57 protein-coding genes (2 of these 57 running past the window's edge) are annotated in these 54803 nt (G+C 71.7%); 24 read left to right on the top strand and 33 right to left on the bottom strand.

Annotated features, from left to right (window positions below):
- From EUA06_RS06320 to EUA06_RS06300, 5 genes are all read right to left on the bottom strand, one after another.
- Window positions 1-575: the 5' portion of a hypothetical protein gene (locus tag EUA06_RS06320; protein WP_129474161.1), read on the bottom strand. It extends 274 nt beyond the left edge of the window; only the first 575 of its 849 coding nucleotides appear in the window; its start codon is at window positions 573-575; its stop codon lies beyond the left edge, outside the window.
- Window positions 576-637: 62 nt separating this feature from the next.
- A complete protein-coding gene (locus EUA06_RS06315) occupies window positions 638-1057 on the bottom strand; it encodes a rhodanese-like domain-containing protein (protein ID WP_242497993.1) in 420 nt (139 codons plus the stop codon).
- Window positions 1054-1527 (bottom strand): cysteine dioxygenase, encoded by a 474-nt coding sequence (locus EUA06_RS06310; protein ID WP_129474160.1) that lies wholly within the window; start codon window positions 1525-1527, stop codon window positions 1054-1056. The genes EUA06_RS06315 and EUA06_RS06310 overlap by 4 nt, the downstream gene beginning before the upstream one ends.
- 100 nt (window positions 1528-1627) lie before the next feature.
- Complete coding sequence (hemQ, locus tag EUA06_RS06305; RefSeq protein WP_129474159.1) at window positions 1628-2335, bottom strand: hydrogen peroxide-dependent heme synthase; 708 nt, start codon at window positions 2333-2335, stop codon at window positions 1628-1630.
- A 4-nt stretch (window positions 2336-2339) separates the two neighbouring features.
- Window positions 2340-3692 carry a protoporphyrinogen/coproporphyrinogen oxidase gene (locus EUA06_RS06300; protein ID WP_129474158.1) on the bottom strand — a complete coding sequence of 451 codons (1353 nt, stop codon included), beginning with the start codon at window positions 3690-3692 and terminating at the stop codon, window positions 2340-2342.
- 23 nt (window positions 3693-3715) lie between these two features.
- Between EUA06_RS06300 and EUA06_RS06295 the strand changes: the two genes are divergently transcribed.
- Window positions 3716-4699: an NYN domain-containing protein gene (locus tag EUA06_RS06295; RefSeq protein WP_129474157.1), complete on the top strand. Its 984-nt coding sequence runs from the start codon at window positions 3716-3718 to the stop codon at window positions 4697-4699.
- A 57-nt stretch (window positions 4700-4756) separates the two neighbouring features.
- Window positions 4757-5719, top strand: coding sequence for a DUF4349 domain-containing protein (locus EUA06_RS06290; RefSeq protein WP_129474156.1), 963 nt, complete (start codon window positions 4757-4759; stop codon window positions 5717-5719).
- A gap of 85 nt (window positions 5720-5804) precedes the next feature.
- On the opposite strand, the gene EUA06_RS06285 is transcribed toward EUA06_RS06290, so the two are convergent.
- The 4 genes from EUA06_RS06285 to EUA06_RS06270 are packed head-to-tail and all read right to left on the bottom strand — an operon-like array spanning window position 5805 to window position 9383.
- Window positions 5805-7145, bottom strand: coding sequence for an MFS transporter (locus tag EUA06_RS06285; RefSeq protein WP_129474155.1), 1341 nt, complete (start codon window positions 7143-7145; stop codon window positions 5805-5807).
- Complete coding sequence (locus tag EUA06_RS06280; RefSeq protein WP_129474154.1) at window positions 7142-7732, bottom strand: flavin reductase family protein; 591 nt, start codon at window positions 7730-7732, stop codon at window positions 7142-7144. Before EUA06_RS06280 ends, EUA06_RS06285 begins: the two co-directional genes overlap by 4 nt.
- A complete protein-coding gene (locus EUA06_RS06275) occupies window positions 7729-8244 on the bottom strand; it encodes an NADPH-dependent FMN reductase (protein ID WP_129474153.1) in 516 nt (171 codons plus the stop codon). Before EUA06_RS06275 ends, EUA06_RS06280 begins: the two co-directional genes overlap by 4 nt.
- Entirely contained in the window at window positions 8241-9383 is a 1143-nt protein-coding gene (locus EUA06_RS06270; protein WP_129474152.1) for an LLM class flavin-dependent oxidoreductase, read from the bottom strand. The genes EUA06_RS06275 and EUA06_RS06270 overlap by 4 nt, the downstream gene beginning before the upstream one ends.
- A gap of 90 nt (window positions 9384-9473) precedes the next feature.
- Here EUA06_RS06270 and EUA06_RS06265 point away from each other — a divergent pair, with 90 nt between their 5' ends.
- On the top strand, window positions 9474-10448 hold the full coding sequence (locus EUA06_RS06265) for a LysR family transcriptional regulator (RefSeq protein ID WP_129474151.1): 975 nt from the start codon (window positions 9474-9476) through the stop codon (window positions 10446-10448).
- Here EUA06_RS06265 and hemE read toward each other — a convergent pair.
- The gene (hemE, locus tag EUA06_RS06260) at window positions 10414-11472 is read right to left on the bottom strand and encodes a uroporphyrinogen decarboxylase (RefSeq protein ID WP_242497992.1); all 1059 of its coding nucleotides are present in this window, start codon (window positions 11470-11472) and stop codon (window positions 10414-10416) included. The genes EUA06_RS06265 and hemE overlap by 35 nt on opposite strands.
- 71 nt (window positions 11473-11543) lie before the next feature.
- Between hemE and EUA06_RS06255 the strand changes: the two genes are divergently transcribed.
- Both EUA06_RS06255 and EUA06_RS06250 read left to right on the top strand, forming a co-directional pair.
- Window positions 11544-12161, top strand: coding sequence for a DUF3000 domain-containing protein (locus EUA06_RS06255; RefSeq protein WP_129474149.1), 618 nt, complete (start codon window positions 11544-11546; stop codon window positions 12159-12161).
- 2 nt (window positions 12162-12163) lie between these two features.
- A complete protein-coding gene (locus EUA06_RS06250; RefSeq protein ID WP_129474148.1) occupies window positions 12164-13450 on the top strand; it encodes an HRDC domain-containing protein in 1287 nt (428 codons plus the stop codon).
- Between the two features lie 9 nt (window positions 13451-13459).
- Here the strand turns inward: EUA06_RS06250 and EUA06_RS06245 are convergent, their stop codons facing one another.
- From EUA06_RS06245 to EUA06_RS06215, 7 genes are all read right to left on the bottom strand, one after another.
- Window positions 13460-14863 (bottom strand): extracellular solute-binding protein, encoded by a 1404-nt coding sequence (locus EUA06_RS06245; RefSeq protein WP_129474147.1) that lies wholly within the window; start codon window positions 14861-14863, stop codon window positions 13460-13462.
- Window positions 14864-14872: 9 nt separating this feature from the next.
- A complete protein-coding gene (locus tag EUA06_RS06240) occupies window positions 14873-15316 on the bottom strand; it encodes a type II toxin-antitoxin system PemK/MazF family toxin (RefSeq protein ID WP_242497991.1) in 444 nt (147 codons plus the stop codon).
- A gap of 137 nt (window positions 15317-15453) precedes the next feature.
- Entirely contained in the window at window positions 15454-16050 is a 597-nt protein-coding gene (locus EUA06_RS06235) for a hypothetical protein (RefSeq protein WP_242497990.1), read from the bottom strand.
- Between the two features lie 21 nt (window positions 16051-16071).
- On the bottom strand, window positions 16072-19923 hold the full coding sequence (gene hrpA / locus EUA06_RS06230) for an ATP-dependent RNA helicase HrpA (protein ID WP_129474146.1): 3852 nt from the start codon (window positions 19921-19923) through the stop codon (window positions 16072-16074).
- Window positions 19924-20077: 154 nt separating this feature from the next.
- A complete protein-coding gene (locus EUA06_RS06225; RefSeq protein ID WP_129474145.1) occupies window positions 20078-20473 on the bottom strand; it encodes a hypothetical protein in 396 nt (131 codons plus the stop codon).
- 71 nt (window positions 20474-20544) lie between these two features.
- Entirely contained in the window at window positions 20545-21699 is a 1155-nt protein-coding gene (locus tag EUA06_RS06220; RefSeq protein ID WP_129474144.1) for a hypothetical protein, read from the bottom strand.
- On the bottom strand, window positions 21696-22202 hold the full coding sequence (locus EUA06_RS06215) for a SigE family RNA polymerase sigma factor (protein ID WP_129474143.1): 507 nt from the start codon (window positions 22200-22202) through the stop codon (window positions 21696-21698). The genes EUA06_RS06220 and EUA06_RS06215 overlap by 4 nt, the downstream gene beginning before the upstream one ends.
- 161 nt (window positions 22203-22363) lie before the next feature.
- On the opposite strand from EUA06_RS06215, the gene EUA06_RS06210 reads away from it, so the two are divergent.
- The 5 genes from EUA06_RS06210 to EUA06_RS06190 are packed head-to-tail and all read left to right on the top strand — an operon-like array spanning window position 22364 to window position 26701.
- Window positions 22364-22771 carry a YciI family protein gene (locus EUA06_RS06210; protein WP_129474142.1) on the top strand — a complete coding sequence of 136 codons (408 nt, stop codon included), beginning with the start codon at window positions 22364-22366 and terminating at the stop codon, window positions 22769-22771.
- A 7-nt stretch (window positions 22772-22778) separates the two neighbouring features.
- Window positions 22779-23927: an RNA polymerase sigma factor gene (locus EUA06_RS06205; RefSeq protein WP_129474141.1), complete on the top strand. Its 1149-nt coding sequence runs from the start codon at window positions 22779-22781 to the stop codon at window positions 23925-23927.
- 58 nt (window positions 23928-23985) lie between these two features.
- Window positions 23986-24699, top strand: a complete 714-nt coding sequence (locus EUA06_RS06200; RefSeq protein ID WP_129474140.1) for a response regulator transcription factor — start codon at window positions 23986-23988, stop codon at window positions 24697-24699.
- Window positions 24696-26108, top strand: a complete 1413-nt coding sequence (locus EUA06_RS06195) for a sensor histidine kinase (protein ID WP_242497989.1) — start codon at window positions 24696-24698, stop codon at window positions 26106-26108. The genes EUA06_RS06200 and EUA06_RS06195 overlap by 4 nt, the downstream gene beginning before the upstream one ends.
- Before the next feature lie 14 nt (window positions 26109-26122).
- The gene (locus EUA06_RS06190; RefSeq protein WP_129474139.1) at window positions 26123-26701 is read left to right on the top strand and encodes a ribonuclease FAU-1 family protein; all 579 of its coding nucleotides are present in this window, start codon (window positions 26123-26125) and stop codon (window positions 26699-26701) included.
- On the opposite strand, the gene EUA06_RS06185 is transcribed toward EUA06_RS06190, so the two are convergent.
- Window positions 26679-28094, bottom strand: a complete 1416-nt coding sequence (locus EUA06_RS06185; protein WP_242497988.1) for a threonine/serine exporter family protein — start codon at window positions 28092-28094, stop codon at window positions 26679-26681. The genes EUA06_RS06190 and EUA06_RS06185 overlap by 23 nt on opposite strands.
- 80 nt (window positions 28095-28174) lie before the next feature.
- Between EUA06_RS06185 and EUA06_RS06180 the strand changes: the two genes are divergently transcribed.
- Together EUA06_RS06180 and EUA06_RS06175 are read left to right on the top strand one after the other, a co-directional pair.
- On the top strand, window positions 28175-29308 hold the full coding sequence (locus EUA06_RS06180) for a glutamate--cysteine ligase (RefSeq protein ID WP_129474137.1): 1134 nt from the start codon (window positions 28175-28177) through the stop codon (window positions 29306-29308).
- Between the two features lie 90 nt (window positions 29309-29398).
- Window positions 29399-30805 carry a WS/DGAT/MGAT family O-acyltransferase gene (locus EUA06_RS06175; protein WP_129474136.1) on the top strand — a complete coding sequence of 469 codons (1407 nt, stop codon included), beginning with the start codon at window positions 29399-29401 and terminating at the stop codon, window positions 30803-30805.
- Window positions 30806-30958: 153 nt separating this feature from the next.
- Here the strand turns inward: EUA06_RS06175 and EUA06_RS06170 are convergent, their stop codons facing one another.
- Together EUA06_RS06170 and EUA06_RS06165 are read right to left on the bottom strand one after the other, a co-directional pair.
- Window positions 30959-31264: a GIY-YIG nuclease family protein gene (locus EUA06_RS06170; protein WP_129474135.1), complete on the bottom strand. Its 306-nt coding sequence runs from the start codon at window positions 31262-31264 to the stop codon at window positions 30959-30961.
- A 90-nt stretch (window positions 31265-31354) separates the two neighbouring features.
- On the bottom strand, window positions 31355-32512 hold the full coding sequence (locus tag EUA06_RS06165) for a site-specific DNA-methyltransferase (protein WP_129474134.1): 1158 nt from the start codon (window positions 32510-32512) through the stop codon (window positions 31355-31357).
- 90 nt (window positions 32513-32602) lie between these two features.
- Here EUA06_RS06165 and EUA06_RS06160 point away from each other — a divergent pair, with 90 nt between their 5' ends.
- Entirely contained in the window at window positions 32603-33997 is a 1395-nt protein-coding gene (locus tag EUA06_RS06160) for a phosphodiester glycosidase family protein (protein ID WP_129474133.1), read from the top strand.
- A gap of 31 nt (window positions 33998-34028) precedes the next feature.
- Here the strand turns inward: EUA06_RS06160 and EUA06_RS06155 are convergent, their stop codons facing one another.
- Window positions 34029-34562 (bottom strand): hypothetical protein, encoded by a 534-nt coding sequence (locus tag EUA06_RS06155; RefSeq protein ID WP_129474132.1) that lies wholly within the window; start codon window positions 34560-34562, stop codon window positions 34029-34031.
- Between the two features lie 144 nt (window positions 34563-34706).
- Between EUA06_RS06155 and EUA06_RS06150 the strand changes: the two genes are divergently transcribed.
- The gene (locus EUA06_RS06150; protein ID WP_129474131.1) at window positions 34707-35717 is read left to right on the top strand and encodes a GTP pyrophosphokinase; all 1011 of its coding nucleotides are present in this window, start codon (window positions 34707-34709) and stop codon (window positions 35715-35717) included.
- Between the two features lie 36 nt (window positions 35718-35753).
- Window positions 35754-36893: a calcium:cation antiporter gene (locus EUA06_RS06145; protein ID WP_129474130.1), complete on the top strand. Its 1140-nt coding sequence runs from the start codon at window positions 35754-35756 to the stop codon at window positions 36891-36893.
- Between the two features lie 58 nt (window positions 36894-36951).
- Here EUA06_RS06145 and EUA06_RS06140 read toward each other — a convergent pair whose 3' ends face one another.
- The 5 genes from EUA06_RS06140 to EUA06_RS06120 are packed head-to-tail and all read right to left on the bottom strand — an operon-like array spanning window position 36952 to window position 42507.
- Window positions 36952-37767: an ABC transporter substrate-binding protein gene (locus tag EUA06_RS06140; protein WP_165354279.1), complete on the bottom strand. Its 816-nt coding sequence runs from the start codon at window positions 37765-37767 to the stop codon at window positions 36952-36954.
- Between the two features lie 4 nt (window positions 37768-37771).
- Entirely contained in the window at window positions 37772-38368 is a 597-nt protein-coding gene (locus EUA06_RS06135) for a GTP-binding protein (protein WP_242494855.1), read from the bottom strand.
- Window positions 38349-38717 carry a DUF742 domain-containing protein gene (locus EUA06_RS06130; RefSeq protein WP_129474127.1) on the bottom strand — a complete coding sequence of 123 codons (369 nt, stop codon included), beginning with the start codon at window positions 38715-38717 and terminating at the stop codon, window positions 38349-38351. The genes EUA06_RS06135 and EUA06_RS06130 overlap by 20 nt, the downstream gene beginning before the upstream one ends.
- A gap of 14 nt (window positions 38718-38731) precedes the next feature.
- Entirely contained in the window at window positions 38732-39172 is a 441-nt protein-coding gene (locus EUA06_RS06125) for a roadblock/LC7 domain-containing protein (protein WP_242497987.1), read from the bottom strand.
- Window positions 39169-42507, bottom strand: a complete 3339-nt coding sequence (locus EUA06_RS06120; protein WP_129474126.1) for a sensor histidine kinase — start codon at window positions 42505-42507, stop codon at window positions 39169-39171. The genes EUA06_RS06125 and EUA06_RS06120 overlap by 4 nt, the downstream gene beginning before the upstream one ends.
- A 315-nt stretch (window positions 42508-42822) precedes the next feature.
- Here EUA06_RS06120 and EUA06_RS06115 point away from each other — a divergent pair, with 315 nt between their 5' ends.
- Window positions 42823-44007, top strand: coding sequence for an endonuclease (locus tag EUA06_RS06115; protein ID WP_129474125.1), 1185 nt, complete (start codon window positions 42823-42825; stop codon window positions 44005-44007).
- 132 nt (window positions 44008-44139) lie between these two features.
- A complete protein-coding gene (locus EUA06_RS06110) occupies window positions 44140-45072 on the top strand; it encodes an acyl-ACP desaturase (protein WP_129474124.1) in 933 nt (310 codons plus the stop codon).
- A gap of 4 nt (window positions 45073-45076) precedes the next feature.
- Here the strand turns inward: EUA06_RS06110 and EUA06_RS06105 are convergent, their stop codons facing one another.
- Window positions 45077-45289, bottom strand: a complete 213-nt coding sequence (locus tag EUA06_RS06105) for a hypervirulence associated TUDOR domain-containing protein (RefSeq protein WP_129474123.1) — start codon at window positions 45287-45289, stop codon at window positions 45077-45079.
- Window positions 45290-45331: 42 nt separating this feature from the next.
- Window positions 45332-45892: a helix-turn-helix domain-containing protein gene (locus EUA06_RS06100; protein WP_129474122.1), complete on the bottom strand. Its 561-nt coding sequence runs from the start codon at window positions 45890-45892 to the stop codon at window positions 45332-45334.
- A gap of 67 nt (window positions 45893-45959) precedes the next feature.
- On the opposite strand from EUA06_RS06100, the gene EUA06_RS22945 reads away from it, so the two are divergent.
- Together EUA06_RS22945 and EUA06_RS06090 are read left to right on the top strand one after the other, a co-directional pair.
- A complete protein-coding gene (locus EUA06_RS22945) occupies window positions 45960-47528 on the top strand; it encodes a bifunctional NAD(P)/FAD-dependent oxidoreductase/class I SAM-dependent methyltransferase (RefSeq protein WP_129474121.1) in 1569 nt (522 codons plus the stop codon).
- Window positions 47529-47558: 30 nt separating this feature from the next.
- Window positions 47559-48047, top strand: a complete 489-nt coding sequence (locus EUA06_RS06090; protein WP_129474120.1) for a TspO/MBR family protein — start codon at window positions 47559-47561, stop codon at window positions 48045-48047.
- Here EUA06_RS06090 and EUA06_RS06085 read toward each other — a convergent pair.
- Complete coding sequence (locus tag EUA06_RS06085; protein WP_242497986.1) at window positions 48040-48546, bottom strand: gluconokinase; 507 nt, start codon at window positions 48544-48546, stop codon at window positions 48040-48042. The two genes, EUA06_RS06090 and EUA06_RS06085, sit on opposite strands and share 8 nt — an antisense overlap.
- Window positions 48546-49913, bottom strand: a complete 1368-nt coding sequence (locus tag EUA06_RS06080) for a GntP family permease (RefSeq protein WP_242498022.1) — start codon at window positions 49911-49913, stop codon at window positions 48546-48548. The genes EUA06_RS06085 and EUA06_RS06080 overlap by 1 nt, the downstream gene beginning before the upstream one ends.
- Before the next feature lie 133 nt (window positions 49914-50046).
- Between EUA06_RS06080 and EUA06_RS06075 the strand changes: the two genes are divergently transcribed.
- On the top strand, window positions 50047-50352 hold the full coding sequence (locus EUA06_RS06075) for a WXG100 family type VII secretion target (RefSeq protein ID WP_165354278.1): 306 nt from the start codon (window positions 50047-50049) through the stop codon (window positions 50350-50352).
- On the top strand, window positions 50349-50648 hold the full coding sequence (locus tag EUA06_RS06070; protein ID WP_129474117.1) for a WXG100 family type VII secretion target: 300 nt from the start codon (window positions 50349-50351) through the stop codon (window positions 50646-50648). The genes EUA06_RS06075 and EUA06_RS06070 overlap by 4 nt, the downstream gene beginning before the upstream one ends.
- Here EUA06_RS06070 and EUA06_RS06065 read toward each other — a convergent pair.
- Together EUA06_RS06065 and EUA06_RS06060 are read right to left on the bottom strand one after the other, a co-directional pair.
- Window positions 50638-51378, bottom strand: a complete 741-nt coding sequence (locus EUA06_RS06065; RefSeq protein WP_129474116.1) for an MOSC domain-containing protein — start codon at window positions 51376-51378, stop codon at window positions 50638-50640. The genes EUA06_RS06070 and EUA06_RS06065 overlap by 11 nt on opposite strands.
- Before the next feature lie 13 nt (window positions 51379-51391).
- Window positions 51392-51886 carry a hypothetical protein gene (locus EUA06_RS06060; RefSeq protein WP_129474115.1) on the bottom strand — a complete coding sequence of 165 codons (495 nt, stop codon included), beginning with the start codon at window positions 51884-51886 and terminating at the stop codon, window positions 51392-51394.
- A 130-nt stretch (window positions 51887-52016) separates the two neighbouring features.
- On the opposite strand from EUA06_RS06060, the gene EUA06_RS06055 reads away from it, so the two are divergent.
- From EUA06_RS06055 to EUA06_RS06045, 3 genes are read left to right on the top strand one after another with little or no spacing between them, the layout of a single operon-like run.
- The gene (locus EUA06_RS06055; protein ID WP_129474114.1) at window positions 52017-53396 is read left to right on the top strand and encodes an RNase A-like domain-containing protein; all 1380 of its coding nucleotides are present in this window, start codon (window positions 52017-52019) and stop codon (window positions 53394-53396) included.
- 14 nt (window positions 53397-53410) lie between these two features.
- Window positions 53411-53710, top strand: coding sequence for a contact-dependent growth inhibition system immunity protein (locus EUA06_RS06050; RefSeq protein WP_129474113.1), 300 nt, complete (start codon window positions 53411-53413; stop codon window positions 53708-53710).
- Between the two features lie 45 nt (window positions 53711-53755).
- Entirely contained in the window at window positions 53756-54493 is a 738-nt protein-coding gene (locus EUA06_RS06045; RefSeq protein WP_129474112.1) for a zinc metalloprotease, read from the top strand.
- 5 nt (window positions 54494-54498) lie between these two features.
- Here the strand turns inward: EUA06_RS06045 and EUA06_RS06040 are convergent, their stop codons facing one another.
- Window positions 54499-54803: the final stretch of a cryptochrome/photolyase family protein gene (locus tag EUA06_RS06040; RefSeq protein WP_129474111.1), read on the bottom strand. It continues 1165 nt past the right edge of the window; only the last 305 of its 1470 coding nucleotides appear in the window; its start codon lies off the right edge, out of view; the stop codon is at window positions 54499-54501.

The raw sequence follows: 54803 nt of genomic DNA, 5'->3' as shown, positions 1-54803 counted from the left end.
GTCACGGCGACGCTGATCGTGCCGTTGCTCAGCCACGCGGTCGCGTAGGTCGGCAGCGCCGACGCGGCAGCGAGGGTGGCGTCCATGTCCTCGGGAGACGCCATGTCGGCGTCGGTGGTGGTCGCGTCGTCGCAGGCCGGCTCGAGGCCACCCGCCTCGGGCTTCGCCATCGTGTCGTAGAGCGCAGCCGGGATGGCGTCGGTGACGGTGAAGGTCGTGCCGTCGTACGTCCCGGTGACGTTGTACTGCCCCCACGTCACCCCCGAGGCCTTCTCGGCGCCGACGTCACCGAAGTCGAAGTCCACGAGCTCCGGGCCGCCGCACTGGGGCGGGTACGACTCGGCGACCGCGCCGAGGCAGAGCTCGGGGCCGTCTCCCGTGTCGAGGACGGTGACCAGTCCGCGGGTCCGCACCTGGCCGTCGGGGACGGGCGTCGGCGCGCCCGTGGACGACGGCTCACCGGAGGCTGACGGGTCGACGGCCTTCGTGTCGCCCTCGTTGCCGCAGGCAGCGAGGGCGGTGACGGACAGGACGAGGGCAAGGGCGCCCGAGAAAGGTAGGCGTGAGTACGTCATGGTGGTCCGACGGTACTGCTCGCGAATGCGTTCCCGGCCGACCCACGACGGCCGGGAGTGGGTCAGGCCCGGTGCGGGCACGCGGTCGGCAGGTGCGCCTCGCGCCACGCCTTGAAGCCGCCGACGACGTCGGTCGCGTCGAGGCCCAGGCTCCGCAGCGCGTCTGCTGCGAGGCTCGAGGTGTAGCCCTCCTGGCACAGCACCAGGATGCGGGCGTCGTACGACGCCTCGGGCAGGCACGCCTCCGAGCGCGGGTCGAAGCGCCACTCGAGCACGTTGCGCTCGATGACCAGCGGCCGCAGCGCGGGGCTCACCTCACCCTCGTCCGCACGCTGAGCGACCGGGCGGATGTCGACGAGGAGCGCGCCGTCGAGCGTCTCGCGGTAGGCCGACTCGACGTCGATCCGGTCCAGCCGCGACCGGGCGTCGGCCAGCAGCGCGTCCACGCCGTCGTGCCGGACGGGGGCGGACACGGCGCTCACCAGGTCTCCCGCCGCTCGACCCTGGCGACCTGCAGCCGTCCGCGGACGAGCTCGTAGCGCGTCATCTCGGCGAGCGACGGGGCGTAGGCGTGCAGCGACACCGCGGTGCGGACGCCGTGGTTGATCACGTCGTGGATGTGGCTGCCGTCGAACTCGCGCACGCCGGGCGCCTGCAGCGTGGTGGCGGTGGCGACGCCGGTCCAGACGTACTCGGTCAGCTGGCCCTCCAGCACGGCGAACGCACCGGCGGCCGAGCCGTGGTCGTGCCAGCCGGTGCTCGAGCCGGCCGGCCAGGTGATCAGCCAGATGTCGGCGTCCTGGCCGTGCTCGACCCGCACCCACGTGCGCTCGGGGATGGTGCGGTCGACCGCGCCGAGCGGGTCGTGCGTGCTGAGGTAGCGGGCGAGGGCCGCGCGCGCGGTGCGGGAGGTCGGACGCTGGCGGACCGGGCTGGGGAAGGTGGCGCTCATGCTGACTCCTTAAGAACAATGTTGAGTAAGTTACTCTACATTGCTCCACGAGCCGGTCTCCCCCGTCGGGCGACACGTGTTGCCGAGCGTGGGTGACAGGTCAGGGCAGGCGGGCGAGGAGGTCCGCCGGGCTCACCCGGGCACCGGTGTAGAACGGCACCTCCTCACGCACGTGCCGACGCGCGTCGGAGGCGCGCAGGTCGCGCATCAGGTCGACGATGCGGTGCAGCTCATCGGCCTCGAAGGCCAGGATCCACTCGTAGTCGCCGAGCGCGAAGGACGCCACCGTGTTGGCGCGGACGTCGGCGTAGCCGCGTGCCTGCTGGCCGTGCTGGGCGAGCATCCTGCGACGCTCGACGTCGTCGAGGAGGTACCACTCGTAGGACCGCACGAACGGGTAGACGCAGATGTGCGCGCGGGGCTCCTCGTCGGCGAGGAAGGCCGGGATGTGCGACTTGTTGAACTCGGCCGGACGGTGCAGCGCCATCTGCGACCAGACCGGGTCGAGGCGGTAGCCGAACGACGTGCGACGGAAGGCGTTGTAGGCCGCCTGCAGGGCCTCCGAGTCCTCGGCGTGCCACCACACCATCAGGTCCGCGTCGGCGCGCAGGCCGCTGACGTCGTACAACCCGCGCACCACGACGTCCTGCTCGGCGAGCACCTCGAGGAGCGCCTCGACGTCGGTCGCCTCGGCGGACCGGTCGGCGTCGCCGAGCACGTCGCGGAGCTTGAAGACCGACCACATCGTGTAGCGGATGGTGTCGTTGAGCTCCTTGGTGCGGGCCGCGTTGGTCTTGTCCGTGCTCATGCGTTCATTCTGCCTGCGTGAGCGAGGCCACAGCACGGCGGGCGGACCCGATCACGGCGGGGATGCCGACGCCGTCGTACGCCGCCCCGCACAGCGCGAGCCCCGGCAGGTCGGCGACGGCCGCGCGGATGCGCGCGACGCGGTCGACGTGACCGACGGCGTACTGCGGCAGCGCGCCACCCCACCGCTGCACGTGGGTGTCGACGGGTCGCGCGGTGATGCCGGCCAGTGCGCCGAGGTCGGCGAGCGAGACCCGCACCAGCCCCTCGTCGGTGGCCTGCAGCGTCCCCTCCTCGCGGTGCCGGCCGAGCGAGGTGCGCAGCACCACGACGTCGGGGCCCCCGAGGTCGCGGACCCAGCCCCACTTGGCGAAGGAGAAGGTGGCCGCCTTGATCGACCGCTGCTCGACCGGCGGGACAAGGAAGCCCGACCGGTCGAAGAGCGCGTCCGGCACGTCCTGGGCGCGGCAGGCGAGCGTCACCACGGCGACGCTCGCGGCCTCGACCGTCGCGAGCTCGGCGGCGACGCCGGGTGCGACGTCGGCCAGCAGGCGGGCCGTCGGCGTGGCGGGCGTGGCCAGCACGACGGCGGCCACCTCGATCGTCTCGGGGTGCGTGGTCGGGCCGACGGTGAGCGCCCAGCCGGTCGGCGTACGCCGCAGCTCGCGGACCGTCGCGGAGGTCCGCGCCTCGAAGCCACCGCCGTCGACGACCAGGCCCGGCAGACGGCCCATCCCGCCGGGGACGGTGGCGAAGACCGGGGCGCTGGACACCGGGAGGCCCGCCGCCTGGTCGAGGAGCGAGCCTCGGCGGGCCATCGCGAGCAGCTGGGGCACCGCGGCGGCGGCCGAGATGCGGCGGGCGTGGCCGGCGTACACCCCGCCGAGCAGGGGCTCGACCAGTCGCTCGACCACCTCGTCGCCGAGCCGTGAGGCGACGAGGTCGCCGACCGACACGTCGCCGGAGACGTCGGTCGGGGTCTCCGACGACGCGCGCGCCAGCCCGTCCGGGCTCAGCACCCCGCTGGCCGCGAGCTGGTCGAGGTCGAGGGGGACGCCCATGAGCGAGCGCGGCAGCGCGCGCATCGCTCCGCGCGACCAGACCCCGGACGTCGCGGCGGTGGGGTGCAGGACCTCGGCGCCGAGCTCGTGGGCCAGCTCCAGCCCCTCCGGGCGTCGGGCCAGCATCGCCTCGGCGCCGACGTCGACGGTGAGACCGGCGACCTCGGCGCTGCGGAGCTTGCCGCCGAGCTGCGGCGAGGCCTCCAGCAGCAGGACGTCGCGTCCGGTGGCGGCGAGCGCGCGGGCCGCGACCAGTCCGGCGACTCCCCCACCGACGACCACCACGTCCCACGCCACACCGTCAGCCTAGGCTGCGCAGTGTGGACGCCAATGGGAGCACCGACCGGATCGCCGTGCTGATCGACGCAGAGAACACGAGGGCGGCCTACGCCGACGAGGTGCTCAGCGAGGTAGCGAAGTACGGCAACCCGACGATCAAGCGGGTCTACGGGGACTGGACCAACTCCCACCTGACGCCGTGGGCGCGCCGGCTCAACAGCCTCGGCCTCCGGGCGATGCACCAGAACGCCTTCACCAAGAGCAAGAACTCCTCCGACCTGGCGCTCGTGATCGACGCGATGGACCTGCTCTACGACGACAACGTCGAGGCCTTCGCGCTCGTGACGAGTGACAGCGACTTCACCAGCCTCGCCCACCGGCTGCGCGAGTCGGGCAAGACGGTCTACGTGCTCGGCGAGAACAAGGCACCCGACGCCCTGAAGAACGCCTGCGACAAGTTCATCGACCTCGAGGTGGTGCAGGACGAGAAGAAGACCGACGGCGACGAGCTGCCCGACGGGGACGACGAGACCCCCGCCCCGACGATCAACCTCCAGAGCGCACTGACGCGTGCCCTCAACGCGGTGGCGGACGACGAGGGCTGGGCCACCTTGGCGTCGCTCGGCAACCAGCTGACCCGGACCTACCCGTCCTTCGACGCTCGCTCGTTCGGCAACAGCGGCACCCGGCTGAGCACGCTCGTCACCGACCAGCCCTACCTCGAGACCTCCGGCTCCGGCAACGCGATGCGCGTGCGCCGCAAGGGCGCGGTGAAGGAGGCGGCGTCGAAGGCCGCCCCGAAGGCGGCTGCGAAGGGCGAGGGCAGGTCGGAGTCGACGTCCGAGCCCCAGGCCGCCAAGGAGCCGCGAAAGCCGCGGGCGTCCAGGGCGCGCAAGGCGACGAAGGTCGAGACGACCGAGACCGCCGGCTCTCCCGCCGAGGCCCCCCAGGTCGAGGGCCCGAAGGTCACCACCACGACGCGCGCCGCGAGGAAGAGCACGAAGGCCGCGGCCAAGAAGGCCTGAGGGTCACAGTTCCGTCACGGCCGGAACCGGCCTCGCCGACGACGGCGTCCGACGGGCATGACCACTCGCACCCGCGCCGCCGGCCTCCTCGCAGCGATCACCATGACGGCCGTGCTGGCCGCCTGCTCGTCCTCCGACAGCGGTGGAGGCTCGGACGCCGACTCGTCCACCTCGTCCTACGACAGCGAGTCGGGTGCCTCGTCCGGTGACCTCGGGACCGCCGAGTCGCCGAGCACGGGCCGCGACGCCGCGGGATCCGACGACAGCACCTCGTCGTCGGCGGGTGGACCGAGCACGCCCCAGATGGAGCGGGCGGTCGTCTCGACCGGAACGGTGTCGCTCTCCAGCACCGACGTGACCAAGACCCGTCAGGACGTGCAGCGCATCGTCGACGCGCAGGGCGGCGACATCACCGAGGAGGACACCAGGACCGACGAGGAGGGCGGGGCGTCGTACTCGCGGTTCGTCATCCGCGTGCCGAGCAACAGGTTCAGCACGGCGATGGCCGCGCTCCAGCAGGTCGACGGCCTCGTCGCCGCCGGGCGGGGCTCGGACGACGTGAGCACGGAGGTCATCGACACCGCCGCCCGCGTGCGGGCGCAGGAGTCGAGCCTCGAGCGTGTCGAGCTGCTGCTCGCCGAGTCGACGTCGCTCAAGGACCTCATCTGGATCGAGTCGCAGCTGACCACGCGTCAGGCCGAGCTCGACTCCCTGAAGTCGCAGCAGTCCTGGCTCACGGACCAGACCTCACTGTCGACCATCACCGTCGACATCACCCAGAAGCAGGCGGAGGAGGTCGTCGAGCCGGCGAAGAAGAAGGACGAGGAGCCCGCCGGCTTCCTCGACGGACTGAGTGGCGGCATGAAGGCCCTCGGCGGCACCTTCGCCGCGATCGGACTGATCGTCGGTGCGCTGCTGCCCTTCGCCGCGGTGGCCCTTGTGATCGGCCTGCCGGTCTGGCTGGTCGTACGACGTCGCCGGGCGACCCCCGCACCGGTCGCTCCGGCCGAGACCGCGTAGACGCGCGGACCGAACCCCACCCGTCCGGTGGTCGGCAGGCGTACGCCGACCGCCGGATCGGGGGTTGTGTCCGCGCGTCTACGACTCAGACGGTGACGGGCTCCCGCGCCGCGCGGGCGTCGACGTCCTCGCGGTCGAGCCCGCGGCCACGGGTCTCGGGCAGGAAGTGCGCGCAGGTGAGCGAGATGGCCGCGACGAGCACGTTGTAGCCCGCGACCCACCAGAGCGTCCCGTCGCCCGTGGTCACCAGCCACGCCGCGATGAGCGGGGTGAGGCCGGAGGCGAGGATGCCAGAGACCTGGTAGAGCGTGCTGAGCGCGGTGTAGCGGTAGCGGGTGTCGAAGAGCTCGGACCAGAAGGCGGCGAGCGGGCCGTAGACGATGCCGTAGATCGCACCGAGGCCGACGACGAAGACCAGCGAGATCGCCCAGCGGTTCTCGGTCTGGACAAGCCAGGCCGCAGGAAAGGCGAACAGCAGACCGAGCCAGGCACCGACGCGGTAGACCGGCTTGCGGCCGACCTTGTCGGACAGGGCGCCGGCGATCGGCACCAGCACCACACCGATGGCGGCGCCGACGATGATCGCGTCGAGCGCCCAGCTGCGCGGCAGCTCGAGGTTCGTCGCGACGTAGGCCAGCAGGTAGACGGAGAACAGGTTGAAGGTGAAGCCCTCGATGAAGCGCGTGCCCATGCCCAGCAGCAGCGGGCGCGGCTGCTCGGCGACGAGGTCCTTCAGCGGGAGCCGCGAGATCTCCTTGCGCTCCTGCACCTTGGCGAACTCGGGCGTCTCCATCACCGACAGCCGGATGTAGGCGCCGATGCCGAGCAGCACGATGCTGACCAGGAAGCAGGCGCGCCAGCCCCAGGCGAGGAAGTCGTCCTCGGGCAGCAGCCCGGCGAGCGAGAAGGCCCCGGCCGCGAGGACGAGTCCGCCGGGAACGCCGATGTGGGCGAAGCTGCCGTAGAAGCCGCGGCGCTCCGCGGGGGCGTACTCGACCGCGAGCAGCACGGCACCGCCGTACTCGCCGCCGACGCCGATGCCCTGCAGCACGCGGAGCACGACGAGGGCGATGGGTGCCCAGACGCCGATGGAGTCGTACGTCGGCAGCAACCCGATGAGGGCGGTGCCGATGCCCATGATCACGAGCGTCAGCAGCAGCATCTGCTTGCGGCCGATCCGGTCGCCGAAGTGGCCGAAGACCAGGCCGCCGATCGGGCGGGCGAAGAAGCCGACGGCGAAGGTCGCGAACGCGGCGAACTGCGCGGCCGGACCGTCGAGACCGTTGAAGTAGAGCTTGTCGAAGACGACGGCGGCGGCCGTGCCGTAGAGGAAGAAGTCGTACCACTCGATGGTGGCGCCGACCGCGGACGCGACGGCCACCCGGCGGGGGCTGGGCGGCAGGGTGGTGTCCTTGTGCGCACTCATGCGGCGTCCTCCTTGGACTCGTGCGAGGACTCCCGCGAACCGACCTCGGCGCCGTTGATCCGGCCGTCGAGGCGGGCGGGGTCGAGGTCGTCGCGGTGGAGCTTCGCGAAGCCCGAGCGGTGGAAGACGAGCGGGTGCTCGCCACCGCCGCCGCCGACCTCGTGCACCGCAAGGAGCACGATCAGGTGGTCGCCGGCGACGACCTCCTGGTGCACCGAGCAGTCGTAGGTCGCGACGGCCTCGTCGAGGAGGACCGATCCGTTCTCGGTGACCCGGAACGGCAGCCCGGCGAAGCGCTCCTCGCGCGGCCCGGCGAGCTGGCGGCACACCGCGTCGTGGTGGTCGGCGAGCACGCTGATGCCGAGGTGGTCGGCCTCGCGCAGCAGCGGCCACGTCGAGCTGGTGGTCGAGATCGAGAACGACACCAGTGGCGGGTCGATGCTCACCGAGGTGAACGACGACGCGGCGATGCCGGTGAGCTGGCCCTTGACGGAGGCCGCCACGGCGACCACACCTGACGGGAAGGCGCCGAAGGCGTCGCGGAGGGTGCGGGGGTCGAGCGCGGGCGTGGACGGGGAGGACTTCACGCGGACACCGCCTGACTGGTCGAGGTTGCGGGGGTGGACGGGAGCAGGTGCTCGGCGCCGGCGAACCAGCGGTCGTACGGCGCGGCGTCGGCGTGCTCGGAGTCGAGGACGAACAGCCCCCGGGTCGGCACCGACGCCCCGAGCTCGACGAGCAGCGGGCGCAGGCCGTGCTCGACCGACAGCGCGTGGGTGTCGGCCGCGCCGAGCATCAGCGGGATCGCAGTGACCCCGCCGAGCCCCTGGTGCGGGAAGCGGTCGAGGAAGACCTTGAGAAGCCCGGTGTAGGTCGCCTTGTAGGTCGGGCTCGCGACGATGACCACGTCGCTCGACGCGACCTCCTGGACGAGCTCGTTGATCGTCGAGGACGACCAGTCGAAGAGCTCGTCGGTGTGGTCGGCGAGGTCGACGACGAGGTCGGCGCCCCCGAGGTGCTCGGCCAGGGTCAGGGCGGCCTCGTAGGTGCGCGAGACGGGCTTGGGGTTGCCGACGACGACGGCGACGCGAGTGCTCATGACGCGGCCCGCTGGGCGCCGAAGGGGACCGACGACCGGTTGCGCACCGGAGCCGGGTTGGTCCACAGGCCGCGCTTCTCGAGCACCGGCAGGACGCCCTCCCCGAAGTGGTAGGCACCCTCGAGGTGGGGGTAGGCGGACAGCACGAACTCGTCGATGCCGACGGCGGCGTACTGCTCGATGAGGTCGGCGACCTCCTCGTGGCTGCCGACGATGGCGGTGCCGGCGCCGCCGCGGACCAGGCCGACACCGGCCCAGAGGTTGGGGTGGATCTCGAGGCCGTCCTTGCTGCCCTCGTTGAGGGCCAGCATGTTCTTCTGGCCGACCGACTCGGAGCGCTTCAAGCCTTCCTGCACGCGCTTGATGTCCTCGTCGGAGATGCCCTCGAGCAGACGGTCGGCCTCAGCCCACGCCTCCTCGGAGGTGTCGCGCGAGATGGTGTGCACGCGCAGTCCGTAGGTCAGCTCGCGGCCCTTCTTCTCCGCGAGCTCCCGGATCCACTGGACCTTCTTCGCGACGGCGGCCGGCGGCTCGCCCCACGTCAGGTAGACGTCGGCGTGCTCGGCCGCGACCTCGCCTGCGGCGGGCGACGAGCCCCCGAAGTAGATCCCCGGGACCGGGTCGGGCAGCTGCTGGAGCCTGGCCCGGTCGACGCGCAGGTGCTTGCCGGCGTACGTCACCTCCTCGCCCGTCCAGAGCCGCCGCACGATCGAGAGGAACTCGCCGCAGCGCTCGTAGCGGCCGTCCTTGTCGAGGAAGTCGCCGTAGGCCCGCTGCTCGTGGGACTCGCCGCCGGTGACGACGTTGAGCAGGAGGCGACCCTCGGTGAGGTTCTGGAAGGTCGCGGCCATCTGGGCGGCCAGCGTCGGCGAGGTGAGTCCGGGCCGGAACGCGACGAGGAACTTGAGCCGCTCCGACAGCGGGGCGAGCATCGCCGTGGTGAGCCACGCGTCCTCGCACCACGCGCCGGTCGGGGTCAGCGCGGCCTCGAAGCCGAGCTGCTCGGCGCTGCGGGCGATCTGCCCGAGGTAGGGCACGCTCGCGGGCCGTCCCGCGTTGCCGTGCTCGACGCCGTGGCCGCCGCTGACGACCTGCCGGCCGTCGCCGCCGTTGGTGGGCAGGAACCAGTGGAACTTCATGTGTGGACTCCTCGATCGGTGCGTTGCCGCGCATTACTATAGTTATTCACTAGACTTTAGCGAACACGACACGACGACCCAGGAGCACAGGTGCGGATCGAACAACTGGAGTACCTCGCGGCGGTGACCGAGCACGGGTCGCTGCGCCGGGCGAGCGAGGCCATGCACATCTCCCAGCCCGCGCTGAGCGAGGCGGTGACCAAGCTCGAGAAGGAGCTCGGCGCCACCCTCCTCGACCGCCGCCGGACCGGCTCGCGGATCAGCCGCCAGGGGCTCGACCTCCTGCAGAACATGACCGAGGTGCTCGAGGCCGTCGACCGGCTGCGCCAGGCCGCGGGCCAGCAGTCCGTGCGTCGTCGCGACCTGCGCATCGGCACCGTCAACGCCGCCTCCTCCACCCTGCTGGCGCCCGCCCTCCGCGACCTGCACGCCCAGCACGGGTCGGGCGGCGTCGAGGTGGTCAACGCCCGTCAGGCCGACATCCAGCAGGGCCTCGCCGAGGGCTCGCTCGACCTCGGGCTGGTCAACGTGCTTCCCGGGGACGAGATCCCGACCTCGATCGTCGCCGACAAGCTGATCGAGGGCACCCCGGTCGCGTGCATGCGCGCCGACCACCCCCTCGCAGCGCAGGCCCGGGTGAGCGTCGAGGACCTGCGCGCCGAGCCGCACGTCCTGATGCGGCCGGGCTTCGTGATGCACCGCTTCGCACACCGGCTCTTCGCCGGCTCGCTGCCGGAGACGACGTATGCCACCGACGGCGCCGAGATGGGCAAGGCGATGGTCGCGGCCGGGCTCGGGATCTCGATCCTGCCGGACTTCTCCATCACCGGTGACCCGCTGGTGCGCGCCGGGGTCCTCACGACGCGGCCGATCCTGGCCGGTCAGGGCGCCACGACGGTCACCCTGCTGATGCTGCGCCGCCGCGCCGAGCGGGTGCCCGAGCCGGTGCGCGACCTGCAGACCGCGCTCGTGCGGCAGGCGGGGTCCTACCTCGCCTCACTGGAGCCGGACCCGGCGGTCGTGACGCCGATCAGTAGCCGTGCACGAACTCGGTCAGCGCAGTGAGCTGATCGGGGTTCGTCGACGGGATGACCCCGTGGCCGAGGTTGAAGATGTGCCCCTTGGCCGCGCGTCCCGCCTCGATGACCTCGGCGGCGCGCGCGGTCATCACGTCGGTGGGCGCGAAGACGAGCGTCGGGTCGAGGTTGCCCTGCACGACGCGGTCGCCGACGAGCGGGATGGCCTGCTCCAGCGGCGTACGCCAGTCGACACCGACCACGTCGGCGCCGGCCTCGCCCATCAGGCCCAGGAGGTTGGTCGTGCCGACGCCGAAGTGGATGCGCGGCACGACGAGCTCGCCGGCCGAGGCGAGGACCCGCTCCGAGTGGGGCATGACGGAGGCGCGGTAGTCGGCCGGAGTCAGAGCACCCGCCCACGAGTCGAAGAGCTGCACGGCCGAGGCGCCGGCCTCGACCTGGATCCGGAGGTACGCCGCCGCGATGCCGGCGATCTTGCGCATCAGCGCGTCCCACACGTCGGGGGCGCCGAACATCATCGCCTTGGTCTTTGCGTGCTCCTTCGACGGCCCGCCCTCGACGAGGTAGGACGCGACGGTGAAGGGCGCGCCGGCGAAGCCGATCAGCGGGGTCGCGCCGAGCTCGGCGACGAGCTGGCGCACGGCCTGGGAGATGAAGGGGACGTGCTCGTCGGTGAGGTCGGGGATCGCCTCGACGTCGGCGAGCGTGCGCACCGGTGAGGCGACGACCGGGCCGACCCCCGGCTTGATGTCGAGGTCGACCCCGACCGCCTTCAGCGGCAGCACGATGTCGGAGAAGAAGATCGCGGCGTCGACGCCGTAGCGGCGTACGGGCTGCAGGGTGATCTCGGTGACGAGGTCGGCGTCCATGCAGGACTCGAGCATCCCGATGCCCTCGCGGACCTTGAGGTACTCCGGCAGGGAGCGACCGGCCTGGCGCATGAACCAGACCGGAGTGTGCGACGGCGTGCCGCCGCGGGCGGCCACCAGGAACGGGCTCTCGGACAGTCCGGGGTGGCGGGTGGCGGAGGCGTCGGTCCCTGAAGCTGTCACTGCCGAATCTTCGCAGGTCAGGCGGCGTGGCGGCACATCGGCGGAGCGCATGGCTGGCCTACTCTGGCCGAATGGTGGCCCGTCACGAGACCCACCCGGGCAGTGCTGCCGGGGCTGGGCCCGCGGAATTCCGTGCGGCTGTGGAGTCGATGCGGCAGGCGTCGCTGCGCCCGGAGGTCTTCTGCGAGGAGATGCCCGCGCCACAGCGCATCGCGCCGTGGTCGTCGGCCCTCAGCGGTGACGTCACCGTCGACGACGAGGACCTCGGCACCGGCCGGCTGATCCTGCTGCACGACCCCGCAGGCAACGACGCGTGGGACGGCACCTACCGCTGCGTGGCCTACGCCCGCGCCGACATCGATCCCGAGCTCGGTGCCGACCCGATGCTGGCCGCGGTCGGCTGGTCGTGGCTGACCGAGGCGCTCGAGGCGCACGGCGCCGCGTTCCACGCCGCCTCCGGGACCGTCACGTGCGTCACCACCGAGAGCTTCGGCGGGATGGCCGACGAGCCCGGCACCGCCCAGGTCGAGATCCGGGCGTCGTGGACGCCGACCGTCGGCGACGACGGCCTCGACATGACCTCGCACGTCGAGGCGTGGGGTGAGCTGATGTGCACCGCCGTCGGTCTGCCGCCGGTGCCCGAGGGCGTCACGGCGATCCCGAGCCGGCGCGGTCAGCGCGGCACCTGAGCATGACCGACACCCCAGAGCCGGGGACTCCCGAGACCGAGCCCGAGGCGGCCGAGACCGAGCCCGCTCCCCTCCTGGTGCTGCGCGACGGCCTGCCCGAGGTGGTCGACACCGACGAGGGGCTCGCCGAGGCGAGCGCCGCGCTGGCCGCCGGCACCGGACCGGTCGCCATCGACGCCGAGCGCGCGTCGGGCTACCGCTACTCCAACCGGGCCTACCTGATCCAGCTGCGCCGCGAGGGCGCCGGCACCTGGCTGGTCGACCCGATCGAGATGACCACCCTCGCCCCGCTGCAGGAGGCGTTGGCCGGTTCGGAGTGGATCCTCCACGCCGCGACCCAGGACCTCCCCTGCCTGCGCGAGGTCGGTCTGACGCCGACCAGCCTCTTCGACACCGAGCTCGCCGGGCGCCTGCTCGGCTACCCCCGTGTCGGGCTGGCGACCCTCGTCGAGACCGTCCTCGGCCAGCGGATGCGCAAGGAGCACTCCGCCGCCGACTGGTCGACGCGTCCGCTGCCGAAGCCGTGGCTGGAGTACGCCGCGCTCGACGTCGAGGTCCTCATCGAGCTGCGCGACCACATCGCTGCCGAGCTCGAGGAGACCGGCAAGGCCGAGTGGGCCCGCCAGGAGTTCGACCACCTGCTCGACTTCGAGCCGGCCGTGCGCGTGGACGCGTGGCGTCGTACGTCCGGGGTGCACCGCCTGCGCGGACGCCGGGCGCTCGGCGCGGCCCGCGCCCTCTGGGAGGCCCGCGACGCCATCGCCGCCGAGCGCGACGTGACGCCGGGCCGGATCCTCCCCGACTCCGCGATCGTCGTCGCCGCGACCGCCATGCCGACCGATCGACGGGCGCTGCTCGCGACGCAGGGCTTCCACGGCCGCGGCGCCGGACGCTACTCCGCCACCTGGGTCGACGCGCTCGAGCGGGTGCGCGAGATGACCGAGGACGAGCTGCCCGCGCGTGCACCGCGCGGCGACGGACCGCCGCACCCCCGCACGTGGGCCGAGCGCGAGCCCGCAGCCGACCGCCGCTTCCGGGCGGCACGCGAGTCGATGCTCAACCTCGCCGAGGTGCACCACCTGCCGGTCGAGAACCTGCTCACGCCCGACTACCTCCGCCGGCTGATGTGGGCACCCCCGGCGACCCGCGACCCGGCGGACCTCGCCACCGCCGTACGCGAGCAGCTGGCGGCGCTCGGCGCCCGACCGTGGCAGGCCGAGCTCGTGACCGGCGCACTGGTCGGCGCGATCCTGGTGGGCGACGTCGAGCCGGAGGAGCCTGAGGAGTAGCCCCGCGGCCTACTCGGTGGGTGACTCGGAGGGGTCCTCGGTCGGCGACTCGGTCTCCTCGGGGGACAGGATGGGCTGCGACGCCTGGTCGATCTGCTCGGTGGTCAGTTCGAGGTCGAGGATCCCGGGTGCCGTGACGAGCCGCTCGAGCAGCGGGGTCACCGCCTCGACGAGCTCCACCCGCTGGTCGATGAACGGCGGCACGACCATGTAGCGGATGCTCGCGTTGAACACCGCTGAGTTGGCCGGCTCGTCGTCGGTGGCCAGGAACTCCTCCGACGCGGCGACCTGGGTGTTGGCGGGAACGATGTAGCCGGTCGCGGCGACCGTGGCGATCGCGGCGTCCGAGACGGCGTACGCGATGAAGTCGGCCGCGTCGTTGACGACCTCGGAGTCGGCGGAGATGCAGAGCCCGTTGATGTCGCCGACGGTCGCGCGCGAGTCGATGATCGGCATCGGGAGCACGTCGAAGTCGAGGTCCTCGGCGTCGCGCAGCTGCGGCACGAGGTTGCGGAAGCCCGCGATCATCGCGAGCTCACCGCGCTTGAACAGCTGCACGGGGGTGGCCCGGGCGAGCTGGGCGTTGGTCGGAGTGATGGTCGAGTCGCGCAGGACCCGGAGCGTCTGGTCGAGCGCCTCACGCGTGTTGTCGTCCGAGAAGGCGAGCGAGGTGGGCTCGCGGTCGTCGTCGAAGACCTGCCCGTCGCCGGAGTAGATGAAGGGCGCGAGACCCTGGAGCGTCGGGTCGATCCAGACACCGCGGGTGTCACCGCGCCGCGAGGCGAAGCGCGCGGCTGCCTCGAACTCGGCGAGCGTCCAGCGGTCTCGTACGCCCTCGTCGTCCGCGGTCGGCACGTCGAGCTCGCGGCGCTCCATCTTGTCGAAGTCGACGAGGTCGGTGTTGTAGTAGATGACCATCGGGGAGACCGAGTAGGCCATGCACTGGAGCTCGTCGTCCATCGCGAAGGCGTCGACCGCGTCGCGCGAGAAGCGGTCGCCGAAGTCGACCCCGCGCTCGTCAAGCAGCAGGCTCACCGGCTGGAGCGCCTTGGCACCGACGAGCTGGCCGAGGTCGATGCGCGAGGTCAGGAAGGCGTCGGGAGCGTTGCCGGCGAGGACGTCCTCGAGGGCGGACTCGTGGTCGGGCCACGACTTCAGGGTGACCTGTCGGGTGGTCGAGCTCGCGTTGAAGGAGTCGACGACGCTCTGGAAGGCGGCGACCTCCTCGTCGGTGCCGTAGGCGCCGAACGTGACCTTGCGCGACTTCTCCGTCGGCTTGGAGGTCTTCGTCGGCGACGTGCCGGGGCCCGGGTCCGGATCCGCGTCGTCGGTGCACGCCGCCAGCGACAGCGCGAGCGTCACCGCACAGGCGAGAAGGCCGCTGCGGCGCAGGGAGGAAGGGCGGGCAAGCACGGGGGAACCCTAACGGGACAGCCCACGCCACGCCTCGACCACGTCGCGGAAGATCGTCTCGTCCAGCGCAGCACCCTCACGGCGTACGTCGTCGAGCCGGAGGTGGATCAGCCGGTCGAGCCGCACCTCGCTGGGTCGGCCCTGGCTGTCCCACCCGCCGGTGCCGACGTCCATCCAGTGGCGGCCGTGGCGGGCCTCGTCCTCGGCGTCCCGGTCGTGGTCCTGGCTGCTGAGCATCAGCCCGACCCATCCGTCGCCGTCGGTCGGCCCAGCGGTGTCGAGCAGCAGGACCGGCCGGTCCTTGCCCTGCGACGGGTCGTCCTCGTAGGGCACCCAGGCCCAGACGATCTCGCCCGGGTCGGGCTCGCCGTCGATGTCGGGCGCGTAGCGGCCGGGCTCCGTGCCGGTGGCGGAGGAGGAGAAGAAGGCGCGGATCCGCTTGCCGATCGTCATCCGGCGACCCTAGGGCCTGACGACGTGAGCGAGTGCGCCGGACCGGGAGCGCCTCACGGCGCGTGGCCGCTCGTAGCGGCTAATTGTGGGACCCGGGGCTGCCACGGCCCGACGCACTCAGGACCCATTGTAAGACGTCACCCCAGCGTGTGCGCGATTTCCAGCTGGCCGGAAGCCTCGAGCTGCTCGGACAGCACGAGCATCCGGGTGATCTCTTCGTGGGTCGCCTCGCCGAGGCTCGCGCGCCCCGCGGCGACGATGCGGGCGAACGCAGCGGCCCGGAACAACGTCACCGCGAAGTCGCCGCGGGCGATCCCGCGCAGCACGTCGTCGACCATGCTGCGCAGCTCGTCGGGTCCTGGCGGGTCGGCCACCCCGGCCACGACCCGCGCCACGTCGACCCGACGGTGGCCGGCGTCGTACTCGCCCGCCACCCGCTCCGGGTCGGCGTACACCCACGAGCGCAGCAGGAACAGCCGCCACAGGCTGCCGGCCAGCGTGTCGGAGGGCGCACCCGACCAGACCTCGGCGAGGGTCTCGAGGCCCTCGCTCTCGGCGAGGTGGACGATCCGCTCGGCGAGCTCAGGGTCGTCGGAGTCACGGGCACCGCGGACCAGGATCGTCGCGGCCAGGTCCCCGGCCTCACGCACCTGGGCCGGGTCGGCACCGCCGACGATCTCGTCGAAGAAGCCGTCGCCCGGCGTCATCGGGCGGTGGTGGATGCGGCCGGTCACCGAACCAGCCTAGACACGCTGTCAGGCGGAGGTGCCCATCACCTTGCGGATCCGCTGGTCGCTGACCTTCTCCCGCGTGCCGAGCTGCTGGGCGAAGAGCGAGACGCGGTACTCCTCGAGCAGCCAGCGGGACTCGCGCAGGTGCTGCGGCACCGGTTGGCCCTCGGGGAGCGCGGCGACGGCGTGCAGCCACGCGTCCTGCAGGCCGGAGAGCTGGTCCTGGAGCTGGCGGTCGCGCGGCACGTCGCCGTCGAGGCGCTCGCGCCGCTGGGTGACGGCGGCGAGGTAGCGCGGGTAGTCGCGCAGCCGCGAGACGCCGGCCGCGCCGACGAAGCCCGGCTCCATCAGCCGGGCGACCTGGGCGCGCATGTCGGTCATCGCCGGCAGCGTCATCAGGTCGGCGCGCCCGGAGATGGCGCGGTCGGTCGTGCGCCACGCCTCGAGCACCCGCATCACGTCGTGCACGGCGATGCTCATGCCCTCGGCGACCGCGGTGCGCGCAGCCGCCACCACGACGTCGTACGCCGTCTCGTCCCGCACCGTCGGCCGCGCGTCGACCACCTCGCCGACGATCGCGGCGCGCACGTCGGCGAGCAGGTCGCCGACGCTGGGGTACGGCGACCCGACGAGCGCGAGCTTGGCCCGTTGGTCGAGGCCGGCGGCGGCGAGCACGTCGTCGACCGGGTCGGGCGGGCCGAGCGCGAGCAGCACGAGACGTCGTACGCCCAGCCGGTGGTGTGCGGCGGCGACCTCCGCGGTGGCGAGCACCTGCAGCCCGACGGTTCCGCCCTCGTCGACCAGCGCCGGGAAGCCGCGCACCTCGTGACCGGCCCGGCGCTGGACGAAGGACTCGTCGATCGCGCCGAAGGTCCACGTGGTCTGGCCGGTCGCCGTCACGCCGGAGTCGGACGCGACGTCGGCCATCGCCTGCTCGAAGGTCGGGCGCAGCGGCTCCTTGAGCGCGTCGAGGTCCTTGCCGCGGCCGGCCACGCCGCCCTCCTCGGTCACCACGCGGTAGGTCGGCTGCAGGTGCGTCGGGACCTTCGACCAGTCCCAGTCCTCGCGGGCGATGACCAGGCTGCGCGTGCTGCGGGCGAATCGCTCGAGGGCGTCGAGCAGCGGCTCGGCGCCGGGAGGCGTGGCGGCGAGGAACTCGCGGGCGGTGTTGGGGGCGGGCACCATCGCGACGCGGAGGCTCTTCGGCAGGGAGCGGATCAGCTCGGTGACCAGCTCCTCGCGCAGGCCGGGCACGATCCAGGAGAAGTCGTCGGCGTCGATGCGGTTGAGGGTCGCGACCGGCACGTCGATGGTGAGGCCGTCGTCCTCCGAGCCCGGCTCGAAGTGATAGCTGATCGGGAAGGTCAGTCCGGCCTCGTCGCTGTCGTGCCACTGCGTCGGGAAGTCGTGGGCGCGCACCTCGGCGGCGGTGTCGTGGGTCAGCATCTCCGGGTCGAAGGTCAGCAGGTCGGGGCGCTTCTGCCGGGCCCGCTTCCACCACTGGTCGAAGTGCTGCCCGCTCACCACGTCGGCGCCGACGCGACCGTCGTAGAACTCGAACAGCGTCTCCTCGTCGACCACGATGTCGCGGCGCCGGGCGCGGTGCTCGAGCTCCTCAGCCTCCTCCAGCAGGCGCGCGTTCTCGGCGAGGAACCGGTGGCGCGAGTCCCACTCGCGCTGCACGAGCGCGTGGCGGATGAAGAGCTCACGGGCGAGCGGCGCGTCGATCCGGCCGTACTGCACGAGGCGGTCGGCGACCAGCGGTACGCCGTACAACGTGACCCGCTCGCGCGCCATCACGGCCGCGCGCTTGCGCGACCAGTGCGGCTCCGAGTACGTCCGCTTGACCAGGTGGGAGCCCAGCCGCTCGGCCCACTCGGGGTTGATCGCCGCGTTCTGGCGGGCCCAGAGGCGGGAGGTCTCGACGAGCTCGGCGCTCATCAGGAAGCCGGGGTTGCGGCCCTTCAGCACGCTGCCGGGGAAGACCGCGAAGCGGGCGTTGCGGGCGCCGAGGTACTCCCGCATCGGCCGCCGCTCCCCCGGCTTGCCCTGCTCGCGCTCCTCGAGCGCGCCGATGTGGCTGAGCAGCCCGGACAGCAGGGCCTGGTGGATGCCGTCCTCGTCGGGGAGGTCGGATGGGTGGCCGACCTCGAGCTTCATCTCCTTCGCGACCTGGCGCAGCTGGGACTCGTAGTCCTGCCACTCGCGGATCCGCATGTAGTTGAGGAACTCGCGCTTGCACATCCGGCGGAAGGCGCTCGACGAGAGCTCCTTCTGCTGCTGCTTGATGTGGCGCCAGAGGTTGAGCCAGGTGAGGAAGTCGCTGGACTCGTGCTTGAAGCGCGCGTGGAGCTGGTCGGCCTGCGGGCGCTGCTCCTCCGGCCGCTCGCGCGGGTCCTGGATGGAGAGCGCGGCGGCGATGACCAGGACGTCGCGGACGCACCCGAGGCGCTCCGCTTCCAGGATCATCCGGCCCAGGCGCGGATCGATCGGGAGGCGAGCGAGGCGGCGACCGACATCGGTGAGCCGGACGCCCGGTCGGGACGTCATACGGTCGGGGCGACCGCTTGTCCTGTCCGTATGACGTTGTGGGGCTGCCTCGGTGGTCACCGCTCCGAGCTCCTCGAGGAGGTCGGTGCCGGCCTTGACGTTGCGACGGTCGGGCGGCTCGACGAAGGGGAAGCGGGCGATGTCGCCGAGCTTCAACGACGCCATCTGGAGGATGACGCTGGCCAGGTTGGTCCGCAGGATCTCGGGGTCGGTGAACTCCGGACGCCCCTCGAAGTCCTCCTCGGAGTAGAGCCGGATCGCGATGCCGTCGGAGACGCGCCCGCAACGACCGGAGCGCTGGTTGGCGGAGGCCTGGCTGATCGGCTCGATCGGCAGCCGCTGCACCTTGGTGCGCACGGAGTAGCGGCTGATACGCGCGACGCCCGTGTCGACGACGTACGCGATGCCGGGGACGGTCAGTGAGGTCTCGGCGACGTTGGTGGCCAGCACGACGCGACGCACGGTCGACGGGTGGCTGGAGAAGACCCGGTGCTGGTCGGCGGCGCTGAGGCGGGAGTAGAGGGGGACGATCTCGAGCCGGTCGCTCTTGAGCGCGTCGAACGCGTCGGCGGTGTCGCGGATCTCCCGCTCGCCGGGCAGGAAGACCAGCACGTCGCCCGGGCCCTCGGCGGACAGCTCGCGCACCGCGTCGACGATCGCCTCGGTCTGGTCGCGCTGGACCGGCTCGCCGTCCTCGTCGTCCTCCGACAGCTCGAGCAGGGGGCGGTAGCGGACCTCGACCGGGTACGTACGACCCGAGACCTCGACGACGGGCGCGTCGAAGTGCGCGGCGAAGCGGTCGACGTCGATCGTCGCGCTGGTGATCACCAGCTTGAGGTCGGGCCGACGCGGCAGCAGGCGCTTGAGGTAGCCGAGGAGGAAGTCGATGTTGAGGCTGCGCTCGTGGGCCTCGTCGATGATGATCGTGTCGTACTTGCGGAGGTCGCGGTCGCGCTGGAGCTCGGCGAGCAGGATGCCGTCGGTCATCAGCTTGACCCGGCTGGCCTTCGACGTGCGGTCGGTGAACCGCACCTGGTAGCCGATCACGTCGCCGAGATCGGTGCCGAGCTCCTCGGCGATCCGCTCCGCCACCGAGCGCGCGGCGATCCGGCGCGGCTGGGTGTGCCCGATCAGCTTCCCGCCCTCAGCGGGACCGGCCCCGCGACCGAGCTCGAGGCAGATCTTGGGCAGCTGCGTGGTCTTCCCCGACCCGGTCTCGCCGGCCACGATCACGACCTGGTGGTCGCGGATGGCCGCAGCGATGTCGTCGCGGCGTGCGGAGACCGGGAGCTCGGCGGGATAGGTGATCTTCACAACGGGGGCCATTCTCGCCGACCGTCGCAACAGGTTTCACCCGCGGTCGCCCTGTCGCGATGGATTTCCACTCGTACGAGTGGAAGTTCAGGTCCCGTTGGCCCGGCCCACGCTCAGCACGTGACGGATTTCCACTCGAGGGAGTGGAAATCCATCGCGCGCGACATCAGGACGTGGAGCCCTCGTCCTCCGGCGGCGTGGTCGGTGGGAGCTGACTCGGTACGCCGCGCGGGCCACCGTGCATGCCGCCACGACCCGGACCCCGGTCGTCCGCGTCGCGCTGCTGCATCCAGCCGCCACGGTCCTGCCCGTCGTCGCCGATGGCGTGGACGGCCGCGAAGCCGAGGCCTCCGACGATGATGCCCGCCAGCGCCGACGCGACGAGCGCGGCCAGCCCGTAGGAGCGGTCGCTGCCCTCGGTCCGGCGCAGGCGGCCCAGCCGTTCGCGGAAGCCGCGGCGGGCCACCGGGTCGGTGGTGTGCGCATCGCTCGCCGGCGGCGCCGCCCCCTCGGGGCGTACGGGCTGGGTCTCGTCGTGGGGGCGGGGCGCGTCGTCGGTCATGGCAGGAGCCTGTGCCCGCTGGCTGTGGACGACCTGTGAACACGCTCTGAGGTCACCGTGAGGTGGCCCCCCTACCTGCTGGGCACGCTCTGGGAGTCCGGCATCTCCTGCCACGTGGGGTCGGCGAGCAGTGCGGCCACCCGGTCCAGCGCCACCACCCAGGCGTTGCCGTACGGCTCGAGGAGCACGCGCGAGCGCACCCGGTCGCCGTCGTTCTCGACCCAGACGTAGCCCTTCTCGATGCCCTCCCCGATGTGCTTGAGGGTGACCTCGACACCGTCGATCACCCGCCGCTCGCACCGGGAGAACTCCGCCGGGCAACCCGTGGGTGCCGTGTCGAGGAGCTCGCCCTCCCACGTCAGCTCACCCAGGTCCTCCGGACCGTCGACATAGCTGGCGTGCAACGACGGGCCGAGACCGGACGCCCCGGTCCGGAGGGAGTAGTCGCCGGTGGGCAGGTGGGTCATCGCCATGTCGAGGAGGGCGCCACCCCATCCGGCGGGCTCGTCGCGCTCGCTCGACAGGGACACCCGCTGCAGCAGCCTGTCCACCTCGCTGCGCTCCACCCCCACGCGGTCGGGATCGATCCCCAGCCACACGGTCACGACCGTGCCGTCGGCGCGCTGGTGCGCCCACCCCCACCCGCCGTCATACGTCCCGGTCTCGACCGTGCGGCCGTCGAGCTCGTAGGTCTCGCAGCCCGGGTGGCAGGAGTAGCCCGTCCGCCATGCGGTCTGCTCCCACGTGCGGGCGACGACCACGTCGACCTGGGCGACGCGTTCGCGGCCGGGCACCCTGACCCCCATCGAGGTGGACGCCGTGACCATCATTCCGCTCGGGTCGTAGTCGGGCCTCCTCACCATCATCAGCTCCAGCGGGGCCTCCTCGAGCCCCAGCGCGCTCTCGACGTCGGCCCGGATCCCGGACTCGGACGCGGAGAGGAGCCCGGCCGGGTACTGCTGCGGATCGTCCGCGGTGTCGTAGGGGGCGCGCGTCGTGCCGGAGTTCGCCGGCCCGACGTCGCGCGGCGGGTCGGCGGTGAGCATGTCGGGCACGACGCCCGCACCGACGACGACCACCGCGGCGGCGACCCCCGAGGCGCAGGCGACCGCGATGTGTCGCCGTCGCTGCCGGCGGCGGCCACGGGCGAGGTCGGCAGCGGAGTCGGTCGGTGGCACCGTGACGTCGTCGGCCAGCGCCTGCAGGCGGTCCTCGAGGTCGATCATCTGCGTTCTCCCGCGCTGGGGGCCGGGTCGAGGACCCGGCGGAGATGGTGGATGGCGAGCGAGCTCTGGCTCTTGACGGTGCCGGTGCTGATGCCGAGGTCGCGTGCCGTCTCCTCGACCGACAGGCCCCAGTAGTGGCGCAGCACCACGACCCGACGCTGCCCCTCGGGCAGGCCGCGCAGGGCCGACCAGAGGGCATCGGTCTCCTCGATCCCGAGCGGGACGGCGGCCGGGCCGTCGAGCTGCTCGACCTCCTTCGTCCGCTCGCGACGCCACGGCCGGCGAGTGTCGTCGAGGTGGCTGTTGACCACGATCCGGCGGGTGTAGGCATCGATCCCGTCCATCCGGGACGCCCGGTCCCACGCGCCGTAGAGCTTGGCGAGAGCCACCTGCACGATGTCCTCGGCCCGGTGGGCGTCGCTGCACAGCAGGAAGGCGAGGCGATAGAGCTGCGGGCGCCGCTGCACGACGTACGCCGTGAACTCGGCGTCGCGATCGCCCATCTGCTCGTCCCCCCTCGGTGCCGCCAGTCTCACTTGTCAGACGGACGGCACGACAGATCGGTTGGGAACCTTTCTCTCGTTCGATGTCGAGAACCCGCGCCCCGCTCCGTCCCCGGTGTGGACGCGGCCACAATGGGCCGCACCTGACAAGGAGATCCGAGATGCCGAAGTACCTCATCCTCAAGCACTACCGCGGCAGCGCCCCGGCCACCGTCAACGACGTCCCGATGGACCAGTGGACGCCGGAGGAGGTCGACGCGCACATGACGTTCATGGACGACTTCGGCAAGCGCCTCGAGGCCGAGGGCGAGTTCGTCGACGCCCAGGCGCTGTCGCCGGAGGGCGCGTTCGTCCGCGGCGACGAGCAGGGCCAGCCGATCACCGACGGGCCGTTCGCCGAGACCAAGGACCTCATCGCCGGGTGGTACGTCGTCGACGTCGACGGCTGGGACCGCGCGATCGCGCTGGCCGGGGAGCTGTCGCTCGCGCCGGGCGCGGGCGGCAAGCCGATCCACGAGTGGCTCGAGGTGCGCCCCTTCTACGGCGCGCCCACCGCGACCGGGGACTGACCGGGTCGTGCCCGACCCGTTCGACGAGGCGACGCTGCGGCCGCTGGTCCCGTCGGTCATCGGCGTCCTCGTCCGCCGCGGAGCAGACTTCGCGGCGGCCGAGGACGCCGTGCAGGACGCGCTGGTCGAGGCGGTCAGGACGTGGCCGGAAGACCCGCCGCGCGACCCGAAGGGCTGGCTGGTCACCGTGGCGTGGCGGCGGTTCCTCGACGGCGTACGGTCCGGGGCGGCGCGGCAGCGGCGCGAGGAGGCGGTCGACGCCGAGCCCGGCGCCGGCCCGGTAGGGTCGGCCGACGACACGCTGCGCATCTTCTTCCTCTGCGCGCACCCCGCGCTCACACCGGCGTCCGCCGTCGCGCTGACGTTGCGGGCAGTCGCCGGCCTGACGACGCGGCAGGTGGCCGAGGCCTACCTGGTGCCCGAGGCGACGATGGCGCAGCGGATCAGCCGGGCGAAGCGGACGGTGTCGGGCGAGTCGTTCGACCGTCCCGGTGACCTCGCGACCGTGCGGCGGGTGCTCTACCTGGTCTTCAACGAGGGCTACTCCGGCGACGTCGACCTCGCCGCCGAGGCGATCCGGCTGACGCGCGAGCTGGCGTCCCTCGCGACCGATCCCGAGACGGACGGGCTGCTCGCCCTGATGCTGCTCCACCACGCGCGGCGTCCCGCCCGGTTGCGCGCGGACGGCACGCTCGTGCCGCTCGCCGAGCAGGACCGCGACCTGTGGGACACCGCCCTGGTCGAGGAGGGCGTCGACGTCCTCCAGGCCGCGCTCGCCCGCGAGCGGCGCGGCGAGTTCCAGCTCCAGGCCGCGATCGCCGCCCTGCACGCCGACGCCCCGACGGCGGCGGAGACCGACTGGGTGCAGGTCGTGCAGTGGTACGACGAGCTGCTGGCCCTGACCGGCAGTCCGGTCGTGCGGCTCAACCGGGCGGTGGCGGTGGGTGAGGCCGACGGTGCCCGCGCCGGGCTCGCCGCCCTCGCCGAGGTCGACCCCGCGCTGCCGCGCCACCGGGCCGTGTCGGCGTACCTCCACGAGAAGGAGGGCGACCTCGCCGCAGCCGCACGGCTCTACGCCGAGGCGGCCGCCCTCGCGACCAGTGCGGCCGAGAGGACCCACCTGACCAAGCAGGCTGCCCGACTCAACCGACACTGACCGGGACCGGACAGGTGTCGCACAGGAACTCCACAGGAATCGGCGGCAGGATGCGGGCATGGTCCTTGTTCGCCCCGACGGCTCCCCCGTGCGCGTCCTCGTCGTCGACGACGAGGTCAACATCGCCGAGCTGCTGGCGATGGCGCTGCGCTACGAGGGCTGGGACCTCGCGATGGCCCACACCGGCACCGATGCGGTCTCCACCGCGCGCGACTTCCGGCCCGACGCTGTCGTGCTCGACATCATGCTGCCCGACTTCGACGGTCTCGAGGTGCTGCGCCGGATGCGCGCCGACGGCAGCGACGTACCCGTCCTGTTCCTCACCGCCAAGGACGCCGTCGAGGACCGGATCGCCGGCCTGACCGCAGGCGGCGACGACTACGTCACCAAGCCCTTCTCCCTCGAGGAGGTCGTCGCACGGCTGCGTGGGCTGATCCGGCGCGGGGGCAGCGCCGCCCAGGCCGATGCGGGCAACGTGCTCGTCGTCGGCGACCTGACGCTCGACGAGGACAGCCACGAGGTGCACCGCGCCGGCACCGAGATCGGCCTGACGGCCACCGAGTTCGAGCTGCTGCGCTTCCTGATGCGCAACCCGCGCCGCGTGCTCAGCAAGGCGCAGATCCTCGACCGCGTGTGGCAGTACGACTTCGGCGGGCAGGCCAACGTCGTCGAGCTCTACATCTCCTACCTCCGCAAGAAGATCGACGCCGGCCGCGACCCGATGATCCACACGATGCGCGGCGCGGGCTACGTCCTGAAGCCGGCGCCGTGAGGGTCGCCCTGCCTCGCACGCTGACCGCCCGCCTGGTCGCGGTCGCGGTGCTGCTGGTCGCGGTCGCCGCGCTGCTGATCGCCCTGACGACGACGTTGGCCATGCGCGGCTACCTCTACGGCCAGCTCGACGACGACGTACGCGGTGCGCTGGGACGGTCGTATGCAGCACCGCCGATCAACTTCCGCGTCGAACGCGACGAACCCGACGAGCGCGAGGGCAGGGGCCAACGGGTCGGCACGGTGATGGCGATGTTCTACGCCGACTACGCCGACGGCGACCTGATCGCGGACGGGGGCCGGGGGCCGGCCGACTTCGAGCCCCTGTCCGCCGACGCCCTGGCGATCCTCGAGGACGTGCCCACCGACGGTCGTGTGCACACGGTCGCCCTGCCGGACATGGGCAGCTACCGCGTGATGGCCACGAGCGAGGGAAGTCCGCGCGTGGTCGCCGGGCTGCCGGTCGGCGAGGTGGACGAGACGATCGAGTCCCTGGTGCGGTGGGAGCTGCTCGCCACCCTCCTCGGCGTGGCCGGTGCGGCAGCCGCCGGCCTGTTCGTCGTACGCCGTCAGCTGGCGCCCCTGCGCGAGGTGGCGGGCACCGCCCACCGCGTCGCCGAGCTCCCCCTCGCGTCCGGCGAGATCGACCTGTCCGAGCGGGTGCCCGCGCGCCTCACCGACGAGCGCACCGAGGTCGGCCAGGTCGGCGCGGCGCTCAACGCGATGCTCGACCACGTCGAGGCGTCCCTCGACCAGCGGCACCGCAGCGAGCAGCAGGTGCGCCAGTTCGTCGCCGACGCCTCGCACGAGCTGCGTACGCCCCTGGCGACGATCGCCGGCTACACCGAGCTGGCCCGCAACCGCCCTGAGACGACCCCCACCGCGCTCGCCAAGGTCGAGACCGAGTCGGCACGGATGACCGGGCTCGTCGAGGACCTGCTCCTGCTCGCGCGCCTCGACTCCGGGCGGCCGCTCGAGCGCACCCCGGTCGACCTCTCCCGGCTGCTGCTCGAGGCGGTGAACGACGCCCGCGTGGTCGACCCCGACCACCAGTGGCGGTTGTCCCTGCCCGACGCGCCGCTCACCGTCCCCGGCGACGAGGCGCGGCTGCACCAGGTCGTGACGAACCTCCTGACCAACGCCCGCAAGTACACCCCGGCCGGCAGCACCGTCACGGTGACTGGCACCGCATCCGGCTTCACCGTCCACGACGACGGACCGGGCTTCCCGCCCGACCTGGCCCCTCGCGCCTTCGAGCGCTTCGTCCGCGGTGATGCCGCCCGCACCCGCGCCGGCGGCGCCGGTCTCGGCCTCTCCCTCGTCGAGGCCATCGTCGCCGCCCACGGTGGCGCGGTCTCCCTCGACACCAGCCTGGGCAACACCACCGTCACCGTCAACCTCCCCCGCTGACCTAGGGTCGGGGCATGGAGCCTGGGACCCCGATCCGCGTCGAGATGACGAAGTGGGGCGACCGGCCGCACTGGGAGTTCGACGGCATCCACCTCGGGTCCGACGAGCACGGCGAGTGGCTCGGGTTCCCCGAGCGCACGGTCAACACGCGCCCCGGCCTCGAGCTGGTCTCCCAGGCCGACTGCGTCACGCTGGTGACCCCTGACGGGTGGTACGCCGCCACGTTCCACGCGCCCGGCATCTGGTGCGACCTCTACGTCGACATCGCCACGCCGGCCCGCTGGGACGGCACGGTGCTGCGCGCGGTGGACCTCGACCTCGACGTGATCCGGATGCGCGACCCGCTCCCGGCATCCGTCTACGCCGAGGCGGAGAAGGCGGGCCGGGTGGCGGGCGAGGTGTTCGTCGACGACGAGGACGAGTTCGCCGAGCACCAGGTGGCCTACGGCTATCCCGCCGACGTCGTCGAGCAGGCGCAGGCCAGCTGCGACGCGGTCCTCGCGGACGTGCGCGCCCGGCGGGCGCCGTACGACGGCACGGCCCAGCGCTGGCTCGACCGGCTGGCCGAGCTCAGTCGGCCGACGACCTCCTGAAGGCCCGCCGCTCGGCGCGGGTCATCGCCCGGAACGGACCGACCAGGCGGGGCCCGGCGAGCCGGCCCTCCAACCTGCGCGCCTCGCGCTTCAGCGGCTGGGCGACGTACTCCCCGAGGATCACGCCGGACGCCAGCGCGATCGCGACCGAGATGGCGGTCATCAGCGCGAGGATCCCCTGCGAGACGAAGAAGCCGCCGTCGGCCAGGAAGGTCAGGCCGCGGTAGATCGAGAGGCCCGGCAGGAACGGCACGATCGCCGGCACCGCGACGACCAGCGGCGGCACCCGCACGCGACCGGCGACGGCGTAGGCGACCAGGCCGATGAAGAACGCCGCAGCACCCGCGGCGGCCGCCCGGCCGAAGCCGGCGTACTCCACGCCCTGCGAGATCGCCGCCGCGACCGCGGTGATGAGGCCGACGGGCAGCACGGCCCGGCGCGGGGCGTACGACGCCACGCTGAACGCGGCCGCGGACACCGCCGCGCCGACGAGGATCGTCGGCAGCTCCGAGATGCTGCCGAGCTTGCCGGGGACGAGCTGTTCGAGCCGGAAGCCGAGGCCGTCGGCGATCGAGATGCCGAGCGCCACGCCGGCGATGATGCCCGCCGTGGCCATCATCGCCTCGATGAGGCGCGCGCTGGCGGTGAGGTAGAAGCCGGTGAGCGCGTCCTGCACGGCTCCCATCAGGCCGATGCCGGCGAGCAGCATGATGATGTTGGCGGTGACGGCGAGCGAGGGGTCGACGTCGACGGGTGACGCCGCGACAGCGGCGGCCAGGAGGGTCGCGATCGTGCCGCCGGCGACCTGCAGGTAGAAGAACGGCAGCCGCCGTCGGGCCATCGCCAGCTGCACGCGGTCGATCAGCGCGGCGGAGACCGCGGCGACGACCGAGACGACCACACCACCGCCGAGGAAGACGCCGACGGCGGCGGCCATCACGGACCACGCGACGGTCACCGCCCAGCGCGGGAACGCGTGGCCGAGCGAGACGATCGTCGCCATCCGCGACCGCGCGAGGTAGAGGTCGCACTGGTCGGTGAGGATGTCGCGGACCAGGTGGTCGACCGCGGTCAGGTCCTCGTAGTCGATGTCGCGCTGCTGCACGTGGCGCATCATCAGCGTCGGTACGTCGTCCACGGTCCGCTGGTAGCTCATGGAGAGGGCCGTGAAGGTCACGTCGATCTCGGCCTGGCGCAGGTCGAGGTGGTCGGCGACCGAGCGCATCGTCGCCGTCACGTCGGCGGCACCAGCACCCGAGGACAGGAGCATCTCGCCGATCCGCAGGCAGAGATCCATGGTCAGGTGGACCTCGCGCGCGCGCTCCGCGGCGTCCTCGGCAGCCTGCTCGGCCGCCTCTGCTGCGTCTGGTTCGGGGGCGTCCTGCTGGTCCACGCCAGCCATGGTCGCACCGCCGACGGTCCGCCCGTCAGAGGGGTGATCCGTCCCCGCTGCGCGCTCCCTAGAGTTGAGCCATGCGCATCGACTTCCACGCCTCACCCGAGCCCACGCTCGGCGTGGAGTGGGAGCTGATGCTCGTCGACCGGGTCAGCCGCGACCTCGTCAGCAGCGGCTCCGAGCTGCACGAGCTGGCCGGCGGACGCCTCGACGACCCGAGCCGCCTGCACAAGGAGCTGCTGCGCAACACGGTCGAGATCGTGACCGGGATCTGCGACACCGTCGGCGAGGCGGTGACCGACCTCCGCGACACCCTCGCGGTCGTCGCTCCCGCGGCCCGCGAGCTCGGGGTCGACCTGATGGGCGCCGGCTCGCACCCGTTCGCCGACTGGTCCCACCAGCAGCTGACCGACGGCCACCGCTACGCCGAGCTCATCAACCGCACCCAGTGGTGGGGTCGCCAGATGCTGATCTGGGGCGTCCACGTGCACGTCGGCATGCCCGAGCGTGACCGGGTGATGCCGGTCCTGGCGTCGATGCTGACGACGTACCCCCATCTCCTCGCCCTCTCGGCCAGCTCGCCGATCTGGGCGGGCCAGGACACCGGCTACGCCTCCAACCGGGCGCTGATGTTCCAGCAGCTCCCGACCGCCGGGTTGCCGTTCACCTTCGACACCTGGGCCGAGTTCGAGAAGTGCATCGACGACCAGACCACGACCGGGATCATCGACTCGATGGCCGACGTGCGCTGGGACCTGCGGCCCGCGCCGCACCTCGGCACCCTCGAGCACCGGGTCTGTGACGGGATGTCCGACCTCGGTGAGATCGCCGCCCTCACTGCGCTCGTCCACTGCCTCGTCGTCGACCTCGACACCCGGCTCGCCGCCGGTGAGGCGCTCCCGACGATGCCGCCGTGGCAGGTGCAGGAGAACAAGTGGCGCGCCGCGCGCTACGGCCTCGACGCCATCGTCATCCTCGACGACCGCAACCGAGAGCGGCTTGTGACCGATGACCTCGACGACCTGCTCGAGCGGCTCACGCCGGTGGCCCGGAGGCTCGGGTGCGAGGCCGAGCTGCGCACCGTCTCCGACATCCCGACGCGCGGTGCGTCCTACCAGCGCCAGCGCGCTGTCGCACACGAGTCGGGAGGCGACCTGGTCGCGGTGGTCGACGCACTGGTCGCCGAGCTCGACCACTCGCTCCACGTCTGAGACGTCCACCTCCCTCCCTTGTGGCAGTCGTCACGGGGCGAGAGGATGCCCGGACGCCCTCACCCGGGGGGAAGTGGCGGAGGAGAACCAGTGGTCAACCCGATCGACCCGACTGCGACGGGCTTCCTGCTCGCCGAGAACCGCAACATGCCGATGCACGTCGGTGGGCTCCAGCTCTTCGAGAAGCCCGAGGGTGCGGGTCGCAACTACGTCCGCGAGATGTACGAGCAGATGCGCGACGTCGAGGAGATCGCCCCGCTCTTCCTCAAGCACCCGCACCGCTCCGCGCGCACGGCCGGCCAGCTGGTGTGGCAGCCCGACGAGCAGTTCGACATCGAGCACCACGTCCGCCACAGCGCACTGCCCAAGCCCGGCCGGATCCGCGAGCTGCTCGAGCTCTGCTCGCGCCTGCACAGCACCCGGCTCGCCTGGGAACGACCGCTCTGGGAGGCCACCGTCATCGAGGGCCTGCGCGACAACCGCGTCGCGATGTACACCAAGACCCACCACGCCCTCGTCGACGGCGTCTCGGCGATGCGGCTGCTCGCCAGCGTGCTCTCGACCGACCCCGACGAGCGCAACATGCCCGCCCCGTGGGCGATGCGCCCGCGGGCGCCGCGGGAGGAGCCGCCGTCCGACGGCGGTGCCTCGCTGTCCGACGTCTCGGCCGCCACGGTGCGTACGGCGCTCGCGCTGGCGTCCGAGGCCGCCGGGATGCCCGGCGCGCTGATCCGCACCCTCAACAAGTCGGTGCGCAACGAGACGTCCGCGCTCTCGCTCTACGCACCGCGCACGATCCTCAACCAGAACATCACCGGTTCGCGCCGCTTCGCCGCGCAGGACTGGCCCATCGAGCGCTTGCGCGGCGTCGGCAAGGCCACCGGCACCACGATCAACGACGTCGTGCTGGCGATGGTGAGCGGCGCGATGCGCACCTACCTCGCCGAGCTCGACGCGCTGCCCGACACCACGCTCGTCTCGATGGTCCCGGTGGGCCTCAACGCCAAGCAGTCGGGCCTCGCGTCCGCCGAGGGCGGCAACGCCGTCGGGGCGGTCATGGTGCAGCTCGGCACCCACCTGCCCGACCCAGCGCAGCGCCTGTCCGCGATCAACCGCTCGATGAAGGACGGCAAGGAGGTCCTCTCCTCGATGACCCCCGCGCAGATCCTCGCGATGAGCGCCCTCGGCCAGGCGCCGGCCATCCTCGGTCCGGCCCTGCGGATGTCGGGCGTCGTGCGGCCGCCGTACAACCTCATCGTCAGCAACGTCCCCGGCCCGCGCACAACGCACTACTGGAACGGCGCGAAGCTCACCGGCACCTATCCCCTGTCGATCCCGATCAACGGGATGGCGCTCAACATCACCTGCACCTCCTATGACGGCAAGATGTGCTTCGGCCTCACCGGCTGCCGTCGCACCGTCCCGCACCTCCAGGTGCTGCTGCAGTACCTCGACGACGAGCTCAGGGCGCTGGAGCAGGCTGCCGGCCTCTCCTAGGTGGTCGAGTAGCCCGCGAGCGCCAGCCATTCGCTGGTTGAGGTGCGAGGAGCGCTAGCGACGAGCCTCGAAACCGACTAGCAGAGGCAGCGTGCCGTAGTTTCGAGGCTCGCTGCGCTCGCACGTCAACCACCGAGGAGACGTGGTCAGACCTCAGTCCTCGAGGGGTCGCGGCTTGCCACCACGCCTGGACGACAGCTCGGGCAACAGCTCGAAGTCGCCTCTGATCAACGCCTCGCGCTTCTTACGTCCCCAACCCTGGATCTGCTTCTCGAGCGAGAAGGCCAGGCCGACGTTCTCGACCTCGGCCTGCCACACGAGCGTGACCGGCCTGCGGGTGCGGGTGTACGCGCTTCCGTCCTTGTCGGAATTGTGCTGGAACAACCTCAGCTCGAGGCTGCGTGTGCTCCCGACGTAGTACGACCCGTCCGAGCAGCGAAGCATGTAGACGAAGGGCATGGCCTCATCGTGGTCCGCTGCGGGGCGACCTGCGAGAGGGTCGGCGGCGTCTGTGGATGACTGGGTTTCGAGGCTCGCTGCGCTCGCACCTCAACCACCGAGAGGTTCCTCCAGCCCCCCGCCGACCTGCGCCGCGACGGCCGACAGACGGGCGCGGGTGATGTCGGCGACCGTGGCGAGGCCGGCGAGGTGGGCGTTGGAGCCCACCCGGGTCGGCTCGGTTGAGTTGATGCTGATGCAGCGGCGGCTGCCGCCGTCGGCGACGTTGGCGAGGGCGACCGCGTGGCCGGTGGTGCCGCTGCCGGCGAACGGATCGAGCACGACCGCGTCGCTGGGCACCGTGGAGAGGATGCGGCGGACCAGCCCGGTCGGCTTCGGTGACTCGAAGACGTGCCCGACGAGTGCCTTGAGCTCGGCGACGGCGGTGTCGGTCGAGCCGATCTCCTCGGCCAGCCAGATGGTCCGCAGCTTCTTGCGGCGTCCGCCCTCGCGCTCGAGCCAGTCGCGCTGGAAGATGTCGGCCCGCTCGCCCGTGCGTCCCCGGATGACCCGGCACTCGAGGTCGTCGGGCTGCTCGTCGACCTTCGGCCTCGACCACCGCCAGACCGCCGGACGGCCGTCGCCGAAGACCGGCGTCAGCGCGCGGCTGCCGTCGAACGGCGTGGTCGCGACGCGGCCGGACACCGGGTCGCCGTAGAGCTCGAAGTGCAGCGTCGGCGCGGTGATCGGGTTGAACTTCTTGTTGGTGTTGCGCAGCGGCAGGTAGCGGAAGCGCCGCCCGTCCGGCGCGGTCAGCGGGAAGTCGCCCTCGTCGACGGCCTCGGTCGAGCTGCCCTCGACGACGCACGACGGGAGGTGTCGGGCGTACGCCAGCACGTACTCGTGGCTCGTCGCGAACCCGCGGCCGAGCTGGCGCCCCTTCGGGTTGAGGTTGACCACGATCTGCGCGAGGAAGTTCGCCTCGCCGAAGACCTCGTCCATCAGCAGCCGCAGGTGGGCCGCCTCGTTGTCGTCGATGCTCACGAAGATGGCGCCGTGCGGCGCAAGCACCTCGCGGACCGCCACCAGCCGCGGCCGCATCATGGCCGTCCAGGCCGCGTGGTCGCGGAAGCGGTCGGCGTACGCGAAGTCGTTGCCGGTGTTGTAGGGCGGATCGGTGTAGACGAGGTCGACCGAGCCGGGCGCGAGCCGCGGCAGGACGTCGAGGTTGTCGCCGGCGTGGAAGGTGTTCCAGGGCTCGGCGGGCATGTCGGCAGCCTAGGGCGGCGGAGACGGCCGGCGACGATCGCTGACCCCAATTTTCACACCAGTCCCACAGTGTCCTTTACTCTGGAACGCGTGCCTCTCCTTCCTCGCCGCCCTGCCCTGACGTTCGCGACCGCCGGCGTGCTCGTCGCGGGCCTCGCCATCGGCTCGGGTGTCGGCCCCTCGGTCGCGACCGACCGCGACGGCGCCTCGGCCCGCGAGGGCTTCGGCTCGACGAGCAGCAACGGCTACCGCGGGCGCAACCAGACCTCGGACGGCAAGCCGGGCGTCGTCGTCGGCCCGCCGGTCAACCTCCGCGGGCGCGCCGCGGTGGTCGCCAACGAGACGGCGTACGAGATCGCGCCCGGCGTCACGCTGCGCGAGTGGGACCAGGTCGACGGCCGCCAGCCGGTCGGCCAGGTGAAGATCAACCTGGTGACCGTCAACCTCGACGCCCCCAACCTCAGCTTCGGGCCGCTGACGCCCAGCTTCGTCACCACCCGTCGCACCGTCAGCCAGCTCGGCCGGTGGGGCAACGCGCTGACCGCCGTCAACGGCGACTTCTTCGACATCGGCCGCACCGACGCGCCGATGGGCGTGACCGTCGACCCGGCCGAGGGGATCCTCACCGGGTCGCGCGACGGCTGGATCCCGGGCGTGAACTCGACCCTGTGGTTCGACTCGTCGGGCCCGCACGTCAGCCCGCTCAGCATCCAGTACCGGATCCGCCAGAAGCCCGGCCTGATCGTCAACGGCTTCAACCACCCGCGCATCCCGAAGGGCCGGGTCGGCATCTTCACCCACGAGTTCAACCGCACCAAGGGCTACCTGGTGACCGACGGCAAGAAGCGCGCCCGCGAGATCGTGCTCCGCAAGAACCGCGTCGTGTCCAACAAGCCGACGCTGTCCAACGGCCTCAAGATCCGCTCGAAGGACCGCGTGATCATCGGCGCCGGCCGCGCCGCGGCCGAGCTCAAGTCGCTGAAGAAGGGCCAGAAGGTCACCCTCGCCAAGCGGGTCGAGGGCGGCCGCCCCACGGCCGCGATCAGCGGCGACCGGCCGCTGATCGTCAACGGCGTGAAGACCGTCATCAACAACACGATCGCCCACCCCCGCACCGCGGTCGGCATCGACATCGACAACCGGCGCCTCTACATCCTCGTGGTCGACGGCCGCTCGGCGACCAGCCGTGGCTACACGATGGTCGAGCTCGCCGACTTCATGACCGCGCTCGGCGTCGAGAACGCCATCAACCTCGACGGCGGCGGGTCGTCGGCGATGTACACCCGCAACGGCACCGGCGCGATGGGCGTGGTCAACGAGCCGTCCGACGGCGGGGAGCGCAAGGTCGCCAACGGCTTCGGACTGATGTACGCCGGTGAGCTGCCGCCGGTCGTGAACCTGGTCCCGGTCCCCACGCCGACCCCGACGCCCACGCCCACGGTGCCGCCCACCACTGCTCCCCCGACGACGCCGCCGCCGACCTGACCGGCCGGCACCTCCCAGCGACCGGGGCCCCTCAGGCGTCCGGGACGGTAAAGACGACCACGTAGGTCATCGGCGCCAGGCACTGGATGCTGCTCCTGGGCAGCTTCGGCACGACCTCGAAACCAGCCTCCCCGGCGTCGATCGCGACGGAGCGCGGCGCCTCGCAGCCCACCGCCACCGTCGCGGCGTAGGGCGTCGCGTCGGGAGCCAGTCCGGCCTCGGCGCCGATCGCGGCACCGAGCGGTCCCTCGAAGGACGGGTCGAACTGGCCGGCGAAGTCGTTGACCGCCTGGTCTGTGTCGAGGACGAAGGCGAGCGTCGAGGCGGACCCGCCGACCTCGGTCGCGTGGACCATCGTCGCCTGCGTGACGCCGGCGGAGCCGATGACCTCGATCGTCTCGGCCGTTCCCGGGTCGGGAGCCGGCTCGCTCGGGGAGGGGGTCGAGGCGTCCTCCGTCGGGCTGGGCGTGCTGCTCGACGCGTCCGGGTCGGTCGCGGTGTCGCCGCCGTCGTCGCCCGTGCACGCGACGAGGCCGAAGGAGAGGGCGAGGGCGAGTGCAGCCACAGGGCTGGTCCTCGCGGCGGTGGTCCGGGTGGTCGTCCGAGTAGTCATGGTGGTCCGACGATAGCCACGCCGACTCCGCTCCCCCGTCAGGCGCGTCGCTCGGGCACGTGGTGGGCCGACCCTCGCGTCTGGCAGGCTGCGCGCATGAGCGAGGACGAGGCCGAGGGCAGGGCCGGGACGGAGCCGGTGCGCCAGGCCGTACGCGCCTATGCCGCGCGCCAGCCGCAGCTCGCCTCCGCCACCCGGGCCTACGTCGAGCTCATCCAGGTGCTCCTCGACGACGCCGGCATCGACTACCTCAGCGTCACGGGGCGTACGAAGAGCGTCGCGTCGTTCGCCGAGAAGGCCAACCGGACCGCGGGCGGCGTACCCCTCTTCCCCGACCCGCTCGAGCAGATCACCGACCTCATCGGCGTGCGCGTGATCACCTACGTCCACAGCGACGTGGCGGCGGTCGCGGAGGTCCTCGACGACGAGCTCGCCATCCTCGACGACCGCGACCTCGGCGAGGAGACCGCGCGCTCGGGTCGCTTCGGCTACGCCAGCCGGCACCTGCTGGTCGAGACCCTCCCCGGTGCCGGGCTCCCGACGCTCGAGGGACACCGGGCCAGCGTCCAGGTGCGGACCGTGCTGCAGCACGCGTGGGCGGAGTTCGAGCACGACATCCGCTACAAGGGCAACGTCCCCGAGGACGCAGCGCCCGACCTCGACCGTCGCTTCACCCTGGCCGCCGGCCTGATCGAGCTCGCCGACCGCGAGTTCGCGACCATCCGCGAGCGGATCCAGGCGGCGGCACCCGGCAGCGCGACCGACGCGGAGGGCGGGCAGATCGCCGGCCAGGACCTCGCGACGTTCCTCGCCGGCCACTACAGCGACGCCGGCTGGTCGCACACCGACCACTACGACTGGATCGCCGGGCTGCTGACCGAGCTCGGCATCGACACGATCGACGACCTCGCCGACCTGCTCACCTCCGTCGACGCCGACGCGGTGATCCGCCGGATGGGCTACCGCTACCCCGCCGGGGCCGTACGCCGCCTCGACGACGCGTTGCTCGCGATCTTCGGCGAGCAGTACGTCACGCTCGAGGGCAACAGCCATCGCGTACCCCTCCTGCGCGCGCGGCTGGAGAAGCTGACCACGCCTGAGAACTGAGAAGTCGGTTCAGGATCGGCCCCTAGGGTTGGCCGTGTGAACAGGCCATCGTGGACGACCGTCGCCCCCCTCCTCGCCCTCGTGGCGCTGGTGCCCGCCTGGTTCCTGCACCCCGAGAGCGCCGTCGTGCTCGGCGCGCTCGCGCTCCTGCTGGTCGGTGCCGTCCTGGCGGCCGTCCACCACGCCGAGGTCGTCGCCCACCGCGTGGGTGAGCCCTACGGCTCGCTCCTCCTCGCCGTCGCCGTCACGATCATCGAGGTCGGCCTGATCGTGACCCTGATGATCACCGCGGACAAGGACGCCTCGGGCCTGGCCCGCGACACGGTGTTCGCCGCGGTGATGATCACCGTCAACGGCATCGTCGGGATCTCGCTGCTGGTCGGCGCGCTCAAGCACCACCTGGCCGTGTTCAACCCCGAGGGCACGGGCGCCGCGCTGGCAACGGTCATCTCGCTGGCCGTGCTCTGCCTGGTGATCCCGTCCGTGACGACCTCGGAGCCGGGCCCGGAGTTCACCGGCGCCCAGCTGGCGTTCGCCGCGATCGCGTCGCTGGCGCTCTACGGCATGTTCGTCTTCACCCAGACGATCCGGCACCGCGACTTCTTCCTGCCGGTGACCCACGGGCAGCACTCGCCGGTGGTGACCTCGGTCGGCGGAGGGGACTCGTTCGAGCACGAGCCGGTCGACCTCGACGAGGACGGCCACGCTGACCCGCCCACCAACCGCGCGGCCTACGCCAGCCTCGGCCTGCTGGTCGTCTCGCTGGTGGCCGTGGTCGGCCTGGCCAAGATCGAGTCGCCCGCCATCGAGTCGGGCGTGGCGGCGCTGGGCTTCCCGCCTGCGGTCGTCGGCGTCATCATCGCCCTGCTCGTCCTCGCGCCCGAGACGATCGCGGCCGTCCGGGCCGCGGCCCGCAACCGGGTGCAGGTCAGCCTCAACCTGGCCATGGGTTCGGCGATGGCCTCCATCGGCCTCACCATCCCGGCGATCGCGATCGCGAGCATCTGGCTCGACGGTCCGCTCAAGCTGGGGCTCAACCAGCTGCAGACCGTGCTGCTGCTCCTCACCTCCGCGGTGGCGATCCTGACCGTGGTCCCGGGACGGGCCAAGCCGCTCCAGGGCGGCGTGCACCTGGTGCTGCTGGCGGCGTTCCTCTTCCTGACCATCGCGCCCTAGCCACCTGCGGACGCAGCACGACCCGGCAGGAAGACCTGCCGGGTCGTGGCGCTGTGGATCAGCCGAAGTACTTGTCGAAGATCTTGTCGTAGGTGCCGTCCTCGCGGAGTTCCGCGAGGGTGCTGTTGATGGTGCGCAGCAGCGGGATGTTGCCGTCCTTCTTCACCGCCATGCCGTACTGCTCACCGGTGTCGAACTCGCGGGCGAGCTTGAGCTTGCCGTTGGACGCCACGAACTCGCTCGAGACGGTGTTGTCGAGCATCGCCGCGTCGATCTCGCTGGCGTCGAGCGCTGCCTGGAGGCCGGCTGCGTCGTCGTACGCCGTCACCTGGGCGGTGGCCGGCGCAAAGTCGCTCATGAAGGTCTCGCCGGTGGTGTCCTTCTGGACGCCGACCCGCGCACCTGCGAGCTCCGTCAGCTGGTCGAGGCCCGAGCCACGCGGCGTGATGAGCGCCTGCTTGGCGTCGAAGTAGGGGCTGGAGAAGTCGAGCACGCGAGCCCGCTCTCCGGTGATCGTCATCGCCGAGACCGCGACGTCGCAGACCTCGGTGTTGAGCGACGTGCCCGAGGTGATGTCGTCGAACGGGACGTCGATGACGTCGAGGTCGACCTTCAGCTCGTCGGCGACCTGCTTGGCCAGGTCGACGTCGAAGCCGACGAGCTTGCCCTTCTCCTCGTAGACGAAGGGGGCGTAGGGGCTGTCCGTGCAGACGGTGAGCGCGCCCTTGAAGACCAGCGAGACCTCGGTGAGGCTCTCGGCGGAGCTTCCGCTGGCGGCGCCACCGCAGGCGCTGAGGGTGGCCATCAGGGCCACGGAGGACAGCGCTGCCGCGGCAACGCGCAGGGTGCTGGGACGTCGATTCAGTCGGGTCATGGTGTCAGTTCGCATTCGCGGTGAGCGACTCGCGCAGTCGCGTGAGGGCGTATTCGGTGATCTTCACGAGCGCACCCTTGGCCTGCTCGCGGTCGCGGGCGTCGAGGCTGATGATCGGGACCTCGGCCGGCAGGGCCAGCGCCGCGGCGATCTCCTCGGCGGGGTAGCGCGGCACGCCGTCGAACTCGTTGACGGCGACGATGAACGGGATGCCCTTGGACTCGAAGTAGTCCAGCGGCGAGAAGGACTCGTCGAGGCGGGCCACGTCGACCAGCACGATGGCGCCGATGGCGCCGCGGCACAGGTCGTCCCACATGAACCAGAAGCGGCGCTGCCCGGGCGTGCCGAAGAGGTAGAGGACCAGGTCCTCGGCCAGGGTGAGGCGGCCGAAGTCCATGGCGACCGTGGTGGTGGCCTTGGTGGGCACGGCGGCGAGATCGTCGACGCCCTCGGACTCGTTGGTGACGAGTGCCTCGGTGCGCAGCGGGTCGATCTCGGAGACGGCGCCGACCAGCGTCGACTTGCCGACGCCGAAGCCGCCGGCAATGACGATCTTCGTCGACGCAGCCGCTCGCTGAGCCTTAGTAGTTTCGAAGTCCACGGAGGGTCCTTTCGATGAGCTCGAGTCGCTCATCTGTCGACGTGTTGTCGGTGATGGTGGCCTGGATGCGGATCAGGCCCTGCTCGATCAGGTCACCCAGCAGCACCCGGGTGACGCCGATCGGCATCTTGGTCAGTGCCGACACCTCGGCGACGGAACGGCGGTCGCAGACCTCGAGAACCTGCGCGGCGGGATAGCTGAGGACGGGCGCCTCGACACCAGGCTGGAGACGAAGGGTCGCCTCCATGGCCAGCTCGACCTTGGTGGCCGTGCGACCTGCGGTGATGGTGTAGGAGCGGATGAGGCGGGGTCGGTAGACCTCTTCCTCGGGCTCGTGTGGCGGCGTCATGTCACTGAGCCGGCTCAGCCGCCCGTACCGACGCGGGCCTGGGCCTCGACGGTACGTCCCACACGGTCCACCAGCAGGGCCATCTCGTAGCCCACCTGGCCGATGTCGGCCTCCTCCGTGGTGAGCACGGTGAGGTTCGACCCGTCACCGACGCTCATCAGCATGAGGAAGCCCATCTCCATCTCGACGATGGTCTGCATCACCGAGCCGCCCTCGAAGAGGCGTGCGGCTCCGACGGCGAGGCTGGCCAGGCCGGAGGAGACAGCGGCGACCTGCTCGGCCCGCTCACCAGGGATGCTGGTGCTCGAGGCCATCAGGAGGCCGTCGGCGGAGACCAGGATGGCGTGCGCTGCGTCGGGTACGTCGTCGACGAAGCGCGACATCACCCAGTCGAGGTCGCGCTCGTCACCAGCAGTGCTCATGCCGGTGGCCTGTGCGGCGGATTCGTGCGTCATGCGGGGCCTGCTTCCGTGTGCTGAGTGGTTTGAGCTGCCTGTCGACCGCGGGAGACACCCGCGGTGTGTGCCTGGAGACGGCGGCGGATCGCCTCGGGATCACGCGTCCGAGCCGAAGTGGGCGGAGTCACGCTACCGGGCACGAGGCGCTCGCCCGGGGCACGACGCGGGAGTCCGGTGACAGTCGATGCCACGGCCGCCGGCTCGGCGACCGGAGCGGCCTCGACCACGTTCTGCGCGGCGATCTCCCAGCCACGGTCGACCTCCGTCTCGTGGATCTCGTCGGCGTTCCCCGTGAGGAACCCCGAGCGCATCGACTTGAAGATCGGCGAGTCACCGCCGGACCGGGCCGGTGCGTGGCCGTTCAACGAGTGACCGTTGAGCGAGTGGTCCGCCAGGGCGACCGGCTCGACGACCTGCTCCTCCGCGGCAGGCTCCTCGACCGGCTCCTCGGGAGCTTCCTCGGCGACCGTCTCCGCGACGGGCTCCTCGGGCACCTCGACGGGCAGTGCTTCGACGGGCTCCTCGGCGTGGGCGACGTGGTCGTCCCGCTCGGGACGGTGAGCACCGAGGCCCAGCGGGTCGTCGGCGTCGACGCGTACGTCGTCGTGGTGCTCGGCGTGCTCGGCGACCGGCTCCTCGACGGGCTCGGCGACGTCCTCGACCTGCTCGTCGCCCTGCTCGTCGACCTGGTCCTCGGAGTCGGCCTCGTCGAAGGTGCCGGCGGGCAGCGGGTCGGAGAGTGGGTCGTGCGCCCGGGCGGGCTCGACGACCGGCTCGTCCTCGACGACCTCGTCGACGACAGGCTCCTCGGTGGGCTCCTCGGTAGCTGCCTCGTGGGCGATCGTGCCGTCGACGACCGTGTCATCGACGACCGTGTCATCGACGAAGGTGTCGTCGGTCTCCGAGTCCTCGGCGACGGGCTCCTCGACCACGTCCGCCACCGGCTCCTCGACCTGCTCCTCGGCGCGGGCCTGCTCGGCCTGGGCGCGCTGGCGGGAGGCCAGGGCGGTGATCGGGACGACGGAGGCGACCTTCTGGACCCGGCTCGCGGCGGAGTCGTCCGAGCCGGCCGCGGCGGACTCGCCCGCACCGGTCGGCTCCTCGCGCTTGCCGAAGAGCGGGCCGGTGGCACCGGACGTCTCGGGCGGCAGGAAGGCCTCCGCACCCGTGCGCGGCATGTTGGCCCCGGGCTCGCGGCGCGGCAGCAGGCTGTCGAGCGACGGGCGCTCCGCAGCGGCAGGCGCGACGTCGGCCGGCTTCTCCGGCGTCGCCGCCGGGGCGTCCTCCCGGACGACTGCGGGCTCGTCGACCGGTGCAGTGACAGCCACCGTCTCGACCTCGGCGGACTTCTGGGCCTTCGCGGCCTGCTTGGCCTGGGCCTTCTCGACGCGTGCCCGGTTGCGGGCCTCGCGGCGGGACTCCTGCGGGGCGCCGGCCTCGACGGTCTCGACCGTCGTGGTCGCGTCGGTCTCGACGGTGCGCGCGGCCGCACCGGCGGCCGGAGCGGCGACCTGCGGCATGTCGGGCAGGATCGCGGCGGGGAGCACGACGGAGGCCGTCATGCCACCACCCGGGTTGCGGGACAGCGAGGCGTCGATGCCGTGGCGGTCGGCGAGGCGCGAGACCACGAACAGGCCCATCCGGCGAGCCGTGTCGGGCGTCGCCTCGGCGCCGTGCGCGAGGTCGCGGTTGAGCACCTCGAGCTCGGCCGGCGGGACACCGAGGCCGGAGTCGGTGATCGTGATGACCACGCCCTCGTCGGTCTGCTTGGCAGCCAGGCGTACGGGCTCGGTGGGAGGCGAGTAGGTGAGCGCGTTGTCGACCAGCTCGGTGAGCAGGTGGACCACGTCGGCCGCGGCCTCGTCACCCACGCGGGTGTTGAGGTGCGACAGGATCTGCACGCGCTGGTAGTCCTGCACCGCAGAGGTCGCGGCCTGGAGGGCCTCGCCGACGGTGAGGCTGAACTGGCCGGCGGCGCGATTCGGGGCGTCGGCCAGGATCAGCAGCGAGTCAGCCGTACGACGCATGCGCGAGGCCAGGTGGTCCAGGCGGAACAGCGACTCGAGGCGCTTGGGGTCTTCCTCGTCGTGCTCGAGGCGCTCGATCTGGGCCAGCTGCTGGTTGACCAGCGAGGTGGACCGGCGCGAGAGCGTCACGAACATCGCGTTGACCGTCTGGCGGAGCTGGGCCTCACCGGACGCGAGGTGGATCGCCTGGCGGTGGAGGTCGTCGACCGCCCGGGCGACCTGGCCGACCTCCTCGTTGGTGGTGACGTCGATCGTGGTGATCGGCTCCGGCTCCTGGCCGGCGCGGATCCGGGCGACGGCGTCGGGCAGGCGGTGGCGGGCCACCGCGAGGGCACCCTCGCGCACCCGGTTGATCGGGTCGAGGAGGCTGCGGGCGATGTAGAAGGCGATCGCGACGGCCAGGCCGAGGGCTAGGAGGGTCAGCGCGGCACCGATGATCGCGTTGCGCTGGGCGTCCGAGGCGGCCTCGTCGAGCGACGCGGTCACGCCCTCGGTGAGGGTCTTGGTGATCTCGTCGTAGGGCGCGTAGGCGTCCCGGCCGTCGAGGTTTGTCGCGGAGTCGTCGCGGACCTGGCTGGCGTGCCGGGTGTTCTGCAGACGCAGGAGGGCGGTCTGGTCGTCGGCGCCGGCGACGGAGCCCGCGAGACGGTCGATGGCCGCCGCCTCGACGCCGATCTCCGAGAACAGCTCCTGGGAGGTCGACTGCTTGAGGGTGACGGCGAGCAGGCCCTGCTGCAGGGCGAGGGACAGGCGACCGCTCATCAGCTGGGAGAGCTGCTCGAGCCGCGGCTCGGGGGTCTCCTGCGCGGCGTTCACGCTCGTGATGAGCTGCGAGACGCTGGACTCGAGCTGGCGGACGAGGGCGACCCAGGTGGCGGGGCCGAGCGTCTCGGCACCGGTGCCGCGCATCGCCTGGCTGAGGTCGAGCAGCGCGTCGACGTGGGCGGCCTGGAGGTCGTTGAGGTCGGCGGCGTCCTTGGCCTGCGAGAGCGCCTCACCGTTGGTGGCGATGTCGTCGATCGCGTCGATCAGGTCGCCCTGGCTGGCGGCGCTGTCGGTCTGCGCGGCCACCATCGCGGCCTCGGAGGACGTCAGGTAGTCGATCGCGGGCTGGATGATCGTGACCTGCTTGGCGCTCGTGGCGGCCTGGCGGGAGTCGCCGAGGTCGCCGGAGACGCGCAGGCCACCGAGGATGGCGGCGAGCAGCAGCGGGATGGCGAGCGCCATGGCCATCTTGCGGCCCAGCGGCCAGCCGGCGACCGAACTACCCGAGCCCTTCCGGGGCGGGGCTGCATCCTGAGTCATGTGTGCCTCACGTTGTCTGAGCGACTTCGACGACGAAACGTGCTCCGGGAGGCCGAAGCGAGACTCAACCTAAAGACTCCCGCGACATTCCGTGGCGTTTTCGCAGAACTGGGTATGAAGCGGTGTAAAGGGATGTACGACGGCCCGATTGAGCGTGGGATCGGCCCCACGATCACCACAGGTCACAGCCGACCCGGGTCGCGAGTGGCGCGGAGTGACGGGTGGGACTCACCCTCTGTCGGCCCACTGGTCCAGCCCGCTCGTGCCCCGTCGTGCTCTTCCGCACGGCGTCGACTTCGGGCAGGCTCACCCGCCATGACCCTTCATCTCGGGAAGGTCCGGCCGCTCGCGCCCGCCCTTGTCACCTCCCTCGTCCTGTCCCTCGTGCTCGCGTTGGCACTGCTCGTGTCCCCGTCCGGCACGGCGCCGGCGCGCGCGGCCACGCCGCTGACCGTCAGCCAGGCCATCGGCCAGCAGACCGGCGCCACGCAGACCGTCCGCGGCTACGTCGTCGGCCAGCCGACCGCCACCAACACCGTCGTACGCTCCGGCTTCCCCAGCGACTACGCGCTCGCGATCGCCGACTCCGCATCGACGACGAGCACGTCGTCGATGCTCTACGTGCAGATCCCCTCGGCCTTCCGCTCACAGTGGGGCCTGAGGACCAACCCGTCGCTGATGGGCAAACAGATCGACGTGACCGGCGCGCTGTCGGCGTACTTCTCCCACCCGGGCATGACCAGCACGTCGGCCTTCGCGCTCGCCGGCGGCGGCACGCCGACCGAGCCGCCACCCACCAGCGGCACCAGCCCGTGGGACTCCACCTACTACGCCCCGGCCGTCGGCAAGTCCGGCACCGCGCTGCGCACCGCGCTGCACGACATCATCGACGGCCACACCAAGCTGTCGTACGACGAGGTGTGGACCGCGCTGAAGGACACCGACCAGGACCCCAACAACACCGCCAACGTCATCGAGCTCTACACCGGGCGCTCGATCTCCAAGTCGAGCAACGGCGGCAGCACCGGCAACTGGAACCGTGAGCACGTCTGGGCGCAGTCACGCGGCGGCTTCACCACCAGCGCCGGTCCGGGCACCGACCTGCACCACATCCGGCCCGAGGACGTCACCGTCAACAGCGTCCGCGGCAACAAGGACTTCGACAACGGCGGCACCGCGGTCTCCGGCTGCACCGACTGCTGGACCGACAGCAACTCCTTCGAGCCGCGCGACGCGGTCAAGGGCGACGTGGCGCGGATGCTGCTCTACATGGCGATCCGCTACGAGGGCGGCGACGGCTTCAACAACCTCGAGATGAGCTCGACGGTCGGCACGTCCTCCACGCTGATCGGCGACCTCGAGACCCTGCTGGCCTGGAACGCCGCCGACCCGGTCAACACCTTCGAGATGCGGCGCAACGACCGCATCCACGCGCAGTGGCAGGGCAACCGGAACCCGTTCATCGACCACCCCGAGTGGGCGGCCGCGATCTGGAACTGATGCACCAGGAAGGCAGTTCGCGCCAGCGGGCGTCGCGTCCACGCGTGACGAGGCGTCCGGACGGGGCGAACTGCCTTCCTGATGCAGCACTACCCCTGTTCAGTGAGGTCCCGCTGGGTGTAGGCAGGGCACATGACCGCACTCGAGACCGAACAGCTGCTGACCGAGCTCGAGCCGGTGGTCGAGGAGAACCTCAACCGGCACCTCGCGACGGCCGACGAGTGGATGCCGCACGAGTACGTCCCGTGGAGCCTGGGGCGCGACTTCGCCGATCTCGGCGGGGACCCGTGGGAGGTCGCGCAGTCGCAGCTGTCGCCGATCGCGCGGACGGCGCTCGAGGTCAACCTGCTGACCGAGGACAACCTGCCGAGCTATCACCGCGAGATCGACCGGGCGTTCGGGCGCGACAGCGCGTGGGGCACCTGGGTCAACCGGTGGACCGCCGAGGAGGGTCGGCACGCCTTCTGCATCCGCGACTACCTCCTCGTCACCCGCGGCGTCGATCCCGTCGAGCTCGAGCGGGCCCGGATGGAGACGATGGAGACGGGCTACGAGGCCCTCGACAAGTCATTGCTCAACGTGTGCGCCTACGTCTCCTTCCAGGAGCTCGCGACCCGCATCTCGCACCGCAACACCGGCCGCTACACCGAGGAGCCGATCGCCGAGAAGCTGCTGAGCCGGGTCGCCAAGGACGAGAACCTCCACATGATCTTCTACCGCAACATCGTCACCGCGGCCCTCCAGCTCTCGCCGAGCCAGACGATGCGGGCGATCACGGAGGAGGTCGTCGACTTCCAGATGCCCGGCAGCGTCATCCCCGGCTTCTCCCGCAAGGCCGTGCAGATGGCGAAGGCCGGGATCTACGACCTCCGCATCCACCACGACGACATCGTCACCCCGCTGCTGCGGCAGTGGGGCGTGTGGGAGCTCGAGGGTCTCGACGAGGACGGCGAGAAGGCGCGCGACGAGCTGGCCGCAGCGGTCGCGGCCCTCGACGGCGAGGCGACCCGTTTCGTCGAGCGGCGCGCCGAGGCGGATGCGAAGAAGGCTGCGCGCCAGGCCTGAGGCCTCAGGCCTTCTCGACCTCGCTCTGGAGCTTGAGGACGGTGGTGCCGTCCTCCTGCTCGATGACGTACGCCGGGTCGTCGTCGCTGCCGTGCCGGGTGATCTTCTCGCCCTTGGTCGTGCGGGTGACGTCGTCGTGGTGCACCTCGGTGACCTTGCCCTCGGCCCACGACGAGCCCCACTTCCACTTCACGTTGGTGCCGGTGCGGATCGCCATGCCCCCCACGCTGCCACGGCATACGGCACTGCAGATCACCCCTCAGGACCGGACGTGCATCCGCTCGCCCTGCGGGCCGAAAATCGCCAGCACCTCGGCGGGCGTGGGACCGGGGTTGCCGACCCAGTGGGGCGTGCGGGTGTCGAACTCGACCACCTCGCCGGGGCCGAGGGTGAGGTCCTTGGTGCCGAGCACGAGTCGCAGCCGGCCGCTGAGGACGTACAGCCACTCATAGCCCTCGTGGGTGCGGAGCGACGGTGACGGCACGTCGTCGACGGGGATGACCATCTTGTAGGACTGCAGCCCGCCGGGTCGGCGCGTCAGCGAGATGAAGGTGCGCCCGTGGCGGACGACCGGCTTCGAGCGCACCCGCGGGTCGCCGGTCTCGGGGGCGTCGACCAGCTCGTCGAGCGCCACTCGGTGGGCGCGCGCCAGGGGCAGCAGCAGCTCGAGGGTCGGCTTGCGCTGCCCCGACTCCAGCCGCGACAGCGTGCTGACCGAGATGCCGGTCTCCTCGGCGAGGTCGGTGAGCGTGGCCTCGCGCTCGAGCCTGAGCTGGCGGAGGCGAGGGCCGACCCCGCGGAGCACTCCTTCGTCATCCATGCCGCCCAGTTTGTCATTTCAGCAACAATGTTTGTCAAGAGCGCGAAAGGCGGCACATGATCTCCCCATGACTTCTGAGATGACGTACGACGTGGTGGTGGTCGGCGGCGGCGCAGCCGGCCTCAGCGGAGCGATGGCCCTGGGCCGGTCGAAGCGGTCGGTGCTGGTCGTCGACGCCGGCGAGCCGCGCAACGCACCCGCCGACCACGTCCACAACTACCTGGGCCGCGAGGGCGTCAACCCGCTCGAGCTGCTCGCGATCGGCCGTGCCGAGGTGGCGGCGTACGGCGTCGAGGTGCTGGCCGACCGAGTCGTCGGGCTGTCCGGGGAGGTCGACGACTTCCTCGTCACGACCGCCGGCGGGCGCCGCGTCCGGGCGCGGCGCATCCTCGTCACCGGCGGCGTCGTCGACGAGCTGCCCGACGTGCCCGGCCTCGCTGAGCGCTGGGGCGTCGACGTGCTGCACTGCCCCTACTGCCACGGCTGGGAGGTGCGCGACCGGCCGATCGCGGTCCTCGCGACGATGCCGATGTCGGCCCACCACGGGCTGCTCTTCCGCCAGCTGTCCGACGACGTGGTGGTGGTCGTGCACGACGGGGTCGAGATCCCCGAGGAGGAGATGGAGAAGCTCGGCGCGATCGGCGTCCGCTTCGCCCACGGCACGCCACAGGAGGTCGTCACCGATGGCGACGACCTCGTCGGGCTGCGCCTCGCCGACGGCTCGGTCCTCGAGCGGGACGCCATCGTGGTGGCCACGCAGCCGCACGTGCGCGCCGACTACCTCGGCCCGCTCGGCATCGAGCCGACGCCCTTCGAGATGAACGGTGCGGTCTACGGGTCGGTCATCCACGTCGAGCCGAGCGGCGCCACCACGGTCCCCGGCATCTTCGCCGCGGGCAACGCCACCGACATCTCGATGATCCTCATCGCCTCAGCTGCGCACGGCACCCGCGTCGGCGCCTGGATCAACGCCGACATCGCCAACGCCGACGCTGCGACGGCGGTGCGTGAGCGCCGCGACGGGTTCTTCGAGCGACCGGCCTGGGAGGAGCGCTACTCGGGCGACAAGGTGTGGAGCGGTCGCGTCAACGCCCAGCTCGCCGCCGAGGCGCCCGCGCTCGCGCCCGGACGCGCGCTCGACATCGGCTGCGGCGAGGGCGGCGACGCGATCTGGCTGGCCCAGCAGGGATGGCAGGTGACGGCGGTCGACTTCGCCGACGCCGCCCTCGCGCGGACGACGACGCACGCCGAGGAGGCCGGTGTCGGCGACCGCGTCGAGACCCGCCGGGTCGACGTACGCACCTTCGAGCCCGAGGGCGAGACGTGGGACCTCGTCACGTCGCACTTCTTCCACCTGCCCGACGGCGGCATGCCGGACGTCGTACGCCGTCTCGCGTCCGCGGTCGCGCCGGGTGGCACTCTGCTCGTGGTGGGGCACCACCCGGACGACCTGGCGACCGGGCTGCGGCACGGGCACACCACCTTCATGTTCACCGCCGAGGAGCTGCTCCCCGCCGTGCCGGAGGGCTTCGTGGTGGAGGCGTGCGAGGCCCGCCCGCGCACGCAGCTCCACCCGCACACGGGTGAGGAGATCGCGATCGCGGACGCCGTCCTGATGGTGCGACGCGCAGGCTGACGCCGTGGGGCGGTTGGGCATGATGGCGACATGAGCTCTCGGGATGCGTCCGTCGTGCCGCCCACCCGCACCTGGCTGACCCTGGTGCCGTTCCTGGTCGCCGTCGCGGTCGCGGCCGGCGTCGGCGGCGTGGCCGCGGCGGGGTCGCAGGCGACGTACCGCGCACTCGAGCTCCCGCCCTATGCGCCCCCGTCGTGGCTGTTCGGCCCGGTCTGGACGGTGCTCTACCTGATGATCGGCGTCGCCGGCTGGATGCTGTGGCGGGCCGGCGGGTGGGACCGCGTGATGTGGCTGTGGGTGGTGCAGCTCGTGCTCAACCTGCTGTGGACACCGCTCTTCTTCGCCGCCGACCTCTACACGGTCGCACTGGTCGAGATCGTCGCGCTGGCGGCGTCGATCGCGCTGCTGGTCGCGTGGTCGTGGAACCGCTCGCGGGTCGCGGCGTGGTTGCTCGTGCCCTACCTGGCGTGGGTCTGCTTCGCGACGGCGCTGAACGCGGGGATCGTCGTCCTCAACTGAGGTGGAGCCGCAGCAGCACCTGGTCCACGAGCTCGTCGACCGGCAGGGCGATGTCGAGGTCCATCCCGTCCTCGTCGGCATGCAACGACTCGAGGGTGTCGAGCTGCGACTCCAGCAGGCTGGGCGGCATGAAGTGCTCGCGGGCGTTCATCCGCTCGATGAGCAGGTACTTGTCGCCGGTGCAGTGCACGAAGAACGTGCCCTCTCCACCGCGGCGGAGGATGTCGCGATAGGCCCTGCGGAGCGCGCTGCAGGTGATGACCGTCGGCTGACCGGACGCGTCGCGCTCGGCGGTCCACTGCGCCAGGGACTCCAGCCAGCCCCACCGGTCGGCGTCGGTGAGCGGGGTGCCTTCGCTCATCTTCTGCACGTTCTCCGGCGGGTGGAAGTCGTCGCCCTCCGCCATCTCCCAGCCGAGCTTGTCCTGGACGGCACGGGCGACGGTGGACTTCCCCGACCCGGAGACGCCCATGAAGACGAGGTGCAGCGGCGTCCCCACTAGCCGACTGCCCAGATGCCGAGAGCCAGCACGAAGATCGAGAGGCCGAGGGTGGTCTCCATGACGGTCCAGGTCTTGAGAGTGGTCTTCACGTCCATCCCGAAGAACCGGCCGACCAGCCAGAACCCGGAGTCGTTGACGTGCGACAGCACGGTGGCGCCCGCGGCGATCGCGAGCACCAGCGCGACCAGCTGCAGGGACGACGGGTCGGCGTCGGCGACGCCGGCCGAGATGAGCCCGGCGGTCGTCGTCAGCGCGACGGTCGCGGATCCCTGCGCCACGCGGAGGATGGTGGCGATGACGAAGGCAGACACGATCAGCGGCAGCCCGAGGTCCGCCAGCGAGTCGGACAGCGCGGCGCCGATGCCGCTGTAGCGCAGCACGCCGCCGAACATCCCGCCCGCGCCGGTGATCAGGATGATCGCGCAGATCGGGCCGAGCGCGTCGTTGAGCATCGACTCGATCTCACCGCGCGGGTAGCGCTTGATCGCCAGGGTGTACGTCGCCACCAGCAGCGCGATGAGCAGCGCGACCGGCGTCTGGCCGATGAAGATGACGGCGTCGACGAGTCCGCCCTCGGCGGCGATCGACTCGTTCGTGCGCAGCGTCGTCAGCACGGTGTTGGCGCCGATGAGGACGAGGGGCAGCAGGAGGATGCCGAGCACGTGGCCGAAGCCGGGCGGGTTGTCGTGCTCCGCGTCGCGCCCGCCCGTGAGGACCGAGTCGTCGATCGGGACGTGCACCTTGCCGAGCCACGCGGTCGTGACGACGTACACGCCGACGAACCAGGCGACGACCGCCACCACGACGCCGACGAGCAGGGTGAGCCCGATGCTCGCGCCGATCTCGGTGGCGGCGGTGACCGGGCCGGGGTGCGGCGGGACGATCGCGTGCATTGCGGCGAACGCACCGGCGGCCGGCAGGGCGTACATCAGGACGGAACCGCCGAAGCGCTTGGCGACGGCGAAGATGATCGGCAGGAAGACCACGAGGCCGGCGTCGAAGAAGATCGGCAGCCCGAAGAGCAGCGCCGCGACCCCCAGGGCCAGCGGCGCGCGCTTCTCGCCGAAGCGGCTGACGAGGGTGTCCGCGAGCACCTGGGCTCCCCCGGTCACCTCGAGCAGACGGCCGATCATCACGCCGAGCCCGACGAGCAGCGCGACTGTGCCCAGGGTCGAGCCGAAGGCAGCTATCGCGACGGTCGGCACGTCGCCGACCGGCACCCCGGCAGCGATCGCGGTGCCGAAGCTGACGAGCACGAGCGCGATGAACGCGTGCATGCGCAGGGCGATGATCAGGACGAGCAGGACGGCGACGGCGATGGCTGCGATGAGCAGCAACGTGCCGGAGCCGTAGACGGGGTCCATGGTGTCCACGAGAGCAGCCTCCGAGCTGACGGTGGGTGGTCGCTACACCCTAGACGCGATCTCGGACGGCCGGTTCTCCACAGATCCCTCGGGGTGGGTGTTGCTCGGGCCGCCCGACCAGCACGATCGACCCATGATCCTCTCGGGCACGATCACCCTCTCCCCGTCCGACCACGTCGCCACGACCGCCGAGCTGCGGGCGCGGCTCGAGGACCTCGACGCGCGACGCAGGCGCGCGGACCGCTCCATCGAGGCCGTGCTCGGCACCTGGCGCGGCGGTGCCTCCGACTCCTTCCGCGCACGGTGGGAGGAGTGGAGCTCCGCGACCACCCGGGTCGTCGAGGAGCTGGCAGCGGCGGCGCAGGCGCTCGACCTGGCGCGGGCGGACGCGGTGGCCGCCGACGCGTCGTCCGAGCAGCTCACCCGGCGGCTCGCATGACTGCCTACGACGTCGACCTCGACGAGCTCCGCGCCACCCTCGCCGACCTCGCCGCCTGCCAACGCGACCTGGTGGGCATAGCCGTGGAGATCGACCAGGCGCAGTCACGGCTGCAGAGCGGGTGGTCCGGCCGCGCCGCCGACGCCGAGGTGTTGTCGTACGACTCGTGGCGCGACGGCTGCGCCGACATGGTCACCGCACTAGCCGGGCTGCGGGCGATCGTCACTGCAGCGGACGAGTCCTACTCGCGGGCGGCGTCCGCCAACGTCCGGCTCTGGGAGCAGGTCAGCGCGTGACGCCCACGCGTCCGGGTCTCGTGACGGTGGCGTAGACGCCGAACATCGGCTCGCCGGACCTGTTCGTGGGTCGCTGCCGCACGAGGGACTGGAGGATCCTGGCGTCCTTCTCGCCCGTCTCGGGGTGGTGGTCGATCACGGTGCAGCGCGGAACGGGTCCTCCGACCCTCACGGTGGCTCCGCCGAGGTCGATCTCCTGGCCGAGCCAGGTGTCCTCGACCCACGGATCGTCGGTGTCGAGGACGAGGGTGGCCCGGAAGCGAGCCGCCTCCACCCCCATCTCGCCCCCCATCTGGCGGAGCGACGCTGTCGTCACCACGGTGATCGGGTCGCCGAACACGACCGCTGTCCGCGGTGCCCGCGCCAGGCGGACGTCCCTCCCGAGCTGGGCTGTGATCAGCTCAGCGTGCGGGCCGACGGTGAGAGCGAGGTCGACTGCGCGGCCCCAGTAGTCGCAGGTGATGGTCTCGCCGCTGGCGGCCGCCTGGCCCTCGATCCGCTCACCGGTCGGCAGCGTCAGCGCCAGCCCGTCGTCGTCGTACGACTCCGCGACGATGCTCATCAGCGACGGGTGCTGCACCGTCCGGAGCACGCGGCGCCGCTCGACGTCGACGAGGCAGTACGCACGGTCGCCGACGGCTCCCTGCTCGTCGAGGTCGACGTGGTCGAGGTCGAGGTGGCGCATGCCCTTGACGGGCGCGAACCCGACGCTGCGCACCACGCCCTCCATGGGTCGCATGCTGTCACGCCCGGCGTGGGCGGAACTCGATGACGTTCGCCGGCCGCTTCCCGCTCGTCGCCGCACGTGGGCGCGGCGCCAGCGCGCAGCGCTCCGGCACCGCCTGTCCACGCACGACGTTGTCGGCGACGGTGACGAAGTGGGTGGTGCGGTCGCCCGGGCCGCGGCCCACCACCGCTCCGCTGAGCACGTGGTCGAAGCCGAACCCGTCGAACCTCGCACGCCCCTGCGCCTTGGCGCCCGCACGCAGCAGGTGGTCGATGACGAACCGGAGCGTGTCCACCATCCACTTCGCGTCCTCGGCGGTGGTGTCCCACTCGAGGCAGCAGCCGTCGTGGCAGACCTCCCAGCCCATCCGCGCGAACGGCACTGCGTGGTCGCCCCGCCCCGTCGGCGTACCGCGCAGGGTGCGGTCGGAGTCGAGCAGCTCGAGGAGGTAGCCGCGCTCGACCTCGTTGAGGGGAGGCCGGACCTGGATGCAGCCGATGAAGTCGGTCATGCCGGTCTCGTGCCCGGGAGAGGCCGTCGCGGAAACGCGTCCCACGCGATCTGTGGACAAGCCCTCGTCTCTCCACAGATTGCTCCGCCGGGGTCGCGACCGACCTCGGGTCGCGGCAAGGGTGGTCGGTGTGCGGATCAGTGTGGAGTGCGGCGGGTTCACCCGGGCAGCGGACGCCTGTCTGACGGCGAACCAGACCAGCGCCGTGCTCACCTCGTCACTGACGTCCCGCCTCGGGTCGACGGCGGGGATGGCGGGTGACGACGCGACGAGCACCGCCTTCGCGACGGCGTACGACGCCGGGGCGCGCGAGGCCGTCGCGGCGCTCGCCGACCTGACGCACGCCTTCATCGGCGCCGGCCGATTGCTGACGACGACCGGCGCCAACCACGAGGCGGCGGAGTCATCGGCGGGCGGCCTCCAGGTCCTCGGCTACTCCGGCGACGACCTCCACGAGGCGGCGTACGTCCGGGTGCGGCCCGCTTCGCCACCACCGAGCCTCGGTGATCGAGAATTCTCGCTCACCGGCGTCGATGCCTGGATCCTCGACCAGGTCGAGGGCTTCGTCTGGCCCGGCGCCGACGTCGATCGGCTGTGCGCCGCGGCGACCTCGTGGCGCCGAGCAGCGGCGTCGACAGCTGGTCTGGCCGATCACATCGACATCGCGATCACGCTGGTGCAGGCGCAGCACTCCCCCGAGGTATCGCTCGCGGTCGACGCGCTCGGCGACCTCGCGACCCTCGTCGGCGACACCGCCTGGCAGCTGTCGCGGCTTGCCGACGCGTGCGAGGACTACGCCGCCGCGGTCGAGGCAACGCGCGAACGCACCCGCGGGCTGCTGTCCGAGGTCGGGCAGATGATCGTGGAGGGCGCGGCCATCTCGGTCATCGTGACCGGTCTGACCGGCGGTCTGGGTGGGGCGGCGTCGGTCACCGCGGCAGCCGCCAGGGTGCGGTCGCAGGCGCCGCGTTTCTACGCGCTCCTCACGGCCCTTCGCGCCGGCGTCGCCACCAGCGCCGCGCGCCTCGAGCGGGTGCGCGACGACCTCGCCGTCGTGCGCGCGAGGGCCGCGAAGTTCATGCGCGTGCCGGCGAAGAATGAGGTGGGTGCGATCCGACCGTCTTTCTGGCTGCCAAGCACACCGGGCTGGCTCCGGGCACACGAGGTGCCGCCCGGTCACACGATCGACCGGCACGTAGCCAAGACCGTGGACGAGCTGGCGGCGCGGTTGCGGCACAAGCCCTCTTTGAAATGGGCATCCACGTTTGACAATCAAGCGTCCGCTGAGCGACTCATCGCAGACGTCCTCGAGAGGCGGGCCGGCGACGTCCAGGATTGGCTCAAGGACCCCAAGGGCCAGCTCACCCTCTTCGAGGATCTCGGTGGACGGACGGGGAGCAGCCTTGCAAGCGACGGAACTGTTCGCGCGCCGACCGGGGTCCGGGTCGTGCTCTTGCCCGACAGCCGAGCAACGTCAGGGTGGCGCATACTGACTGCGTTCCCCGATTGACACGAGAGGTGGACATGGACGCGGTGAAGAACCTGATGGGCGGCTACTTGCATCAGGACTGGGACGTGTACGGCGGAGACGTCTCGGATGCTGTGGCAGCCTTCCTACGAGACGCGCCGAGCCGGATCGCGGAGACCGCAGACCAGATCGACGAGCTCATCGCGACGGATATGCCAGAGGGGGCGCTGGAGCGTCGCTTGGACGCTTGGGGTTGCGCGTATCACGCGGGCGATACGGATGACGACTACCGCCGATGGCTCATGGAAATCCGGGACCAGATGCGCACCTTCCTCGCGACCAGCGCGGCCTCCTGACCCGAATCCGCTGACGCCCAGCCGCCCGCACCGGACAATCAGCACGTGCCCCGCCGGACCCTGCTGACCGCGATCGCGATCGCGACGATCGCCGTCATGGTCGCGATCCTGGCGTTCCACCCGTCCGACGAGATCGCGACGGTCCGCCGCGCGATCGGGCTGGGCCAGGAGCGCGTGCTGCCTGCGCCCAGCGTCGTACGCAACGGTGGGTCGTTCAGCTATGCCATGACGCAGCCGGGCGACGACAGCGAGCCCGTGGGGTGGGACCCGTGCGAGGAGATCCGCTACCGGGTGAACCCGGACGGTGAGCCGCCGGGCGGGCGCGCGCTCGTCGACCGGGCGGTCGCGCGGATCAGCGACGCGACCGGCCTGGCCTTCGAGGACGAGGGCGACACCGACGAGCGGCCGTTCCCGGGCGGAGTGAAGCTGTTCGGCCGGCCGGACCCCGTCGTCATCGGGTGGGCCGCCGCGACGGAGTACCCCGAGCTCCTCGCGCAGGTCGCCGGCCTCGGGGGCGCGATCGCCGAGCGGGGCGGCAGCGGCCGGCTCCACTTCGTCAGCGGCGGCGTGGCCCTCGACGTCGAGGCGTTCACCCCCACCGCGGTCGCGCAGCAGCCGCGCGTGATGGAGGCGATCGTGCTCCACGAGCTGGCCCACGTCGTCGGGCTCGCGCACGTCAGCGAGCCGATGGAGCTGATGTTCGCCGACAACACCGGCCAGGTCAGCCTCGGTCCGGGCGACCTCGAAGGACTGGCGAGACTGGGCTCGTTGCCCTGCGGCTGATGGCCCTAGGGAGCGCGGTTGCCCCGCGCGTCCTCCTGCTCGACGAGCTCGGCGAGGTCCTTCAGCCGGTCGAGGCCGTTGACCGCGCGCGACATCCGGTGGTTGCCGGCAAAGGTCTCGCGGTGCCGGTCGAGGAACCACCAGTAGCCGGCGGTGAACGGGCACGCGTCCTCCCCCACCCGCACCTTGGGGTTGAAGCGGCACGACCCGCAGTGGTCGCTCATCGTGTTGATGTAGGCGCCACCGGACGTGTAGGGCTTCGTCATCATCACGCCGCCGTCGGCGTGCTGCGACATGCCGACGATGTTGG

It is taken from the genome of Nocardioides glacieisoli, assembly GCF_004137245.1.
Classification (GTDB): Bacteria; Actinomycetota; Actinomycetes; order Propionibacteriales; family Nocardioidaceae; genus Nocardioides; species Nocardioides glacieisoli.
The sequence above is the reverse complement of the archived record's forward strand: the minus strand, read 5'-3'. Positions and strand labels throughout refer to the sequence as shown.

Excerpts from the sequence above, each read along its gene's own strand:
- EUA06_RS06310 (WP_129474160.1), bottom strand. The coding sequence starts at position 1,527 with ATGAGCGCCACCTTCCCCAGCCCGGTCCGCCAGCGTCCGACCTCCCGC.
- hemQ (WP_129474159.1), bottom strand. The coding sequence starts at position 2,335 with ATGAGCACGGACAAGACCAACGCGGCCCGCACCAAGGAGCTCAACGAC.
- EUA06_RS06290 (WP_129474156.1), top strand. The coding sequence starts at position 4,757 with ATGACCACTCGCACCCGCGCCGCCGGCCTCCTCGCAGCGATCACCATG.
- EUA06_RS06285 (WP_129474155.1), bottom strand. The coding sequence starts at position 7,145 with ATGAGTGCGCACAAGGACACCACCCTGCCGCCCAGCCCCCGCCGGGTG.
- EUA06_RS06275 (WP_129474153.1), bottom strand. The coding sequence starts at position 8,244 with ATGAGCACTCGCGTCGCCGTCGTCGTCGGCAACCCCAAGCCCGTCTCG.
- EUA06_RS06270 (WP_129474152.1), bottom strand. The coding sequence starts at position 9,383 with ATGAAGTTCCACTGGTTCCTGCCCACCAACGGCGGCGACGGCCGGCAG.
- EUA06_RS06255 (WP_129474149.1), top strand. The coding sequence starts at position 11,544 with ATGGTGGCCCGTCACGAGACCCACCCGGGCAGTGCTGCCGGGGCTGGG.
- EUA06_RS06250 (WP_129474148.1), top strand. The coding sequence starts at position 12,164 with ATGACCGACACCCCAGAGCCGGGGACTCCCGAGACCGAGCCCGAGGCG.
- EUA06_RS06240 (WP_242497991.1), bottom strand. The coding sequence starts at position 15,316 with ATGACGATCGGCAAGCGGATCCGCGCCTTCTTCTCCTCCTCCGCCACC.
- hrpA (WP_129474146.1), bottom strand. The coding sequence starts at position 19,923 with ATGGCCCCCGTTGTGAAGATCACCTATCCCGCCGAGCTCCCGGTCTCC.
- EUA06_RS06225 (WP_129474145.1), bottom strand. The coding sequence starts at position 20,473 with ATGACCGACGACGCGCCCCGCCCCCACGACGAGACCCAGCCCGTACGC.
- EUA06_RS06220 (WP_129474144.1), bottom strand. The coding sequence starts at position 21,699 with ATGATCGACCTCGAGGACCGCCTGCAGGCGCTGGCCGACGACGTCACG.
- EUA06_RS06215 (WP_129474143.1), bottom strand. The coding sequence starts at position 22,202 with ATGGGCGATCGCGACGCCGAGTTCACGGCGTACGTCGTGCAGCGGCGC.
- EUA06_RS06210 (WP_129474142.1), top strand. The coding sequence starts at position 22,364 with ATGCCGAAGTACCTCATCCTCAAGCACTACCGCGGCAGCGCCCCGGCC.
- EUA06_RS06200 (WP_129474140.1), top strand. The coding sequence starts at position 23,986 with ATGGTCCTTGTTCGCCCCGACGGCTCCCCCGTGCGCGTCCTCGTCGTC.
- EUA06_RS06190 (WP_129474139.1), top strand. The coding sequence starts at position 26,123 with ATGGAGCCTGGGACCCCGATCCGCGTCGAGATGACGAAGTGGGGCGAC.
- EUA06_RS06180 (WP_129474137.1), top strand. The coding sequence starts at position 28,175 with ATGCGCATCGACTTCCACGCCTCACCCGAGCCCACGCTCGGCGTGGAG.
- EUA06_RS06170 (WP_129474135.1), bottom strand. The coding sequence starts at position 31,264 with ATGCCCTTCGTCTACATGCTTCGCTGCTCGGACGGGTCGTACTACGTC.
- EUA06_RS06165 (WP_129474134.1), bottom strand. The coding sequence starts at position 32,512 with ATGCCCGCCGAGCCCTGGAACACCTTCCACGCCGGCGACAACCTCGAC.
- EUA06_RS06150 (WP_129474131.1), top strand. The coding sequence starts at position 34,707 with ATGAGCGAGGACGAGGCCGAGGGCAGGGCCGGGACGGAGCCGGTGCGC.
- EUA06_RS06140 (WP_165354279.1), bottom strand. The coding sequence starts at position 37,767 with ATGACCCGACTGAATCGACGTCCCAGCACCCTGCGCGTTGCCGCGGCA.
- EUA06_RS06130 (WP_129474127.1), bottom strand. The coding sequence starts at position 38,717 with ATGACGCCGCCACACGAGCCCGAGGAAGAGGTCTACCGACCCCGCCTC.
- EUA06_RS06125 (WP_242497987.1), bottom strand. The coding sequence starts at position 39,172 with ATGACGCACGAATCCGCCGCACAGGCCACCGGCATGAGCACTGCTGGT.
- EUA06_RS06120 (WP_129474126.1), bottom strand. The coding sequence starts at position 42,507 with ATGACTCAGGATGCAGCCCCGCCCCGGAAGGGCTCGGGTAGTTCGGTC.
- EUA06_RS06115 (WP_129474125.1), top strand. The coding sequence starts at position 42,823 with ATGACCCTTCATCTCGGGAAGGTCCGGCCGCTCGCGCCCGCCCTTGTC.
- EUA06_RS06110 (WP_129474124.1), top strand. The coding sequence starts at position 44,140 with ATGACCGCACTCGAGACCGAACAGCTGCTGACCGAGCTCGAGCCGGTG.
- EUA06_RS06105 (WP_129474123.1), bottom strand. The coding sequence starts at position 45,289 with ATGGCGATCCGCACCGGCACCAACGTGAAGTGGAAGTGGGGCTCGTCG.
- EUA06_RS06100 (WP_129474122.1), bottom strand. The coding sequence starts at position 45,892 with ATGGATGACGAAGGAGTGCTCCGCGGGGTCGGCCCTCGCCTCCGCCAG.
- EUA06_RS22945 (WP_129474121.1), top strand. The coding sequence starts at position 45,960 with ATGACTTCTGAGATGACGTACGACGTGGTGGTGGTCGGCGGCGGCGCA.
- EUA06_RS06090 (WP_129474120.1), top strand. The coding sequence starts at position 47,559 with ATGAGCTCTCGGGATGCGTCCGTCGTGCCGCCCACCCGCACCTGGCTG.
- EUA06_RS06080 (WP_242498022.1), bottom strand. The coding sequence starts at position 49,913 with ATGGACCCCGTCTACGGCTCCGGCACGTTGCTGCTCATCGCAGCCATC.
- EUA06_RS06075 (WP_165354278.1), top strand. The coding sequence starts at position 50,047 with ATGATCCTCTCGGGCACGATCACCCTCTCCCCGTCCGACCACGTCGCC.
- EUA06_RS06070 (WP_129474117.1), top strand. The coding sequence starts at position 50,349 with ATGACTGCCTACGACGTCGACCTCGACGAGCTCCGCGCCACCCTCGCC.
- EUA06_RS06065 (WP_129474116.1), bottom strand. The coding sequence starts at position 51,378 with ATGGAGGGCGTGGTGCGCAGCGTCGGGTTCGCGCCCGTCAAGGGCATG.
- EUA06_RS06060 (WP_129474115.1), bottom strand. The coding sequence starts at position 51,886 with ATGACCGACTTCATCGGCTGCATCCAGGTCCGGCCTCCCCTCAACGAG.
- EUA06_RS06050 (WP_129474113.1), top strand. The coding sequence starts at position 53,411 with ATGGACGCGGTGAAGAACCTGATGGGCGGCTACTTGCATCAGGACTGG.